Here is a 57,671-nt window from a genome sequence, read left to right on the forward strand (position 1 = left end):
GGGAAAGTTCTTCCGCACCGAAAAGGCGTGGGACTCGCCCGCTCACCGAAAAGGCGGGGTGGGGACTCGCCCGGAGATCCGCCCGCCGGCGTGAACACTCCGCTGAGCGCGAGTCGACCCTGCCGGCACCGGCCGACCGTTGAGGTGCGGCAGTGCCGCCGCGGCGGGTTCGGCTCCGGCGAGTGAGGGGGCAGGAGGCGGCTCGACCACCTCGATCCTCGGCTGCGGCGCCGACCGTGACACCTGGTAAGGCTGGGCGGGTACGGCCGGCGCCGCATCGTCGCGAGTCGGACCGCGCTCGGCTCCTGGCATCGCGCACCGGGCAGGCGTCGTCGACGACCTGCCGGACCCGCACCCGGGCGGTCATACCGTCACGGAGCACCGGCGCCCCCAGGCACGACCGGCTGCACGACCGGCTGCACGGCCGTGCTCACCACGCTGCGGAGCCCGTCGCGCCGGCCGATGCTGGAAATGGCACCGCCGACGAGCTCACGGAGCTTGCCGACGTCAGGGCGCATGCCTTTGATCGCCGTCTCGATGGTGAGGAACGTGGCCTCCCTGCCGAGAAGCGGCGAGGGAGTGGGGGCGGTCACGGACCGTCCTGCGCGAGTCGCCCGCAGGTCGACGGCGAGCAGCCGGGAGCGCACGCGCACCGGCCCCACGGTCAAATCATGGTCAGATGATCGAGAAAGCCGGCCCGCTGGGTTGCGAACCGGCTTCTGACCTGGGAAAATAGCGTGGGCGATACTGGGATCGAACCAGTGACCTCTTCGGTGTGAACGAAGCGCTCTCCCGCTGAGCTAATCGCCCGCCCTGTCCAGCCCCTTGCGGTGCCGACGTGGAAAACCATACAGCAATCCGGGAGTGCTCGCGAAGCGGTGTCCGCCACTAAAGTGATCTTGAGAGATGACGCGCTCGGGAGGCAAAGCCCTGGGGATGCATCCGACGGGGGGCTACGGTGTCATAGCATCATCCTGATCCGCAGAAGCACCGAACGACCCAGGCTCGACCCGAATCACCCGAGACGCCCTACCAGGGAGTCGACGGTGACCAAAACGAGACGCAAAACCCTTGCAAATACGGCCCTGTTGGTGATGTTTAGCCCGGTAGATGCCCAAATGTCGCGCTGTGATGTGCGTTACAGAAGGGCGTTGAGGCGGAATCTTTCCTACAGGTTTCTTTGTTCCGCGTGATGGCTCATGCGGAGCGAAGTCCGCTTGAGAGCAGTGAAAGCCCCGAAGAGGGGACCGACGACGAAAAGGTTTGGCTGACGATGAACAGCGCCACCGTCTCTGCCGAGCTAGGCCTTCGGCTTGTGGTCCCCGACCGTACCACCGTCCCCCTGCTCGCCGGACTCAGCTACACGGCCGGTGATCCTTACGCGATCAGAATGGCCTTCCACGTAGGAAACGACGAACCGGTCGAGTGGATCTTCGCCCGCGAGTTGCTGACCGTCGGCATCGTGCGGCGGGTGGGCGACGGCGACGTGCAGGTGTGGCCGGCGCGTGCCGACGGCGAGCGCACGCTGCACATCAGTCTCACCTCGCCGTTCGGACAGGCGCTGTTCGAGGTGCCGCTGGCTCCGCTCACGGAGTTCCTGCACCGGACGTACGAGCTGGTGCCCGCGGGCCGCGAGACCGACTTCATGGATCTGGACGCCGAGCTCAGCAACATGCTCTGGAGTTCCTGACCCGTCCCGGGCCACCCCCTCCCGCGACGGAGCCGCCGGTCTACGCCGCGGTCCCGAGCAGACTCCGCATCCTGGCGATCTCGATGCCCTGGCCCGAGACGACGTCCTTGGCGGTGGCCAACATGGCCCGGTCGGTGCCCTCGCGCAACTGGAGCCCGGCCATCGCGACCGCCGCCTCGTGGTGAGCGATCATGAGGGTCAGGAAGAGCTTGTCGAAGGCCGCTCCCCTGGCCCCCCTGAGCCGGTTCATCTCCTCCAGCGTGACAGCGTGATCGTCATGCCCCACATGCCCTCGCGGTGCCCGGCCGACCGCCTCCAGCCATGACGTCATGGCCGCGATCTCCGGCCGCTGCGCAGCGGTGATCCGCTCGGCGAGTCTCCGCAGGACCGGCGAGGACGACCTGGCCGGGACCAGCTCCGCCATCTCCAGTGCCTGCCGGTGGTGCGGGATCATGCCCTCGGCGAACCGCACGTCGGCCGCCGTGACCCTGGCCTCGGACTCTCCGAGACTCTCGCCCGGCCTCGCCGTACGGCCCGCCTCGCCGGGGCCGCCCGGGACTATCACGGGGGCGCCGGTCTCCGCGACGAGCGGTGCCGATCGTCCCGGCCCCGCCTCCGTACATCCGCCAAGGACCGATGCCGCCAAGATCACCGCGATAACCTGACCTGGCATACGCATCCTCCGCATAGCTTCAATAATGGGGCAAGTGGACCGACGTAATGGGGGCACCGTGCGATCGACCGTGGCGTTCGGCCTGGCCGCGCTACTTCTTGTGGCCGGATGCGGGGCGGATCCAACCCCCTCGGCCCCACCGCCCGCGGCCGCCTCGTCCGCCCCGGAGGGGAGCACGAGTGCCGAGCGGACGGACGAGACCCCCTCTCCGGGGATCTCGGGGGACGGCACCCACAGCGCCAACGTCACGCACCTGGCCAACGTGCCGTTCGGCGCCCCGCTCGACGGGCCCCAGGCGTGGGGCACCGACCTGGCCTTCCAGGGCGACTACGCGTTCGCCGGCAACTTCGACGGCTTCAGCGTCTTCGACATCTCCGACCCCTCCCGCCCCTCGGTGGTCAGCCGGGTGCTCTGCCCCGGCGAGCAGAACGACGTCTCGGTGAGCGGGAACCTGCTGTTCCTGTCGATCGACTCCGCCCGGGTCGGCCCGGAGTGCGACGCCCAGCGCGGCGAGCCGGAGTCGGACGGCTGGGAGGGCATCCGGATCTTCGACATCGCGGACAAGTCCCACCCCAGGTTCGTCTCGGCGGTCCGCACCGACTGCGGCTCCCACACCCACACCCTCGTCCCCGGCGAGAACGCCGACAGGGTCTACCTCTACATCTCCTCACCCGGCCCCGAGCCGCGGTCGACGACCTGCTCGGCGCCGCACAACAAGATCTCCGTGGTCGAGGTGCCCGTCGAGGCCCCCGAGACCGCCAAGGTGGTTTCGAAGCCGGTGCTCTCCGACAAGCCCGGCGAGGACGGCCTCGGCGGCTGCCACGACATCACGGCCTACCCCGAGAAGAACCTGGCCGCCGCGGCCTGCTTCGGCGACGGGGTGCTGCTGGACATCACCGACCGGGTCAATCCCAAGGTGCTCCAGCACGTGAGCGACCGGGAGAACTTCGCCATCTGGCACTCGGCGACGTTCAACAACGACGCCACCAAGGTCGTCTTCGGGGACGAGCTGGGCGGCGGCGTGAGTGCGACCTGCGACTCCGGCACCCCCAGGACCAAGGGCGCCAGCGCCGTGTACGACCTCGGCAAGAACCGCAGGCTCACGCTCCGCGGCTACTTCAAGATCCCGAGGGAGCAGAGGTCCGACGAGAACTGCGTCGCGCACAACGGGTCGCTGCTACCTGTGCCGGGAAAGGACATCATGGTCCAGGCGTGGTACCAGGGCGGGGTGTCCATCTGGGACTTCACCGACGCGACCGCCCCCCGGGAGATCGGCTTCTTCGAGCGGGGCCCGATCTCGGGAGTCGGCGGCTCGTGGTCGGCGTACTACTACAACGGCCACATCTACTCCAGTGACATCACCAGGGGCCTGGACGTGCTCCGCGTCAACGACCCGCTGACCGATCCCGCCGCCAAGGTCAGGCTCAAGGAGCTGAACGCGCAGACCCAGGTGTCCTACTAGCCGGTCCCCCATCGGACGACCCCAGCCGGTCCCCCGCCGGACGACCGGCCTTCCGGCGGGGGTGTGCCCTCGCCGGAACCGGAAACCCGAAACCCGAAACCTCAGGGGTCGAGGTCGGCGGCGGAGCGCTCGGCGAAGACCTGCATGGCCTTGGCGGTGATCGGACCCGGCGCGGCGGGCAGCACGGTCTGGCCGACCGCGCGGATCGGCTGGATGTCACGGGTGGTGGAGGTCAGGAACGCCTCATCGGCCTCGTACAGGGCCGAGAGCGGGACGTCCTCCTCGGCTCCCCCGCACCACTCCAGCGCGAGCGCGCGGGTGACCCCGGCCAGGCAGCCCGAGGCGAGCGTGGGGGTGACCAGCCGGCCGTCGCGCACGACGAAGACGTTGCTGCCCGTGCCCTCGCAGAGGTCTCCCACGGTGTTCTCGAAGATCGCCTCGCTGCCGCCGGCGGCCTTGGCGTGGAACAGCGCCCTGGCGTTGTCTCCGTAGGAGGTGCTCTTCACCCCGGCGAGCGCGCCGCGCTCGTTGCGCGGCCAGGGCACGACCGTGACGTCGGCGGTGGCCGGGAACGGCTTCTGCTCGTCGACGATCACCACGGTCGTGCAGCCCTGGTCGCCCCGGTCGGAGCCGAGCGGCCCCGGGCCGCTGGTGTAGGTGACCCTGACTCGGCCGAGCCGCCACGGCGGAGCCTCGGCCAGGCAGGCGCGGATCCCGTCGGCGATCGCGTCGGTGTCGGGGTCGGGCAGTTCCATGCGCCGTGCCGAGAGCGTGAGCCGGTCAAGGTGGCGGGTGAGCGCGAACGTGGCGCCGTTCACGCACTTGATGGTCTCGAACACCCCGTCCCCGACCATCAGACCATGATCGAAAACCGAAACGGTGGCCTGATCCGGAGAGACGAGTGCCCCGTTGAGCCATATAGGTACATTCATGCGACTCCTTCTGAACCTGATGTTGATGCCAGAGCGATGAGCCGGGAGGCCTTCAGCTCGGTTTCGTCCCATTCGCGGCGCGGATCGCTACCCCAGGTTATGCCCGCGCCCGTACCGAAACGGATCTCACCGGACGACAGCCAGAACGTGCGGATTCCCACGGCCAGCGAAGCCCGCCGCCGGTCGGCGTCGACCCAGCCCACAGTCCCACAGTACGGCCCGCGCGGCTCGGGTTCGAGCTGATCGATGATACGCAGGGCCGAGGATTTCGGGGCCCCCGTCACCGACCCCGGCGGGAAGGTCGCACCGAACAGCTCGGGCCACCCGCACCCCGGCGCGAGCCGCGCCCTGACCGTGGAGACCAGGTGCACCAGACCGGGATGCTCCTCCACCTCACACAGGGCGGGCACGCTCACCGAGCCGACCTCGGCGACCCTGCCCAGGTCGTTACGGACGAGATCGACGATCATCACGTTCTCCGCGTAGTCCTTCTCCTGCAGGTCCTCCTCGGTGGCTCCGGTCCCCTTGATCGGCCTGGACTCGACCACGTCGCCGTCCCTGGACAGGTAGAGCTCGGGAGAGGCCGACACAACACTCAGCCCCGGCAGGCTCACCGCCGCGGCGTAGGGGGCGGGGTTGCCCTCCGCCAACCGTACGGCCAGTGCCAGCGGGTCCGGCTCCTCCCCCGTGGGCAGCGGCGCGCTCAGCACCCGGCACAGGTTGGCCTGGTAGACCTCTCCCCTCTCGATGTACGAGCGGATGCGCCGCACGCCGTCCTCATACGCGGCCCGGTCCAGGGAGCCGCGCCACGACGACGGGTGCGGCCCGCGCCAGGGGCCGCGTGGCACGGGCAGCGGGGCCTGGCGGACGTCGTCGAACTTGGCGCACGTCACCTTGCCCTCGTAGTCGACCACGACGGCCCACCACCCCGCACCATCCAGTGCGGCCAGGTCTGTGGTGACATCTCGGAGCCCCGTGGCCAGATATCCGGTGACATGCGCAAAAGAGTCATGCACCGCCCTATTGTCTCGCTCGTCCGGTCAGCAGGCACACCAGGGTGCGGGCAGCGGAACGGGCGGCAGGGCCGCGTAAACGGTCCTGCCGGGGGCGAGCTCGCCGGGGGGCGAAGCACCGGATCGGGCGGTACGGCGGCGGTGCGGCGGATGCTCACGGACGCGGTACCGGGACTGCGGGCCGGAACCGTGGTCGCGGAGATGCCGACGATCGGGCCGGGGCTGCGGTCCGGTGACCGTCCCGGCGGTTACGACAGGGGGCCGGTGACCGTCTCGGCGGTTACGACAGGGGGCCGGTGACCGTCTCGGCGGTTACGACAGGGGGCCGGTGACCGTCTCGGCGGTTACGACAGGGGGCCGGTGACCGTCTCGGCGGCGGCGACGACCGCGTTGCCCGCGACGAGCCCGACCACCGTCTCGATCTCCGGTGCGAGGAAGCGGTCGGGCCCCGGGCCGGGGACGGACTGGCGCAGTGCGGCCAGCACGGCTCCGGTCGCCGGGGCGGGCCGCAGCGGGGCGCGCAGATCCAGGGCCCGCGCGGCGGTGAGGATCTCCACCGCGAGCACCCGGGTGAGGCCGTCCACCGAGCGGCGCAGCTTGCGCGCGGCCGACCAGCCCATGGAGACGTGGTCCTCCTGCATGGCGGAGCTCGGGATCGAGTCGACGCTCGCGGGCACGGCCAGGCGCTTGAGCTCGGAGACCACCGCCGCCTGGGTGTACTGAGCGATCATGTGGCCGGAGTCGACACCGGGATCGTCGGCGAGGAAGGCCGGTAGGCCGTGGCTGCGTGCCACGTCCAGCATGCGGTCGGTGCGGCGTTCGGAGATGCTCGCCATGTCCGCGACCGCGATGGCGAGGAAGTCGAGCACGTAGCCGACGGGGGCGCCGTGGAAGTTGCCGTTGGACTCCACCCGGCCGTCGGCCAGGACCACCGGGTTGTCGATCGCCGAGGCGAGTTCCCGTCCGGCGACCGAGGCGGCGTGCGCCAGGGTGTCACGGGCGGCACCGGCGACCTGCGGGGCGCACCGCAGGGAGTAGGCGTCCTGGACGCGGGTGCAGTTGCCGTCCCGGTGGGACTCCATGATCCGCGAGCCCGCGAGCAGTGCCCTGAGGTTGGCGGCACTGGCCGCCTGCCCGGGGTGCGGGCGCAGTGCCTGCAGGTCGGCGGCGAAGACGCGGTCGGTGCCCAGCAGCGCCTCCACGCTCATGGCCGCGCCGATGTCGGCGACCTTGAACAGCCGGGCGAGGTCGTCCATGGCCAGGATGAGCATGCCGAGCATGCCGTCGGTGCCGTTGATGAGCGCGAGCCCCTCCTTGGCCACCAGTTCGACGGGCTCGATGCCCGCCCGCTTGAGCGCCTCCGCGGCGTCGACCCGCTCGCCGGCGGCGTCCCGGACGACGCCCTCACCCATGATCGTGAGGGCCACGTGGGAGAGCGGCGCGAGGTCGCCGGAGCAGCCGAGGCTGCCGTACTCGTGCACGACGGGGGTGATCCGCGCGTTGAGCAGGCTCTCCAGCACCTTGGCCGTCTTCGGGCGCACGCCGGTGTGGCCGGTGGCCAGGGTGTGCAGGCGCAGCAGCATCATCGCGCGGGTCACCTCGACCTCGACCTCGGGGCCGGATCCGGCGGCGTGCGAGCGGACGAGGGAGCGCTGCAGCTGTGCGCGGAGCGCCGGGTCGATGTGCCGGGTGGCCAGGGCGCCGAACCCGGTCGAGACGCCGTAGGCGGGGGTGGGGCTCTCGGCCAGTTCGTCCACGCGCGTGCGGGCCGCGGCCATGGCGGCCACGGCGTCGTCGGTGAGACGCACGGTGGCACCGTACCTGGCGACCTCGACGACCTGCTCGAAGCTCAGCGGCTCCGGCCCGACGTTCACGACCTCGTTGTCGCGCATGCTGTCACTCTCTCGCGTAGGTTGAACTTGGTAACTGGTGAACCCATTGCTGGCTCCTTACATCTCACGATACCGGTAGCGCTCGGTTTGGGGAGTGGCCGGGTATTCGCTAGAGTTCTCGCAGTGAGTCCGGGCAGGTCCCGGAGGCACGCGGAAGTGGCTCAGTGGTAGAGCATCACCTTGCCAAGGTGAGGGTCGCGGGTTCGAATCCCGTCTTCCGCTCGGAAGGGACTCCGGTCCCCCCACTCGGTGGAGTGGCCGAGAGGCGAGGCAACGGCCTGCAAAGCCGTGTACACGGGTTCAAATCCCGTCTCCACCTCTGGTTCGCAGCGAGGACGATTAGCTCAGCGGGAGAGCGCTTCCCTGACACGGAAGAGGTCACAGGTTCAATCCCTGTATCGTCCACCATCGCTCATGGCGACCATGAGCGGATCAGATCGAACAGCCGTCAAAGTTCCGGTTCGGGGCCTTGGCGGCTTCGTGCTCTTCCGGCCGGTCGCCGGTGGACCGCGGCCGCGGGCCGGATCACACTCGGCACCGCCGTCCACCGCCGGAGTGCCCACCCGCACCAAGCGCACCGCCCGACTCGGTGGCGGCCTCCATAACGTGCCACCCCCGGACATAGCGCGCGGCCCCGGATGTCGGGAGTGCCCCTGCCGGTGCCGTCATCCGTCACCTCGCGGTCGACGGACCTGTTCACCCGATCTTGGCCGCGTATTCGCGGTCGAGAGACATCGAAGACGCGTAGCATCGGCGTTCGCGGCATTCATTCGTTTCCCGCTCGGATTCACGGACACGGAGGGTCATGAACAGCTCCTTCATCCCCGCCGCCCGCGCGGCGGCCGGCACGACCGGGCCGGGCGACGTCCCCGCGTCACGACGGTCCCCCCTGCCGGGGAACGGCGGCGGACCGCGCGGAACCGCTCTGTTGGAGACGTCATGACGGATCTGCTGCGCAATCCCGTGAAGAACTACGACTGGGGATCGCGCACGGCCATCGCCACGCTGGCCGGGCGTCCCTCCCCCGCGGAGCGGCCCGAGGCGGAGATGTGGCTCGGCACCCACCCGTCCGGCTCCTCGTCGGTGCTGCGTCAGGGAGCTTGGCACTCCCTCGCCGAGACGGTGGCCGCCGACCCGATGGCCGAACTGGGGAAGGAGACCGTCAAGCGGTTCGGCACGCGGTTGCCGTACCTGCTGAAGCTGATCGCCGTGGACCTGCCGCTGTCACTGCAGGTTCACCCGTCGCGGCGGCAGGCGGAGGAGGGCTACGCCAGGGGCGTCTACGTCGACCCGTTCCCCAAGCCCGAGTTGATCTGCGCACTGACCCCGTTCACCGCGCTGGCCGGGTTCCGTCCGCCGCGAGAGGCCGCGGCGCTCATCGGCGGGCTGGGCGTGCCGGACCTGGAGCCCGTCGTGGCGCCGCTGGCGGCCGGGGACGCCTCCGCCGCGCTCCACGCGCTGGTGGAGTGGCCGAAGGAGGGCAGGGGGGATCTTGTGGCCGCGATCGCGCGGGCCGCGTCGGCCGCCGGCGGCCCCGACAACGAACCGGTCGTACGCCTGGCCCGCATCCACCCCGAGGACCCGGCCTGCCTCGCCCCGCTGTTCCTGCAGCGCCATGAGCTGCGGCCCGGTGAGGCGCTGTTCCTGGACGCGGGAGTCCTGCACTGCTACCTGAGCGGTTTCGGTGTGGAGATCATGGGCAGCTCCGACAACGTGCTCCGCGCGGGGCTGACCGGCAAGCCGATGGACGTCGACGAGCTGCTGCGCGTCACCGACCCCTCGATCTCGCCCCTGCCGGTCGAGCCGGTCGGCAACCTCTACCACACGCTCGCCCCGGAGTTCCGCCTCGGCACGGCCGTCCCGGGCTCCGGGCTCCCCCTGGAGGGGGGGATACCGCGCATCCTGGTGTGCACCGAGGGCAAGGTCGAGGTCGGCGGGCAGGTTCTACGGTCGGGCGAGTCCGCCTTCGTCCCCGCCTCCTATGGCGCGGTTGAGCTGCGCGGCCCCGGAACGATCTTCTGGGCTGAACCCGGCGTCGGCTGACCCGCCACACCGTGACCGGGCCGCCGACCCCGGCTACCGCAGGCTCCCCGTCCCCGTCCACCCCGCGTCCGCAGGGTGGACGGGAGAGGGCGGTCGACGGCCCGGCCCGTGGCCGTCGCCCACGAACCGGGCCGGTCACTCCGTGCCGCGGTCGGTGAGGCGCGCGTCCCGTCGGCCCTGGCCGAGCTCGTCGGCCCGCAGCGCGAGGAGGACGTCGGGGCGCAGCAGCCGGGAGGAGCCGTCCAGTTCCAGGAGCCCGAGGATGCGGCGCAGGCGGTAGCTGACGGTGTTCTCGTGGATCGACAGGTGCTGCGCGGTCAGCCGTACCGACAGGCCGCAGGCGAGATAGGCCCGCAGGGTCTCGATGAGCGCCGGGCTGGGCCGCAACGGGGTCAGCACCGTGTCCACCAGGCGGCGGGCGTCGAGGGGGCTATGGGCTGTTGATTGCTTCATCAGTGGTTATCAGTTCTCCTTTGGCCTTCTCTGTCCGGCGGGCCGAGGTGTGGCAGGAGGCGGTACGCGCTGTCGGGGTTGGGTCCCGTGCCGTTGGCGGGCTTTCCTGCTGATTGGGGAGCTGTCGATCATCCCTGAGGGTAAGCTAGCCGTCGTCGTTCGACAGCGGTGGGTAAAGGGCAGGGGGTGGGGTGGTGTGGGTTCAGCAGGCCTACCGCTTTGCCCTCGACCCCGCTCCGGCCCAGGCCGGTGCGTTGTTCTCACATGGCGGGGCGGCGCGGTTCGCGTTTAACTGGGCGCTGGGCCTGGTCAAGGCGGCGCTGTCGCAGCGGGAGGCGGAGAAGACCTACGGAGTGGCGACTGAGTTGCTGACCGAGGTGCCCTGGTCGCTGTACGCGTTGCGCAGACGGTGGAACGTGGCCAAGGACGGTGTCGCGCCGTGGTGGGGTGAGAACTCCAAGGAGGCCTACAACAGCGGCCTGGAGGCGCTGGCGCGGGCGTTGCGCAACTGGGCCGATTCGCGCACCGGCAAGCGCAAGGGAAAGAAGGTCGGGTTTCCCCGGTTCAAGTCCAAGCACCGCACCACCCCGGCCTGCCGGTTCAGCACCGGCACCATCCGCGTGGAGGCCGATCGTCGGCATGTCACGTTGCCGCGGCTGGGCACGATCCGCACGTGTGAGTCCACTCGGAAGCTCGCCCGTCACCTGGAGCGGGGTACGGGCCGGATTCTGTCGGCGACCATCCGGTGGGAGGGGGGCCGGTGGTTTGTGTCGTTCACCTGCGAGATCGACCGCGCCGAGCATGTTCCGGCCCGGCCGGGGGCGGTGGTGGGGGTGGATCTGGGAGTTAAGGCGCTGGCGGTGCTGTCCACCGGCCAGGTCGTCGACAACCCCAGACATCACCGTTCGGCGTTGCGGCGGTTGCGGCGGCTCAACAGGCAACTGGCCCGCCAGGCAGGGCCGCGCACTTCTGCTGGTGGTCGCCGGGAGCCGTCAGCACGCTGGCGCAAGACCAAGGCCGCGCTGGGCAAGGCGCACGCGAGGGCGGCCCGGCAGCGGCGCGACGGCCTACATAAGCTCACCAGCGAACTGGCCCGCCTCTACGGCACGGTCGTGGTCGAGAACCTGAACGTGTCGGGCATGCTCGCCAACCGGCGCCTGGCCCGCGCGGTCGCCGACGTCGGGATGGGTGAGGTGAGACGGCAGCTCACCTACAAGACCGGCTGGGGTGGTGGTCAGCTGGTGGTGGCGAGCCGCTGGTATCCCAGTAGTAAGACGTGTTCGGGTTGTGGTGTGGTGAAAGCCAAGCTCGCCCTGTCCGAACGCATTTTTGAATGCGGCGGGTGTGGTCTGGTCCTGGATCGGGATCTGAACGCCGCCCGTAACCTGGCCACGCTCGCGGCCGACGTCGCCCAGAGTTGCGGGGAGACGGTAAACGCCCGCCGAGGAGCGGTAGGACCCGGCACCTGTGCCGGGCGCGCACCGGTGAAACGGGAACCCCGAAAACGGGGAACGCCGCTGCGGCAACGCGGCGGCTCGCTGATCCTCAACGACAAACACTGAGAATCAGCGAACGGCTGGCGAAGTTCTCCGCGATCGCGGTGCCCATCGAGGTCGCGATCGCGCTGCTGGCGCTCTTCAAGATCGGCGGCGGGGACGGCGGGTTCGCCGAGGTGGTCACCCAGCAGCCCGCGGTGCCCATCGGCTTCGCCGTCGCGGTCGGCGCCGTCATCTCGACGTGGGTCACCGGCGCCGCGCTCGTCGGGGACGTGACGCGCTTCGCCTCCCGCGGCCGTGACGTGATCATCTCCTGCTTCGTCGGGTTCGTCGTGGGCGCGGGGGTCTTCGAGACCATCGCCACCATCTCGGCCATGTCCGTGGGCAACAGCAACTTCGTGCTGGTCATGCAGGGACTGGGCCTGCTCGCCCCGGCCGCGGTGATGCTGGTGCTGGCCCTGTGGAACACCGCCGACAACAACCTCTACTCGGCCTCGCTCGCCTTCACCAACGCCTCCAACACCCTGGGGCTGCGCGTCGGCAAACCCGTCTGGACCATGATCTCGATCGTCATCGCGGTCCTGGTCGCCTTCGCCGGCCTGGCCGCCCAGTTCCTCGTCTTCCTGAACGTCATCGCGGTCGTCGCGCCGCCGTTCGCCGGCGTGCTCATCGCGCACTTCTGGATCCTGGCCCGCCGCCGCACGGGCGACCAGCTGCTGGAGTCGGCGCCGACGGTGCGGATCGAGGCCCTCGCGGCCTGGGTCGTGGCGGCGGTGCTGGCGAAGTACACCGACGTCCTGCTGACCGACGCGATCGAGGGGCTGGTCTACGGGTTCGTCTGCTATGCCGTACTGGGCTGGGCGGTGGCCGCCCTCAGACGGAGCACACAGGTCGCGGTCGTGGCCGACGCACGGGAAGGAGATGTTCGATGAGATTCGGTCTGGGAGTGCCCACGGGCACCGAGGGACTGATGTACCCCGTCCCCTACGCCGACGCCGGTGAGGCGGTCGAGCTGGCCGTCCAGGCCGAGCGGCTGGGATTCGACTCGGTCTGGGGCAACGACCACGTGACCACGCAGGGCTACGTTCGCGAGGAGTTCGACACCCCGCCCCGCTACTACGACCCGTTCGCCTACCTGAGCTACGTCGCGGCGCTCACCAGCCGGATCCGGCTGGCCACGGCGATCATGGTGCTGCCGTTCCGCAACCCGGTCGTGGCCGCCAATTCGAGTCGTCCGGCCCCACGCCCCTCACCGGCGCCGCCGACCGGCACCCCGATCTGTACGCGGCGCTCGCCACCGCGGCCCGGGCCGCCGGGGCGGGGCTCCGCTACGGCGTCGAGGGGCTCGACGGCGATTCGGCCCTGCGCGAGGCCGCGGGCGACCCCGCCGCGGCCGACGCCACCGGCTGGGCGAGCCTGGTCCGCGGGGTGAAACTCCCCGGCGAGGTGATGCTGCTGCGCCACGCCGCCCGGCTCGCCGAGGCCGGGGTACGCGCCGCCCTGGAGATCGCCGCGGATGGGGTGACCGAGCAGGAACTCGCCCGGGCGGTGGCCGCCACGATGGTCGCCGGTGGCGCGGAGCCGCGCTTCGTGGTGGCGACCACCGGGCCGCGCTCGGCCCTGGCCGACGCCCAGACCGGCTGGCCGCCGTGGCGGTCACCAAGGCCGTGGGACTGGGCGTCGAAGCGGTGGTCGTGGCGAGCACCGGCAACCACGGGGCGGCGGTCGCCGCCTACGCGGCGCGCGCGGGGCTGCCCTGCGTGGTGCTGACCGTGGCGTCGGTGCCGACCACGATGAAGACCCTCATACAGGTGTACGGCGCCCGCGTCGTCGCCCTGGAAAACCCCCCGGACCGGTGGCGCCTGATGCGGCGGCTCGTCGAGGAGCGTGGCTGGCTGGCGATGTCCGGGCACGCCGACCCGCCGGTGGGGTCCATCCCCTACGGCGTCGACGGCTATCGGCATCCCCTTCGACCGGCCGATCGGCCGCCTGGCCGAGGCGGTCGACGTCGTCAGGGCGATGATGACCGGCGAGCGCGTCGACCACCGGGGGGAGCACTTCCGCGTGTCGGCCGGGCTGTCCTTCACCCCGCCGCGCCGTACCCCGCCGATCGTGCTGGGAGTCAAGGGCCCGCGGGCGCTGGCCCTGGCCGCCGAGCGGGCGGACGGCCTGCTGCTGTCCATCCTCTCCTCCGCGCCCTACGTCGCCTCGGTCCGCGAACGCGTCGGAGCCGGGGTGGAGCTGGCCGCCTACGTCGGGCTGTCGGTGGGCGAGGACGCGCGCGCGGCCCGCGACCGGCTGCGCCCCATGGTGGCGACCTACCTCGGCGTGCACGGCGACCATGAGATCACCAGGACCGCGGGGCTCGACGCGGGGCTGTGCGCCGCGTTCCGCGAGGGGTGGCTCGCCGACGCTCCGCGCACCGACCTCGTCGACGACGCGCTGCTCGACCTGTTCACCGCCGCCGGGACGGCGGCCGACGCCGCCGCGTCACTCGGCCGCCTGGCCGCCGCCGGTCTGGACGTGGCGGTCGTCCGCGACGACCCCGACACCGATCCGGGACGGCTCATGCGCGCGGCCGTCCTCGCCACCGGCCCCTGACCGGCCCCTGATCGGCTCCCCGGCCGGCAGGCCTGCCCGGCCCGCCCTGCCCGGCCCGCCCGGGATCCACCTCTTCCCGCGGGCGATCGTCGATTTGCACGAGGGCGAGCGCGCCCTCGCCGGGCGAGGGCTCCTCAGCGTCCATGCCGGCCTGCTGTGGCAGGTAACCCCCGAGGGGGCGTCCATACCGCCCGCTGTGGCGGGTAACCCCAGGAGTGGCGTCCATGCCGGCCTGCTGTGGCACATAACCCCCGAGGGGGCGTCCATGCCGGCCCGCTATGGCAGGTAACCCCCGAGGTGAGCGAAGCGTCCCCACCAGCAAGGCTGGAGGGATTCGATGACACCATCCGAAACGCTCGCGGACCAGGACCTCCATCTGGAGCTGCTCCTGGTCGAGGTACTGCACCACGAGGCCGAGCACCTGGCGACCGGCTGAGCCTCCCGGTCCCGGCTCCAACGGGGGGAGCCGGGAGCGGGGTGCCTCCGAACGGGTGATCGGAGGCACCCTCCGCCGGGAGATGCCCAGCCTGCGTGCGGATGACCTCGACTCAGCGGTCGCCCTCGCCGCGCGCGGCGAGGGCCTCGCCCAGTTCGTCGGCGTGACGCAGGGTACGCACCAGGAACGGCACCGCGAACGCGGTGACCGAGCGCTGCGCGCCGCGGGCCTTCGCCGCCTCGCGCACCTCAGCGGCGATCTTGGACAGTGCGGCCACCGACTGCAGGGTGAGCCCGACGAGCAGGCCGACCCGGTCCGGACGCACTCCGAACCGCCGCAGCGGCCGCAGCCCGCGCTCGACCGCGGACACCACGTCGTCGACCCTGGTGGTGATCGTGAACAGGTTCGCCGCGGTCAGCGCGGCCACGATCCGAAGGCACACCAGCACGGCCGCGTCCAGGCCGAGCAGCCACCACTGCAGCGCGAACATGAACGCCACCAGCAGCCCGAGCGTGCGGGCGAGACGCAGGCAGCGCCCGGGTGAGACCCGTGCCAGCATGTATCCCAGGACCATGACGGCGCAGATACCGCCGAGCCACGCGGGAGAGCGCAGGACGAACACCACCGCCGCGAGCCCGAGCAGGACGAGGAACTTCCAGCCGGCCGGTGTCCGGTGCAGCGGACTCGACCCCGGTTCGTACCATCCGCCGACCATCAGCCGACGAGTTTCCGGTAGTGACGCAGCGCGGGTTCCGGCTCGTCGTCGGCCACGACGCGGCCCTCGTCGAGCACGATCACCCGGTCGAAGCCGCCGAGCAGGTCAAGATCATGGGTCACCAGCACGACCCGCTGCCTCAGCCCCGCGATCAGGGTGCAGAACTGCCTCTTGTTCCGCAGGTCGAGCAGCGTCGTCGGCTCGTCGCAGACGAGCACGTCGGGGTCGAGCACGAGCATCCCGCACAGCGCGAGTAGCTGTTTCTGCCCGCCGGAGAGCTGGTGCGCGGGATGGTCCGCGTAGCCGCCGAGCCCGTGTTCGGCCAGGATCTCGGCCGCCCGCGCGGCACGCTCCCCGGCGGGCAGCCCGCTGCGCCGCAGGGAGAAGGCGACGTCCTCCCCAGCGGTCGGCATCACGATCTGGCTGTCCGGATTGGTGAAGACGAACCCGACGCGCCGCCGTACCTCACGGCCCTTGCGGCTCGGGTCGAGCCCGTCGACCAGCACCCGGCCCGTGCTCGGCAGCACCAGGCCGTTGATCATGCGGGCCAGGGTGGACTTGCCGGAGCCGTTCGCGCCGACGAAGGCCACCCTCCGCTCGGGCAGGCGGAGGTTCACCTCGGACAGCACGACCCGCTCGCCGTAGCTGTGCCCGACACCCTCGAACTCGATCATGGAACCGCCTTCCATCTCGTTCGGGAGCGGGGAGTCGCGAGCATCATCCGGTTCGCGTCGCCGCTCTCGCCGACAGACCCGGCAGGGCGCGATGCACCACGGCGGCGATCAGCGAGGCGGCCACCACCTTGATCAGATCACCCGGCACGAAGATCAGCGACTGCACCGCGGCCGCCGGCAGGTCTCCGATGTACACGCCGAGGAACGGGATGCCGATCAGGTAGTCGGCGACCAGCCCGGCCGCGTTGGCCAGCAGCAGCACCGGCAGCCCGACGCGCTTGGCGCGCGACACGATCAGACCTGCGACCAGCGCGGACAGGACCCAGCCGATCAGGAAGCCGCTACTCGGGGCGAAGAACGAGCCGATGCCGCCCCGCCCGCCGGAGAGCAGCGGCAGGCCGATCGCGACCAGCCCGAGGAACAGCACGACGGAGGCGGCGCCACGGCGTGCGCCCAGGATGCTGCCGGCCAGCAACGGCCCGGCGTTCTGAAGCACGATGGGGACGCTCGAACCGCCGGCGTAGATTCCGGGAAAGATCCCAAGCACCGCGATGAAGGCGGCGAAGACGACCGTACGGGCAAGGTCGACAGCGGGCAGGGGGGAACGGGATTCCGACACATCCGACACGATATCCGCTGGTCATCCTGGAAACACCACGACTGTTGGCCTGGCGCCCTTCGACCCGTAGTGGTAGGCGGTGGTACGGTGCGCCACCGGCCGGGTTGATCTCGTCGCCTGTTTCGGTGCAGCCGGTATCGGCATAATCGTTGGCCGCGAACAAGTGCGCCGAGAAATCGACGATCCGCTCTCCCGTCTCGTCATATCGCGCGGTGCGATCGACGGCTCGACCCGCCTTGATCTTTCAGCTTGTTTTCTCTTTAACCGGTATGAGCGGGCCCGTGTCCCATACGGATCGCCATACACAGGTGACAGACCACTCGGTCGGCCGCACCGTCGATCTCAAGATGGCAGACCATGGCACGGCGTACCCGGGAACACGCGATCAGACGCTTCCTGAAGGGGAAGCCGATTGTGTTTCACGACCCGGTGGAAGGTAACGCTCACGGATCTCGTCGTGAACCACACCTCAGCGGTTTTCGGCTCAACGGCCGGTCCGCGTACGAGCGATTGCATTACCCCGAATCCCGCTCACGCCCTCTCCGGTCCGGGCTTCTTCAGCGTCCCGCCGGAAACTCGTAGATCAGGCGGATGGCGTCGTCGATGGCCTTGTACACATTGTCGATGGTCCGGCGTCCCATGATCCAGGCGCGCAGCTCCCCGTTGAGCACGGCCGTGAGGACGCTGAAAATCGCCTGGTGGTCCTCGTCCAGAGCTTCCTCGCTCGCGAACCCGGATCTCACGATATCGACGAAGATCCCGTCGAGCGAGTGGTAGATGTCCGCGACATAAGGGTCGGACGCCGTCTCCAGCACGATGAGAACCCGATAGAACTGGGGCTGCATCTGAAAAGCGCGAACCGTGCGATGAAGCACATCACCGATGCGCTCGCGCTCCGTTTCTCCGGCAGGGGCGGACTTGTCGAGTTTGCGCTTGAGCCCTTCCTGCCACTCCCGGAACGCGGCCGCGAAGAGGTGCTCCTTGGAGGTGAAGTACCTGTAGAGCGTGCCCAGCGCCACACCCGAGTCCCGGGCCACGTCGGACACCTTGACCCGTTCGTAATCACTACTCGCGAGGCTTCGCAGCGCGGTGCGCACGATTCGCTCCCGGCGCTCACGCTGGTCTCGGCGGAGTAACTCGGGCGCGACCGGACCCGAAACGTCAGTAATCACCGGCAGTTCCCCTCGACCCGCTGGACACTGACCTAGAATACAGCTCTATTCCACTCGTTGATCTGATCAGACTGAGTGAACAGGGTTAATTCTCTGTTTCCTGGTTCGCAAAGTGGGAGAACTCCGGGTTCAAAGTGGCCGGTGACCGGCCCTCAGCCCGCCACCGGCCACCGGCCACTCCGTCAGTGGATCGTCAGCTGACCTCCGTCGATGTTCCACGCCTGTCCGGTCACCCACGAGCCCTGGTCGCTGCAGAGGAACACGACCAGGTTCGCCACCTCACCGGGATCACCCGCCCGCCGGAGCGGCACCGTGGTCTCGATGATGCGGTCCCATGCCTCGTCCGGCAGGTCGTCGAGCCGGGAGGTCCGGACTATCCCGGGACACACGGCGTTGACGCGGATCCCCTCCGGCCCCAGCTCCTGGGCCATCGCCGAGGTCAGCGCGTGCAGTCCCGCCTTCGAGGCGGAGTACGCGGCCGTCCTGGCCCCCATCAGCTTGCCACCGATGGACGAGATGTTGACGATGCTTCCGCCCTCCTTCCTGGCGAGCAGGTGTCGCGCGACCACCCGGCTCAGCTGAAAGGAACCGGTGAGGTTGGTGCCGATCACGGTGTCCCACACCGCCGGATCCAGTCCGGCCACGCTCACCCGGTCGGCGCCCCGTGACGCGGCCGCGTTGTTGACGAGGATGTCGACCCGGCCGAGCCCTCGTACGACCTCGTCGAGGACATGGCCGGCGTTCTCCTCGTTCGCGGCCCCGTCCGTCGTTATGGTCACGCATCGCCGTCCCAGCGCCGCGATCTCCGTCGCGACCGAGGCCAGCCCCTGCCATCCGGCGTCCCGCTCGTGTGCGGGAAATGCCTCCGGCGGCCGGTTGGTGCCGGTCACGGCGACGTCGCAGCCCGCCTCGGCCAGGCCCAGGGCGATGGAGCGGCCGATGGATCGCATCCGCGCCGCTCCTGTGACGAGCGCGACCCTGCCTTCGAATCCGGTCAGCAACATGGCAGGGCCCTCATCCTGTGATCTTCTCGTACTCGGTGGTGCCGTCGAAGTCCTGCACCTCTCCGATGGGGATCAGCCTGCCCGCGGCGCGGTCCAGCCGCTGCTGCAGGACCCCTTCGAGCAGGAAGTCGTCGCCGTCACCGGTGCGCACCTTCACACCCGGCAGGTAGACGGTCGGTTCGGTCACCTCCATGTTGTGCGCCGACTCCATCACGCCCACCCGGTCCATGGTCTTGGCGTGCTCGATCGCCCATGTCGCGAGCATCCCGGCCGTCCAGCCGCCGACGGCCGTGGACGGCACCTGCCTCTCGTGCCCGGGTGTCTTCTCGAACCACTCCAGATAGAGCTTGATCTGCGGTAGGTCGGCGTTCTCCGGCAGGTCGGGGTCGTAGGCGGTGGTGGAGATGACCAGGCCGTCGCCCGCTCCCGGCTGCAGCTTCTTGAGCAGTGACAGGCCCAGCTGGGCCGCCTGCAGGATGCGTGGCTTCCACCCGCTGGCGTGCACGTGGTTCAGCGCCTGCATCGCCTGCAGACCGATGGCGATGTCGTAGAACGTGTCGGCGCCGGACGCGGCAAGGCTGGTGATCTGGTTGGCGACATCGGGGTCGGTGGACTCGAAGGACTCCGTCTTCACGATCTCGATGTTCGAGTTGGCGATGCCCTTCTTGAAACCCTGCAGGTAGGCGCGGCCGAGGTCGTCCTCCTGGTGCAGGATCGCGACCTTGGCGTTCGGGTTGACCGACTTCAGGTACTCCCCGGTCGCCTTGGCCTCCAGCAGGTAGGAGATGCTTCCCGCGGGCCCGCCCCAGGGATAGTCCGGGTTGCCGAGCTCGGGCGCTCCCGAGGTGGGGAACAGCGAGGGCACGCACTCCTTGGCGAGCAACGGCCGCGCCGCCAGGTTCCCGGACGTGCCGAACAGGCCGAGCATCGCGAAGACCTTGTCCTGGGAGATCAGCGCGGAGACGTTGGCCTTGGTCTTGGTGGCCACGTACTGGTCGTCCTTGGCGATCAGTTCGACCTTGCGCCTCTTACCGTCCGGTCCCTGGATGCCGCCCTTGCTGTTGACGTAGTTGAAGTAGGCGTTCATGCCGACCACGAAGCCCCCGCCGACGGCGACGAGTGGTCCGGACAGCGGTTGTGACACGCCGAGCTTGATCGTGGTGTCGGTCAGCCCCTCGGTGCCGTTGTCGGGGCAGCCGGCCGCCGCCCCGGCGGCCGCGGGCGCGGGTTGGCCGGCGCCCGCGGCCGAGATGGCACTGCCGCCGCAGGCCGTGGCGGAAAGGGAGAGCACGGCCATGACGGCGAGCAGTCGTACATGAGGTCTGGGGGTCATCGGTTCTCCTTCGTGTGGTGCGCGGAGGGCCGGAGTCAGGCGGCGACGGGACGGGGGGACTGGGATTCCTTCTCCGGTGTGACGGCTCCGCCGCGCGGCCCGCGGAGCCGCTGGATCACGGTCCTGGCGCCTCCGGCGAGGCCCTGAGGCAGGAAGAAGGTGAGCAGGATCAGCAGCACGCCGTACACCGCGGGCGTGAGCTGGGGGTTGACGCCGGCCGCGGCCAGCAGTTCGGGGACGTAGTGCAGGAACACCGCGCCGAGGATCGGGCCCACCAGGGTTCCCGATCCGCCGATGGCCATGCCGAGCAGCAGGTTGATCGATACCAGGACCGTGAAGTCACCGGGGCTGACGAACTGGTTGGTGACCGTGAACATCCATCCGGACACGCCGGCCACCGCGGCGCTGGCGGCGAACACGGCCACCTTCGTCGCCTTGACGTTGATGCCCACCGTGTGTGCCGCCACGTGCTGGTCGCGGATCGCGATGAGGGAGCGGCCGACCGAGCTGTGCATGACGTTGCGGATGAGCAGGAAGATCAGCGCGGTGATCGTCAGCAGCACCCAGTACTGCCACGCGACGTCGGAGACGCCCAGCGAGACGGGGGCGCTCAGGTTCCGGTCGACGGTCAGCCCGGCGGTGCCACCGGTCCAGTCGGTGAAACGCACCGGTATCTGGGGGAAGACCAGGGCCAGTGCCATCGTGACGAGCGCCAGGTTCATGCCGCGGATCCGCAGGGCCGGGATGCCGGCCACCGCGCCCACCAGTGCGGCGATGAGGATCGCGATCGGCAGCACCGTCCAGTAGGACCAGCCGTAGTTCTGCACCGCCAGCGCCGTGGTGTACGCGCCGAGGCCCATCAGCGCGCTGTGGCCGATCGACGGCTGCCCGTTGAAACCGGTCAGCAGGTTGAGGCTCATCACGGCGACGGCGAGGAAGAACACCTCCAGCAGGCCCCGGATGCCGGTGACTCCCAGGACGAACGGGGCCAGGAAGAGAAGGACCAGGCCGACGAGCCAGGGCGCCGCGCCGGCGGTCGTTCGCATTGTGGTCATACCCGCTCCACCGGAACTCGGCCGAACAGCCCCTGCGGGCGGATCAGCAGGACGAGAAGGATCACCGCGAACGCGGTCGCGAGCTGGAGCTGGTTACCGATGAAGGGCAGGTAACCGGCGGACAGGGACTGGATGAGGCCCACCAGCACGCCGCCCACCAGGGCGCCGGGCGCGCTCTCGAAGCCGCCCACCACCGCCGCGGCGAATCCGTACAGCAGGAGGGTGGCCATCATGTTCGTGCTGACGAACACGACGGGGGCCACCAGGACCGCCGCGAGGGCTCCGATCGCCGATGCCAGCCCCCAGCCGATCATCATCATCCGGCTCACGTCGATCCCGACCAGACGGCTTGAGGAGGGGTTCATGGCGGCGGCGCGCAGGCCGAGGCCGAGCTTCGTGCCCATGAAGAGCTGCCGGATGAGCAGCGCCACGAGTAGGAAGACGACGATCGTGCCGATCTCCAGGTAGCTGATGTTGACGCCGCCGAGGTTCAGGCCGCCGACCGGGAACGGCGACTCCAGCCGTTCGGTGTCGGTGCTGAAGATGTATCCGGCCAGGGCGTTGATCGCGAGGAAGAGGCCGAGGGTGACGATCAGCAGCCTGAGGTGGTTGTTGGTCCCCCCTTCGAAGGGCCGGATCACGACGCGTTCTATGACCGCCCCGAGCAGGAAGGCGAAAAGGATGCCGACCGGGATGGCGACGACCAGGGCGAGCCCCAGCCCCAGGGTCTGGTCCGCCAGCTTCCAGACCACGAAGGTGCTGAACATCGCCATCTCGCCCTGGGCGAAGTTCATCAGTCCGGTGGAGCGATAGATGAGCACCAGGGCCAGTGCCACGGCCCCGTAGAGGAACCCGTTCGACGTTCCGTCGACCAGGCGCTGGATCAACAATTCCATTGCGGTGTCAAACTCCCAGGTAGGCCCGGCGGATGGAGTCGTCGCCGCGCAGTTCCTCGGCGGTGCCGGTCGAGACGATCCGACCGTGCTCCAGCACGTACGCGCGATCGGCGATCGACAGCGCGAGTTCGGCGTTCTGCTCGACGAGCAGCATCGCGGTGCCGGTCCGCCTGTTCATCTCGGCCAGGTTCCGGAACAGCTCCGCGACCAGCATCGGCGCCAGTCCCATCGAGGGCTCGTCCAGCAGCAGCAGCTTCGGTGCGCCCATCAGGGCCCGCGCCACCGCGAGCATCTGCTGCTCGCCTCCGCTCATGCTGCCCGCGAGCTGTCCGCGTCGCTCCGCCAGCTGGGGGAAGACCTCGAACCAGCGCTCCATCGCGCCGGGCACCTCCCGCGCCGGCCGGTGGTACGCGCCGAGCCGCAGGTTCTCCTCGACGGTGAGGTCCACGAAGGTGCCACGTCCCTCGGGCACGTGTCCGATGCCGAGCCGGGCCCGCTGGTCCGCACGGAGCCCGCCCACCTGCCGGTCGGCGAGCTCGATCGTCCCCTCCGCCGGGATCTCTCCGCTGAGCGCCCGCAGCGTGGTGGTCTTGCCCGCGCCGTTCGCCCCCAGGATGACGACGATCTCGCCGGGGTCCACATGGAAGGTCAGGTCCCGCAGCACGATGAGCGATCCGTAGCCCGCCGTGAGGCCGGTGACGGCCAGTGCGGCGGTCATGCGGCGGCTCCCAGGTAGGCGGCGACCACGGCCGGATCCGTCGACACCTCGCCGGGCGGCCCCTGGGCGATGACCTGTCCGAGGTTGAGCACGATCACCCTCTCCGAGATGGTCATGACCAGGCCCATGTGGTGTTCCACCAGAAGCACCGTGAGTCCGTGCGTCTCGCGGAGCGAGCGGATCGTCGTGCCGAGTTCCTCGACCTCGCCGTGGGTCAGGCCCGCGGCGGGCTCGTCCAGCAGCAGCAGGCACGGGCCGCTCATGACGGCGCGGGCGATCTCGATGCGCTTCAGCGTGCCGAAGGGAAGCCCCGCCGCCGGCTGGTCCGCGAGATGGGCGAGCCGGAGCTCGGTGAGCACCTCGAGGGCGCGTCCTCGCGCCTCTCGCTCTCGGCGCCTCTCCCCCGGCCAGCGCAGGGCGCACGCCAGGGCGTTGGAGCGGTGCGCGGTATGGCCTCCGAGCAGCACGTTCTCCAACACGGTCAGGCGCGGGAACAGGGCGAGGTTCTGGAAGGTCCGTCCGATCCCGCGGGAGGCGAGCGCGTGGGAGGGCAGCGTGAGGATGTTCTCGCCGGCGAACTCGATGCTGCCGTCATTCGGCCGGTACAGGCCGCTGACGCAGTTGAACACGCTGCTCTTCCCGGCACCGTTGGGGCCGACAAGGGCGACGAGAGCACCTTCCTCCACGGCGAAGGACACGCCGTCCAGGGCGCGTACACCGCCGAACCGCAAGGTCAGGTCCTGTACGTCAAGGAGGCTCATGAACGGCCTCCGCTGCTTTGGGGGGTGGGTGGACTGTAGGCGATCATGGAACCGCCCCTTCCTCGGTGACACTTTTCGAATCGGGCACGTGTCGGGACATCTGAGTCGGTCGGGACAACGTTCGAGGGGTGGGATTCACCGGATGCCCTCGCCGGTCCGGCGATCAGGTTGGGTCTGATCCTGAAACAAGATTCCTGTTTCGTCAAGGTTTCCAAGGGCTCGACGCGCCTAAGCCCCACGGCCCGAACTCTGACAATAGATGTCATGTTTAGCCAGCTCAGAAGCCTGTGCTTCACCGAGGCAACTGTGATCACACTTGGAGTACGACGGCCGGGCAGAGGTTTGAGATATGAACGAAAACCTCGTTTCAAAGAGATGAGCTGGAGCGCGCCGAGGTCGCGCGACGGCCGTGGCCGCCGCGCGACCTCGGCTCAGGTGGCGGGTCGGGCCGCTGTCACGTTGCGGTGGTGGCGGGTCAGGCCGCTGTCACGTTGCGGACCAGGGCCTCGTTGGGGTTGTCCGGCAGCTCGGTGAGCGGCTGGGCGACTTCGGAGACCCTGGGACCGAGGCGCGACGCCGGACCCGCGAGAGCGTTCAGATCGAAGCCGTAGACGTCGGCCGCGTTCTCCGCGAGGATCTTCCGCAGGTCCGCCTCCGGCCAGTCGTGGAAGAGCTGGCGCAGGGACAGGGTCGTGTACGGGTAGGTGCCCTCGTCGTGGGGGTAGTCGCTGCCCCACATGAACTTGTCGACGCCGAGGACGCGGGCCGCGGCGGCGTCGGCACGCTGGGGGAAGCTCACGCCCAGCCAGACGTTCTGCCGGAAGTACTCGGTGGCCGACCTGGGCAGGATGTGCTCCGGCTTGAACCTCAGCTCACCGATCGCGCCGCTGTCGCGAATCGCCGCCAGGGTCGAGTCCAGCTGCTCCAGCAGGGGCGGCAGCCACGAGCAACCCTGCTCGGTCAGCACGACCTTGAGCCTCGGGAAGCGCTCGAAAACGCCGGAGAGCAGCATGAACAGCAGGGGCCGCCGCGAGTAGTGGGTGATCTCGGAGAGCATGATGAGGGCGGACGACGGCAGCGGCGCGTACGCGGGCGAGCCGGTGCCGCCGTGCACGTTCACCGGAACCTCGAGCTCCTCGCACACCGCCCACAGCCGGTCGTAGTCGGGATGGTTCAGCGGCTTGATCCAGTCGACGTCCGGCGGGATCGTGGGCAGCAGCACTCCCCCGCGCAACCCGTGCTCCTTGATCCAGCGAACGTCGGCGATGGCGTCGTCGACGTCGTTGAGGAAGATCTGGCCGATGCCCGCCCGTCGTTCCGGCGCCCGCCGGCAGAACGCCTCCAGCCAGCGGTTGTGAGCGCGGATTCCGGCGAGGCGGTGCTGGTACTCGTCCGGCTTGGGCGGCCGTGCGAACAGCACGAAACTGGGAAAGAAGGGGGGAACCGTGTTGGGGAAGATGACCTCGCCGACGACACCGTCCGCGTCCTGCTGGGAGTCGCGCATCTCGTCGTCCCAGTTGCGGTACCGGCGCGTGTCACCGAGATCGCTGAACGGGTTCTTGTACCGGCCCCGCCAGGCGTCGAAGTCGTCGTGGTACCTCTGCTCCAGGAACTCCCGGTACATCGCGTGACTTCCCCCGGCATGGGTGTCCGACGATATGACGGTGTAGCGCGATTCCTGCTCTGCCATGGGTGTCTCCCTGAACTCTGGTTTGATCACTGTGAACCGGTGCTCATCGAACCTGTTCACGGGGGAGGCGCAGGACCTGCTCCGCGATCACGTTCAGCTGGATCTCGCTGGTCCCGCCGCCGATCAGCAGGGGCGGTACCGAGAGCAGCGCCTGGGCGGCGTCGCCGGCCTCACCGGTGAGGACACCGGCACTCGAACCCAGCCAGCTCAGCTGCCTGCCGCGGATCTCCGCGGCGTTCCATGCCGACACGACCTTCAGCACGCTCGACTCGGCACCCGGTTGCAGGCCGGAGAGCTGTCGCAGGAACACGCGCTGGGCGAGCGCCTCGAAGGAGTTGACCTTCGCGGTCAGCACCCCGATGTCGCGGACCACCGCCGGCCCGTCGACGCCCAGCGCCTCGGCGGTGCGGGCGGGATTCTCCCGGGGGCCGGACATGCCGCTTCCCATGCTCACCCGCTCGTTGCCCAGCGTGGTGCGGGCCAGCCGCCATCCCTCGCCGGGCTTGCCGACCAGGCAGTCGTCGGGGACGAAGACCCCGTCGAAGAAAACCTCATTGAAGAGGTAGCCGCCGTTGGCCTCGCGCAGCGGCCGGACCTCCACCCCGGCGGAGCGCATGTCCACCAGGAAGTAGCTCAGGCCCTTGTGCTTGGGGGCCTCGGCGTCGCTCCTGGCCAGGCAGATGCCCCAGTCGGCCTCGTGCGCGCTCGACGTCCAGACCTTCTGGCCGTTGAGCACCCAGCCCCCGTCCGCCTTCTCGGCCCGGGTCTTCAGCGAGGCGAGGTCCGACCCGGCACCCGGCTCGCTGAACAGCTGGCACCAGACGATGTCGCCGAGGAGCGTGGGCATGACGAAGCGTTCGCGCTGCCGCTCGGTCCCGTGCGCGATGACCGTGGGCAGGGCCCACTCGCCGATGACCGTCGACGGCTGGGTCAGGCCGGCGCGCTCGTACTCCTGGGAGATCACCACCTGCGAGGTCGGGTCCGCCGCCAGCCCGTACGGCCTGGGGTAGTGCGGGGAGACCAGGCCGGCCTCCGCCAGCAGGCGACGCCGCTCGGCCTCGGGTGCCGCGGCGATCTCGCTGAGCGCCTCCGCGATCCGGGCGCGCAGTCCCGCCGGCTCGCCGGTGAGATCGACGGTCCTGACCCGCTCGGTGACGCGGGCGAGCCGCCCGGCGCCCTCCTCCCACTCGTGCGCGGGACCCAGCAGGGTCGCCAGGCTCATCGCGCGGCGCCAGTACAGATGGGCGTCGTGCTCCCAGGTGTAGCCGATGCCGCCGAACAGGGTGACCGTCTCCAGGCCCAGTTCCGCGATGCCGCCGAGACAGGTGACCGCGGCCGAGGCGGCGGCGAACGCGAACTGCTCCCTGTCCTGGTCGACGGCCGAGGCCGCGTCCCAGGCCGCCGCCGACATGAGCCGGCTCTGGATGAACATCTTCGCGCACTTGTGCTTGATGGCCTGGAAGGAACCGATCGGCCGGCCGAACTGCTCGCGCACCTGGACGTAGCCGAGCCCGCTCTCCTGGCACCAGCGCGCGATGCCGACGGCCTCCGCGGCGAACAGCACGGCCGCGAGCGAGCGCAACTCGGTGCTGTCGACGGCGAGCACCCGGTCGAAGGGCACGAGCAGCCCCTCGGCCGTGACGGATCCGATGTCACGGGAGAGGTCGACTCCCGACTGCCGGGAGACCTTGACCGCGTCCCGCTCCGCCGGCTCCAGCAGGAACCAGACGGTGCCTTCGGGAGCCTCGGCACCGAGCACCAGGTGCTCTCCGCTGAGCGCGCCGAGGACGGGCTCGGTTGTGCCGCTCACCTGCCAGCCGCCCCGCCTGCGCACTGCGACAAGGCCCTTCGGTGTGGTGGCGCACGCGCCGGTGGAGCCGCCCGCGAAGCGCGGCAGTGCCCGGGCGCAGAGGTCGCCGCCACCGTGCCGTGCGACGACCAGGCTGGTCAGCAGGGTGGGGAGCAGCGGGCCGGGCATCAGCCCCCGCCCCGTCTCCTCCAGGACGACGGCGAGCTCGACGAGCCCGGCGTCGTCACCGCCGTACTCGGCGGGCAGGTGCATGGCGAGAACGCCCTGCTCCACCAGATGGCCCCAGACCGACGGCCACACCCCGGCCGCCAGGTCCTCGAACTCGGCCCGGGTCGACCCGGAGCTCACGTGGCGGGCGGTGAAACCGGCGATGGACTCGGCGAGCGCCTGCTGGTCCTCGGTCAGTGCGATCGACATCGTCTCGTCACCTCACCTGTCCAGCTTGAGGATGCGCCGGGTGTTTCCGGAGAGGAACTTCGGCCACACCTCGTCCTTGAAGGGCACGCCCGGCATGTCGGTGAAGATCCGCTCCAGGGAGAGCCCCATCGGGAAGTAGCCGGCGTAGAGGATCTTGTCGGCGCCCCGGGTGTTGGCGTACCTGATGATGGCCTCGGGGTAGTGCTTGGGGGCGAAGGCGGAGGTGGAGTAGTACAGGTTCGGCCACTTGAGCATCAGTTTCACCGCGAGCCGCTCCCAGGGCTCACAGCCGTGGCGGGTCACCATGACCAGGTCGGGGAAGTCGTACATGACGGTGTCGATCCGCGACACCTCCTGCGGGGCGAACTTCAGCCTCGGCCCGGGAATACCCGCGCACACGAAGATGGGGATGTCGAGTTCCACGCAGGTCGCGTAGATGGGGTACATCTTCGGGTCATCGATGGCGACCTGGGGAAACGTCCCCGCCGGGAACGATCCGACGGCACGGATCCCGTACTCCTCGTAGTCACGTCGCAGGGCGCGCACGCTGCCCACGACGTCGTTCGGGTCGTCGACGTTGCCCGAGGGGATGAAACGGTCGGGGTACCGCTTCAAGGCCGCCCGGGACACCTCGTCGGAGACTCCGATCAGGCCCTGGACGATGCCGTAGCGGTCCATCTGCTCCAGGGTGGTGCCGATCGGGTCGTCGGCGGGGAGGTCCTTGGGGACCTGCTTGAACATGTACTCCGCGGGGAACTGCATCTCCTCCAGCGACCCCCGGTCCCTGGTCTGCCTGCGGATGAAGTCGTACTGCGAGAAGTCCTTCTGCGGGAATCCGATCATCGTGTCGATGACGGGCACTCCGGACGGCATGGCCATCGCGAGCTCCTTTTCAGTCCTGGCTCGGTACTCTGAAACAGGATTTCAGTTTCGTCAAGAGGTCGATGACAGCTTCCCCAATGGTCATAGGTATGAACCATGCTTGCAACAACTGAAATCCCGTTCTACATTGCATGCGGCGGCCCAAGAGTGCCGTGTGCGACGACCGGGAGGTACGAACCCGTGGCTGACCTGCCCTTCAGGTACTTCGACTGCGACAACCACTACTACGAGGCACTCGACGCCTTCACCCGCCACCTGGAACCCGAGTTCGCCAAGCGAACGATGCAGTGGGCGACGATCAACGGCAGGACCCGGCTCCTGGTCGGGGGCCGGGTGAACAAGTTCATCCCCAACCCGACCTTCGACCCGGTGGCCAAGCCGGGCGCCATGGACGAGTACTTCCGCGGCCGCAACCCCAAGTCCGCAGGGACACTCGAACTCTTCGGCGAACTGGAACCCGTCCGGCCCGAGTACCGCGACCGTGACGCGCGGCTCGCACTCATGGACGAGCAGGGCATGCAGGGCGCGATCTTCCTGCCCACCCTCGGCGTCGGCATGGAGCAGGCGCTCCTGCACGACGTGCCCGCGCTCACCGCGGCCTTCCGCGCCTTCAACCGCTGGCTCGCCGAGGACTGGGGATTCGCCTACCGGGAGCGCATCTTCGCCGCGCCGTACATCACGCTGGTCGACCCCGACAACGCGGTCAGGGAACTGGAGTGGGCACTTGAGCAGGACGCCCGCTTCGTCGTCATGGTGGGCGGGCCCGTCATGACCCCCAGCGGCGGCAGGTCACCCGCCGACCCGATGTTCGACGGCTTCTGGGCGCGGGCGAACGAGGCCGGCATCACCGTGCTCTACCACGGCGGCGACTCCTACTACAGCAAATACCTGGCCGACTGGGGTGAGAGCGAGTTCACCGAGGCGTTCCGCGCCAGTCCCTTCCGCGGCCTCGTCTCGGCGAACTCGCTTCAGGACACCATCGCGAGCATGCTCGCCAACCGGCTGTTCGAGCGCTTCCCCCGGCTGCGGATCGCCTCGATCGAAGTGGGCTCCGACTGGGTCTTCCACCTGTTCGACAAGCTCAAGAAGTCCTTCGGCCAGACTCCGTACCTGTATCCCGAGGACCCTCGCGAGACGTTCAGGCGGCACATCTGGGTGGCCCCCTTCTACGAGGACGAACTGGGCGCGCTGCGCGACCTCGTCGGCGTCGACCGGATCCTGATGGGATCGGACTACCCGCACGTCGAGGGCCTGGCCAACCCCGGCTCCTACATCAAGGACCTGGAGAACTTCCAGTACACGGTGGAGCAGAGCAGGCGCGTGATGCGCGACAACGGTCTCGAACTCGCCACCCGGCTGCCGGCCTGAACCGGACCGAGCCAGGCCGAACCAAACCGGGCCGAGTCAGACCTAACCGGACCGGGCCAAGCCGGACCGAATCAGACCGAGGCCCGCGGGCCCGGACGACATGCCGTCCGGGCCCGCCGCCGTTTCCAGAGATTCCCGCACGGGAGAGGACGCACATGTCAGACGTCGTCATCTTCGACCACCTCGCCATCGGGGTCGAGTCATGGGAGGACGCCTACCCTCGTTTCGCCGTTCACCTGGGCGGCTCATGGTCACACGGAGGTGACGCGGGCGAGTTCGCGCCCTACCAACTGATCTACGCCCACGACATGAGGCTGGAGTTCATCTCCCCCGGCGCCCGGCCCGGCGGCTTCATGCGGCGGTTCATCGACAGGAACGGCCCCGGCCCGCACCATCTCACCTTCCAGGTCCCTTCCCTGGTCGACGCCCTGGACCGGTTACGGGCGATCGGGATCGACACCCTGGGTGGCCGGAATGAAACCTACTGGAAAGAGGCGTTCCTGCACCCGAAACAGGCGGGCATGGGGACACTGATACAGCTTGCCGAGTCGGACAAGGACCTGGTGGGCGGGTTCACCTCACCCGCTCCCGAGGGCTTCCCCGAGTCCGCCGGGAAACCGTGCGCCATCTCCTGGGTCGGCCTGACCGTGGCGTCGCTCGACACCGCCAGGACGCTGTTCGCGGACCAGCTGCGCGGTCACGTCCGCCAGGTGGGCCGGGGATGGTTCCTCATCAGCTGGGGTACCGGCCGTAACCTGCTCGTCCGCGAGCGCGAGGAGACACCCGGCGGCGCGGGCCTGTGGCTCACCCACGGAGTGGGGGTCGACCACGTCGTGTTCGGCTCCCCCGACCTCACCCCTGACGACCTGAAGGATGGAGGCACACAGGCCGTACGCATGCCGTACGAGCCGTCGACCGACGTCGCGGTCCTTCAGGCATGGCAGGACATCAACCGGCAGTGAAACGGCCCCCCTGCCGGAGCGGCAGGGGGGGCCGGAATGTCAGCCCTCGTCCCAGACGGCCATCGCGTCCAGGACCTCGACGCTCTCGCCGGAGACCCGCAGCGGATTGACCTCCATCTCCGTCATCCGGTCGCCGAGCGCCGCCGCGACGTCGGCGAGCCGGCAGATGACGTCGGCCAGCTTCTCCAGGTCCACCACCGCTCCCCCACGAGCACCCGTGAGCAGGGGATAGCTCTTCAACTCCGTGAGCATGGCCTTGACCTCGTCCCGGTTGACGGGGAGAAGCCTGATCGCGGTGTCCTTGAGAACCTCCACCCAGACGCCGCCGAGGCCGACGACGAGTGTGAGGCCCCATACGGAGTCACGGACGAAGCCCACCAGCAGGTCGACGCCGTCGGGACGCATCGGGCTGAGGACCGCGCCCTCGATGTCGGCGTCCGGCGCCTGCGACCGCACCGTGTCCATCATCCGCTCGAACGCCCCGCGCACCTCATCCGGCGAGTTCAGGCCGAGGACGACCCCGCCGACGTCCGTCTTGTGCGCGATATCGGCGGACGAGACCTTCATGACCAGGGGAAGCGGCATCTCTCCGGCCGCACTCTCGGCCTCCTGTGCGGTCCGCACCAGGCGCTGGGGAACGACGGGCACCCCTGCGCCGGCCAGCAGCTCGACGACCTGGCGCTCGGACCAGCGACCGCCGGCGCCGCCCTCGATCTCCACGACCGGCGAGGAGCCGGCCCGCGGCCGCACGATCTCCCTGCGCTTCTCCGACCACCACATCGCCTTGGCCAGGGCGGGGATGCCCCGGGCGAAGGACTCCAGCACGTACGAACTGCCCGACGACCGGCGGAACTCACGCGCGAACAGGGTGCGCTCGGTGGGCAGGAACTCCATGGGGATGACGGGAACCGGGCTCGTGTCCGCCAGTTCCTTGCGCCACTCGACGCTCCCGGCCATGAAGGCGGCCGCCTCGGGGGTGGCCGGGACCGATCCATTGATCACCAGGACGTCGATGCCCGGGTCCTTCGAGACGACCTTCTCGCACAGCGGCAGCAGGTCCGGCTTGATCACGACGTACCCGGTGGTGTCGAGCGGGTTCTGAGCCGTCGCGAACTCCGGCAGCCCGCTCTCCCGCAGCCCCGTCACCGTGGAGTCGGCGAGGTCGGGCAGCAGCACGCCGCTCGCCTCGGCGACATCGCCGATCACCCCGCACATCGCTCCGGACCCGGTCACGAAGGCGGCCCTGCGCCCGGGAATCTCCCCGTACTCGGCGAGCAGCCCGGCCGTGGCCACCAGGTCCTCGATGGAGTCGACACGGATGACCCCGAGCTGCCGGAAGGCGGCGTCGAACACCTTGTCGTCACCGGCGAGCGCTCCGGTGTGCGCCGCCGTCACCTTGGCGCCCACCTCGCCGCACCCCGCCTTGTAGGCGACGATGGGCACACCGGCCGCCAACGCCCGGCGGGCGGCGTCGATGAACGCCTCGGGGTGACGTACCGATTCCAGATACAGCGCGATGACCTTCGTCGACTCCTGTGCCAGCAGGTAGTCGATGCCCTCGGCGATCGTGATCATCGCCTCGTTGCCCAGCGTGACCAGATGGCTGATGCCCACATCCCGGCCCTGCAGGTAGTTGAGCAGGAAGATGCCGAGCGCGCCGCTCTGCGAGAGGACCCCGACACCACCGGTCTCCAACGGCCACGGCAGCATCTGGCTCCACGGCATCGTCGCGGCGGTCGCGTTGATGAAACCGAGATTGTTCGGCCCCAGGATGCGCAGGCCGAGCTCGTTCGCACGGGCGGCCAGGGCGCGCTCGCGTTCGGCTCCCTCCTCGCCCATCTCCCCGAAACCGGCGGCGATGACGACGAGATTGACGATCCCCTTCGCCGCCGCGCTCTCCATGATGCCCGGCAGCGAGTCAGGGCCGGTCAGCACGTAGGCCAGATCGACATGGCCGTCAATGTCATCAAGGGATTTGACGGCCTGCTGCCCGTGAACCAGACCACCCTTGTGGTTGACGAGATGGATGGGGTGGGGGTATTTCGCCTGCACGAGGTTGGCGTAGGTGTAACGGGACCAACCCGAACGATCACTCGCCCCGACGATCGCGATCCCGCGCGGCGCAAACATCGAATCGAGCGGATGCCTCCCAGAAGCGTCGTTGTCCAAGCGCGATGACGAACTGTCCTCGGTCCCGGCGATGAGGCTCATTCTCCACTCCCTGTCGCATGCGGGCGATAGCCCGGACGATCAGTACCTGGGACACGCCGGCCACGGTGGCCACGCCCGGGGGGCGGCCGGCGCAGCAGGCGAGACTCCGTGAAGCTATAGTGAAATTAGATTCTACTACTGTCAATACCTGAGACGCTTGAGGAAGCACGGATCAAGTTGTTACCTGCACAGATAATGCATCCTCACCCGCATCTCGGACACCGCCCTGAACATAGAGTCAGAATCTAGCTAGCCAATCACGAGCGAGGCCCACGCCCGACAGGTCCTGGCCGCCTACCGGCGTCAGTGATCCTCGTCGAACAGCAGGGTCTCCACCCGCTGCCGGTAGTCGCGGTAGATCTGCCGATACCGCTCGACGGCCCCGGCGCGGTCGCCCCGTTCGAGCAGTTCCAGGGTCTGCCGGTAGCCGTCCAGCCACACGCGCCACACCTCGCTCTCGGCGGTGAGGGCCAGCACCCGCTGGGTACGGGTGACCACCAGGTCGACGTGGGTCTGCAGTTCCCGGTTGCCGCTCGCCATGATGATCACCGTGCTGAAGTCCGCCCCCGCGGCGGCGGCACCTGGTACTGGAACCGCTATCCCGGAGCCCGGGTGGATGTGGAGAGCCTGGCCTACTTCTACCGAACGTCAACCCCCGCGCGCCGCTTAACCGCGACGCGACGGGAGAGTCTCCGGCCCCCAGGCCGGGGAGGAGTTCAATACATCCACGGTGGCGGCATGATCCTCGGCGACATCGCGGGGGAGGATGCCAACGCGACGATGATCTGCGACCCGGTCGGTGCCGTCGTGGTCTCCGTCGAGGCGGCACTCTCCCGGCGAATCTGGGCCGGCCGGATCGACGCCCTCCGGCGCGCCCTCACCTGAGCCGGCACCCCCGGTGCGTGGGCGACACGAGACTGCGCCCACGCACCGGGGCACGGCGGCGACCTCAGCGGCGATCAGACAGGTGATGGTCTCCGGTGGCCATGGGCAACGTGCGGGCGGCGCTGTCAGCGGCGAAGGCGATCGGGGCGTCCGAGGCATTCGCGACGTCCGGAGCGCCCGAGGTGTCCCCGGTGACGGAGGGAGCCGCCACGACCGCGATAGCCGTGATCATGAGACCCCGGCCCACCAGCCAGCGACCGGAGAACTCCTTCAACTCGACGCCGTCACTCAGCCTCGGCCCCTCGACCAGCAGCCGGGCCTGGAAACCACCACAGACCGGATCGAAGGTGATCGACGCCTCCGTGAAGTCGAGGCCTGGTTCCCGCAGCGGGGCCAGCGGGAACCAGGCCTTGTAGACGGACTCCTTGGCGCTGAACAGCAGCCGGTCCCACCTCACCGACGGGTCGCGCCGCAGGAGATCCATCACCCGGCGCAGCTCCTCGCCGGCTGTGATGACCTCCAGGATGCCGGAGGGCAGCGGCTTGTTCGGCTCGGCGTCGATCCCCAGGGTCGTGATGTCACCGGATCGGGCGACGACGGCGGCACGGTATCCGGCGCAGTGGGTGATGCTGCCGACGACACCTGAGGGCCAGATCGGCGCGCCCTTCGCACCCGGCAGCACGGGCACCGGCTGGTACCCCAGATTGCCCAGGGCGTCACGGGCGCACCAGCGCGCCGTGGTGAACTCGCGGCGGCGCTTCTCCACCGACCTGCTGATCACTGCCTCCTCCGCGAGGAACAGGGCACATGGCCGCGAGTCGTCGAACGCCTCCGACGACATGACCTCCCCGGGCAGCAGATCCTCGATCATGAGACGCGTTCGGAGGTCAGCAGGATCGACCGCGCCGGACGGGGTGTCCCGCCCCGTCGACGCCACTCCCTCGGGTATCCCAATGAAACCTCCTCGAAGCGAACTCCGTCGTACCAGGTCGTGCGTGGTATGTGCAGGTGGCCGTACACGACCACGGCCGCCCGGTACTTCAGGTGCCAGTCGGCGGTCAGCTGGGTGCCGCACCACTGGGCGAACTCCGGATGACGCAGGACGCGGGTGGGCTCACGCACCAGCGGATAGTGGTTGACGAGGACGACAGGGTGGTCGGGATCGCAGGCGGCCAGCCGGCGCTCGGTCGACTCCAGCCTGGCCCAGCACCATTCCTCGCGGCTCGGATATGGATCGGGATGCAGCAGCATCTCGTCCGTGCACACCACTCCGGCCTCGTACGCGCGGGCCAGCGACTGCGCCTTCGTGGCCGTGCCGGGAACACGGAAAGAATAGTCGTACAGCAGGAAAAGCGGCGCGATGGTAACCGGCCCCCCGGGCCCGTCCCATATCAGGTAAGGATCCTCCGGCGTACGGATTCCGAGGCTGCGGCACATGTCCACAAGATACTGATACCGGTTTTCACCGCGAAGCTGAATCGGATCGTCCCGCGGCGTCCAGAGTTCATGGTTGCCCGGCGCCCAGATGACTTGGGCGAAGCGTTCTGCCAGCAGGCCGAGCGCCCATTCAATGTCCTCGATCCGCTCGCCGACGTCACCCGCGACAATCAGCCAGTCCTCATCGGACCTGGGCCGGAACCCCTCGACGAAGTTTCGATTCTCTGCGTAGACGACATGCAGGTCGCTTACCGCGAGCAGATTTCGTGCCTTCATGATGTGGTCGGCTCCCGCACGATCTGAGATGGTGATGAAATCACGACAGGCCGAGTTCATTGTCGAGCATTTCGAACATCTCGCTGTCCGTGGCCGAGTCGAGATCGAACTCTGTACCGCTGGAATCGTGCAAAAGTGCCGCCCATTTGGTCTTCAGAATGTCCAGGCGCGCCGCGACCTGCTTGTGCACATCGAGGTCGACGGTCATCTCGGTGAAAGCCTTCTCCAGTTTCGCGAGCTCGGCCAGCAGCATCGCGGACCCCGTCTGCTCGGTCAGGCCGAGCCGGTCGAGCAGGTGGTCGACCAGAGCGAGCGGTGTGGGGTGGTCGAACACCAGGGTGACCGGCAGGCGCAGCCCGGTGGCATCGGTCAACCGGTTGCGCAGCTCGACGGCGGTGAGCGAGTCGAAGCCCAGATCCTTGAAGGCCCGGTCCGGTTCGACGGAGTCGGTTCGGGCGTGCCCGAGTACGGCCGCCACCTGGCCACGCACGAGATCCAGGAGCACTTCGGCGCGCTCGGCGGTGTCGAGAGCGGTCAGCCTGCGCAGCAGGGTGTCCGGCTCCTCCCGCCTGCCCGTGGCCGTCCGGCGCCTGCCGGACGCCAGGCCCCTCAGCAGCGGCGGAACCTCCTCACGCGCCCGCAGCGCCGGCAGGTCGAACCGGACCGGTACCAGCACCGGACGGTCCACGGCGCCGGCGGCGTCGAACAGCCCCAGTCCCTGCTCCACCGACAGCGGAAGGATGCCCGCGCGCGCCATCCGCCGCCGATCGGTGTCGTCAAGCCCGCCGGTCATGCCACCGGTCATCCCGGCGTCCTGCGCCCAGGGCCCCCAGGCCAGCGACATCGCGGCCAGGCCGGCGGCCCGCCGGTGGTGGGCCAGGCCGTCGAGGAAGGCGTTGGCCGCGGCGTAGTTGCCCTGCCCCGCGCCGCCGGCCACGCCGGCCACCGACGAGAAGAGCACGAACGCGGCGAGATCCACTCCCTGGGTGAGCTCGTGCAGATGCCAGGCGGCACCCGCCTTGGGCGACAGCACGGTGTCCAGCCGCTCGGGACTCAGGGAGGGAATCGTCGCGTCGTCCAGTACCCCCGCCGCGTGGACGACCGCGGTCAGCGGATGCCCGGCGGGTACGGTGGCCAGCAGGTCCGCGAGCGCGCCCCGGTCGGACACGTCACACGCGGCGACGGTGACCTCGGCACCGCGGGCGGCCAGCTCGGCCCGTAGCTCGGGGGCGCCGGGCGCCTCCAGCCCCCGGCGGCCGGCCAGCAACAGCCGCCGTACTCCGTGCTCGCTCACCAGATGTCGCGCCACCTCGGCGCCGAGGCCGCCCGTACCGCCGGTGATCAACACCGTGCCCTCGGGGTCCCACTGCCGTACGCCGTCCCCGCCCGGCGCCGCCGGCACCAGGCGCGCCACTCTCAGCACCCCGTCACGTACCGCCACCTGCGGCTCACCACAGGCCAGCACGGCCGACAGCAGCGCCCCGGAAGGCTCCAGCGGCGCATCGAGATCGACGAGCACGAACCGGCCGGGGTTCTCCACCTGCGCGGCACGGACCAGTCCCCACACGGCGGCACCCGGCAGGTCGGTCACCCGGTCGTCGTCCTGAACCGCGACCGCACCGCACGTCATCACGATGAGGGTGGTGTCGCCGAACCGTTCTTCCGCGAGCCAGCGCTGCAGGAGGCCCAGAACACGGGCGGTGGACTCGCGCGTCGCGGCGATGACGTCCACGGAGTCCCCCGCAAGGAACGGGCCCGCGGCCGCGGCACGCGGCGCACCGTCCCGCAGCGCGTCCAGCGTGCCGTCCAGCGTGGCGAGATCCCCGATCGACACCGCCACGTCCAGCAACGCCACGTCCAGCTCCGCGACATCCAGCTCCGCGACGTCGGCCGGCGCCTCGGACAGAGGCGTCCACTCCAGCTGGAACAGCCCGTCCCCCGCTGCCCGGCGCCCACCGCCGACGACCAGGCCGCCAGGCGATACCGGACGCGACACCAGCGACTCGGCGGTGAGCACGGGCGCTCCCGCCATGTCCACCGCGGTCACCGACACCGTGTCCTCGCCGGTTCTGGTCACGCGCACGCGCAGCGTCGTCGCGCCGCCGGCGTGCAGGTGCACTCCGCCCCACGCGAACGGCAGGCGTCCCGCCTCGGGCTCGGCCGCCTCCAGGAACGGCACCGCGTGCAAGGCGGCGTCCAGCAGCGCCGGGTGCAGGCCGTACGAGCCGGCGTCACCGACCTGCTCCGGCAGGGCGATCTCCGCGAACACCTCGTCGTCACGCCGCCAGGCCGCGCGCAGCCCCTGGAACAGGGGACCGTATACGAACCCGCCCTCGGCGAACCGGTCGTAGAGGCCGTCCAGCTCGACGGCGGACGCTCCCTGCGGCGGCCACACCTCGGCGTCGAAGGCCACGGCCCGGCCCGCGGCCGCGCGGCCGCCACCGGAGAGCACACCGGCCGCGTGCTGTGTCCACGGTTCGTCATCGGCGGCGCCGGCAGGCCGCGCGTAGACGCCGAACTCGCGGTGACCCGACGCGTCGGGCGCGCCCGCCGACACCTGTACGGCCATCGCGTCCTGCTCGCCGAACACGAGCGGGGTGGCCATGGTGAGCTCCTCCACCCGGTCACAGCCGACCTGGTCTCCGGCCCGGATGGCGAGTTCCAGCAGTCCCGCGCCGGGGAAGACCACCATCCCGCCGACGGCGTGGTCGGCAAGCCACGGGTGCGATCGCGGCGAGAGACGGCCGGTGAGCACGACCCCGTCCGACCCGGCCAGCCGCACCGCGGCCCCCAGCAGCGGATGCGCCGCCGCCGCGAGCCCGAGATCCCGGACGTCCCCGAGCCGCCGCCCACTCGGCCAGAACCACTGATGCCGGAAGGCGTACGTCGGCAGGTCCACCCGGCGGGCACCGCCGAACACGGTCCCGAACACGGCCGACCAGTCCACCGCGACACCGTGCGTATGCAACGTCGCCACCGCCGCCATGATCGCATTCTGCTCGTCGCGGTCCCCGCGTAGCGCCGGGACCAGCACCGCCGCCTCGTCCGAGACGGTGTCCTCGGCCATCGCGGTCAGCACCCCGTCGGGTCCCAGTTCGAGGTACGCGGTGACCCCGCACCGGCGCAGTGTCCCCATGCCGTCGGCGAACCTGACCCCGCGCCGTACCTGCTCCACCCAGTAGTCCGGTGAGCACAGCTCCTCGGCCGATGCGGGCTCGCCGGTCACGGTCGAGACCACCGGGATCCGCGGTGCCGCGAAGACCAGGCCCTCGGCCACCCTCCGGAACTCCGCCAGCATCGGCTCCATCAGCGGCGAATGGAACGCGTGGCTCACTCTCAGCCGCGTCGTCCTGCGCCCCTCGGCCTCCACCCGGGCGGCGATCCGGACGACCGCTTCCTCGGCACCGGCGATCACCACCGAAGCGGGCCCGTTCACCGCGGCGATGGAAACCTCGTCCTCGTACCCGGCGAGGAGCGGCAGCACCTCCTCCTCCGGGGCCTGTACGGCGACCATCGCGCCGCCCGCCGGCAGCTCCTGCATCAGCCGGGCACGCGCCGCCACCAGTCGGCACGCGTCCTGGAGCGACAGCACGCCCGCCACGTGCGCGGCCGTGATCTCCCCGATCGAATGCCCCGCCAGAAAGTCCGGCTTGACGCCCCAGGACTCCACCAGCCGGAACAGCGCCACCTCCAGTGCGAACAGCGCCGGCTGGGTGTATCCGGTCTGGTTCAGCAGTTCGGTGTCGCCGAACATCACCTCGCGCAGCGGGCGGTCCAGTTCGGGATTCAGGTGTGCCAGCACGGCGTCGAAGGCGTCGGCGAACACCGGGAACCGCTCGTACAGCCCACTGCCCATTCCGGCCCGCTGAGCGCCCTGTCCGGTGAACAGCAGCGCGAGCCTGCCCGGCCGCGCACCACGTCCCCGGACCATTCCAGGCGCCGGCCGCCCATCCGCCACCGCCGCCAGGCCCGCCAGCAACCCGTCCCGGTCATCGGCCAGCACCACCGCCCGATGCTCGAACGCCGAACGGCCCGTCGCCAGCGAGAAGCCGACGTCCACGGGGGAGACGTCCGGATCGTCCTGGACCCGCGACAGCAGGCGTGCCGCCTGTGCCCGTAGCGCGTCACCCGTCTTCCCCGACACCGGCACCGGCACCGGCACCGGCACCGGCACCGGCACGACGCCTGATGCCGAGCCGGTCTCCCCATACGACGACCCGTCCGGCAACCGACGCTCGGCCGGCGCGTCCGCGATCGGCGGCGCCTGCTCCAGGATCACGTGTGCGTTGGTCCCGCTGATGCCGAACGACGACACCCCGGCCCGCCTCGGCCATCCGACCTCCGGCCACGGGCGGTGCTCGGTCAGCAGTTCCACCGCGCCCTGCTCCCAGTCCACGTGCGACGAGGGCGCGTCCAGGTGCAGCGTGCCCGGCAGCACCCCGTGGCGCATCGCCATGACCATCTTGATCACACCGGCGACGCCCGCCGCCGCCTGGGTGTGACCGATGTTCGACTTGATCGAGCCCAGCAGCAGCGGGCGGTCCTCCGGCCGGTCCTGGCCGTAGGTCGCCAGCAGCGCCTGCGCCTCGATCGGGTCGCCCAGGCTCGTCCCGGTTCCGTGGCCCTCCACCACGTCCACATCAGCCGGGTTCAAACCCGCACCGGCCAGTGCCTGGCGGATCACCCGCTGCTGCGAGGGACCGTTCGGCGCGGTCAACCCGTTGGAGGCACCGTCCTGGTTCACCGCCGACCCGCGTACGACGGCCAGCACCTGATGGCCGTTGCGCCGCGCGTCGGACAGCCGTTCCAGCACCAGCGTCCCGACGCCCTCGGACCAGCCGACACCGTCGGCGGCGTCGGAGAAGGACTTGCACCGGCCGTCGACGGCCAACCCGTCCTGAGCGCTGAAGTCGATGAACGCCCCCGGGGTCGCCATCACGGTCACCCCGCCGACCAGTGCCAGCGAGCACTCACCGCCGCGCAGCGCCTGCGCCGCGAGGTGCAACGCCACCAGCGAGGAGGAGCACGCGGTGTCCACCGTCACCGCCGGCCCCTCCAGGCCGAGGGTGTAGGACAGCCGCCCGGACAGCACGCTGCCGGCCGTACCGGTGCCCATGAAGCTCACCACGTCCGGCGGGAACTCGGCGCTCGTCGCGTAGTCGTGGTACATCAACCCGGCGAACACTCCCGTGTGGCTGCCGCGCAGCGAGAGCGGGTCGACGCCGGCCCGCTCGATCGCCTCCCAGGACACCTCAAGAAGGAGCCGCTGCTGCGGGTCCATCGCCAGCGCCTCACGCGGCGAGATCCCGAAGAAACCGGGGTCGAACTCTCCCGCGTCGTGCAGGAAGCCGCCCTCGCGGACGTAGCTGGTGCCCCGGCGTTCGCGGTCGGGGTCGTACAGCGACTCCAGATCCCAGCCACGAGAGGTCGGGAACGCCGAGATCGCGTCGGTACCTTCATCGACCAGCCGCCACAGCTCCTCGGGGGACGTCACTCCGCCCGGGTACCGGCACGCCATCGACACGATCACCACGGGATCGTCACCGACCGGCGTGACCGTCTGCGCGGCCGTCCTCTCGGGCGCCGCGCCGTCGTGCTCGCCGAGCAACTCCGCCAGGAGGAACTCCGTCAGCGCCGTGACGTTCGGGTAGTCGAACACCAGCGTCGCGGGCAGCCGCAGCCCGGTGTCCGCGGCCAGCCGGTTGCGCACCTCGACGGCTGTCAGCGAGTCGAAGCCCATGCTCTGGAAGCTGCTCAACGGCTCGATCGCGTCGCCGTCCGCGTGGCCCAGCGCCAGCGCCACCTGGCCCCGGACCAGCTCCAGCAGGGTGGCCGTCCGCTCACCCGCCCCGAGCGGCGCGAGGCGGTCGACGAGTGCGGTCGACGCCGCGGCCGTGATCTGCCGACGGACCGACGGGCGGATCAACCCTCGAAGCAGGAACGGGACGTCCTGGCCGGTGCGCAATGCCGCCAGATCCAGACGTGCGGGCAGCAGAGCCGGTCCGTCTCCGTCGCCCGTGACCGTCGCGTCGAACAGTGCCAGACCGTGATCCGGGGACAGCGGGAGCATCCCGCGCCTGGCGAGCCTGCCCATCTCGGCCTCGCTCAGGGCGCTGGTCATGCCACCCGCCTGGTCCCACGGACCCCATCCCAGCGAGAGCCCCGGTAGCCCCTCGGCCCGGCGGCGTCGGGCGAGCGCGTCCAGGAAGGCGTTCGCCGCCGCGTAGTTGGCCTGCCCGGCCGTCCCGAACGTCCCCGCCACCGACGAGAACAGTACGAACGCGGACAGATTCTCGTCTCGGGTCAGCTCGTGCAGATGCCAGGCCGCGTCCACCTTGGGGCGGAACACCCTCTCCAGGCTCTGCGACGTCAACGCGCCGATCACACCGTCGTCCAGCACGCCCGCGGTATGCACCACCGCGGTCAGCGGGTGCTCGGCTGCTATCCCGGCCAGCAGACCGGCGACGGCGTCACGGTCCGCCAGGTCACATGCCACGACGGTCGTCCGAGCGCCGAGTCCGGTGAGCTCCGCCACCAGCTCGTCGACGCCCTCCGCCCGGTCACCGCGACGGCTCGCCAGCGTCAGGTGCCCGATGCCGTGCTCGGCCACCAGGTGACGGGCCAGCATGCCGCCCAGGCCACCGGTGCCGCCGGTGATCAACACCGTGCCCTCGGGGTCCCAAGCCAGGCCCGGTAGCTCGGCGGGCGGGAAGACGCGGGCCAGCCGACCGGCCAGCACGGCACCATCCCGGATCACCAGCTGCGGCTCGGCGGCGGCCAGGGCCGACGGCAGCGCGGCGATCGACGTCGCCGGCACCCCCCTCCGGTCACGGTCGCCGCTTTCCCGGATGTCGAGGTCGATCAGCGCGAACCGGCCCGGATGCTCCGTCTCGGCGGCACGCACGAGCCCCCACACCGTCGCCGCCGCCACGTCATCGCCGTCCACCGCGCCCCGGGTGAGGAACGCCAGCCGCGAACCGGCGAACCGCTCATTGGCGAGCCAGGATCGCACCAGGTCCAGCACGGACGACGCCAGGCTGTGGGCGGCCGCCGGCACCTCGTCGCCCGGGTCTCCGGTGACGAGGACCAGCACCGTGCCCGGCACGGGCACATCGCCGTCGTACGCCTCTCCCAGCGACCGCAGGTCGGCACCGACCCTGATGGGACCGCCCACCGTGGCGGCAAGGGCCTCGGTGAGCCCCCACCCGTCCGGGCCCACCACTGCCAGCGTGCTCGGCGACACCGCGGACACCGGCGATGCCGGGGCCACCAGCGGGACCCAGTCCAGCCGGAACAGGGAGTCCCTTCCGATCGCTCGCGGGCCGGCGGCCTGTCCGTCCGAAAGGACGCGCAGGGTCACCGACCTGATCGAGGCCACCGGACCGTCCACGCCGGCGATCGCGATCGACATCGCGTCAGGTCCGGCCCAGGACATCCGCACCCGGACCGCCGATGCCCCCGACGCGTGCAAGGACACGCCCTCCCACGCGAAGGGCACCTTACGCCGGGCCTCCTCGCTCTGGTCCAGGAGCAGGCACAGGTGCAGCACCGCGTCCAGCAGCGCCGGATGCACACCAAACGCCCCCGCCTCGGCCGCATCCTGCTCGGGCAGACTGATTTCGGCATACATGTCCGAGTCGCATCGCCAAGCCGCGGTCAGGCCGCGGAACACCGGCCCGTAGTCGAAGCCGTCCGCCGCCCGCCCCTCGTAGAAACCTTCCAACGAGATCGGCGCCGCACCGGCCGGTGGCCACACAGTCGTGTCGAACGGCGGTGTGGCATCGGGGGCGGTAAGGGGCTCGTCGACTGCCAGGAGCCCGCTCGCGTGCCGTGTCCAGGGACGCTCCTCCTCGCCTTCCGGCCGCGCGTACACGCTCAGCGGCCGGTGTCCCCTCTCGTCGGGCTCGCCCAGCCGTACCTGTATCCGGACGCCGCCCTGTTCGGGCAGCGTCAACGGCGCGGCCAGGGTCAGCTCGTCCACTCGCGTGCAGCCGACCTCGTCACCGGCCCGGATCGCCAGTTCCAGGAACGCCGTCGCCGGTACCACCACCCGGCCCGACACCACGTGATCGGCCAGCCACGGCTGGGAGCGCACCGACAACCGGCCGGTGAAGAGCACCTCGTCGCCGCCCGCCAGCTCGACGGCGGCTCCGAGCAAGGGATGGTCCGGCGCTCCGAGCCCGGCGTCGGTCACATCGCCGACGCGGGTGAGCGAAGGCCCCGGCCAGAAACGCCGACGCTGGAAGGCGTAGGTGGGCAGCCCCACCCGGCGGGCGCCGGGGAACGCCGCCCGCCAGTCCACCGGTACTCCGTGTACGTGCAGGGCGGCCAGCGCCGTCATCACCGTGTTCCGCTCGTCCCTGCCTCCGCGCAGCACCGGCACCAGCAGCACGTCCGGATCGGCCGCCGCCCCCGCCTCGGCGTCGCGCGCCGAAACCGCGGGCGCATCCGCACCGGCGCCGGCATCCGCCGTCAGGACGTCCTGCGCCATGGCGGTCAGTACGCCGTCGGGGCCCAGTTCCAGGTAGGCCCGCACCCCCTGAGCGTGCAGCGTCCGGACGCCGTCGGAGAACCGGACGGCCTGACGCACCTGGTCGACCCAGTAGTCCGGTGAGCACAACTGCTCGGCGGTGGCCGCCTGCCCGGTCACCGTGGACACGAGCGGGATCTGTGGCGGGCTGTAGGTCAGCGTGCCCGCCAGGGTACGGAAGTCCTCCAGCATCGGATCCATCAACGGCGAATGGAACGCGTGCGACACCCGCAGCCGCTTCGTCCTGATCCCCTGAGCCTCCAGAGCGGCAACCACCTCCAGCACCGCCTCCTCCACCCCGGCCACCACCGAGGCCGGACCGTTCACCGCCGCGACCGACACCTGCTCCTCGCGCCCCGCCAGCAGGGCGGCGACCTCCTCCTCAGAGGCCTGCACCGCCGCCATCGCCCCACCGGCAGGTAGCGCCTGCATCAACCGCGCCCGACCCGCCACCAGCACACACGCATCCTTCAGGGACAACACCCCCGCCACATGCGCCGCGGTGATCTCCCCGATCGAATGGCCGGCCAGCACATCGGGGCGCACCCCCCAGGACTCCACCAGCCGGAACAGCGCCGTCTCCACCGCGAACAACGCCGGCTGCGCCCACCCCGTCCGATCCAGCAACCCCGCCTCGACCGACCCCGGCTCGGCGAACAGCACCTCCCGCACCGAACACCCCACCCACTCGACCGACCCGCCGTCCGGCTGCCCGGCCGGCTCCCGCTCCAACCGCTCCAGCAGCGGATCCAACTCCGCGATCACCGCATCCAACGCCGCCGCGAACACCGGGAACCGCTCATACAACTCCCGGCCCATCCCCGCCCGCTGACTGCCCTGACCGGTGAACAGCACCGCCAGCCGCGGCTCCGCCCCGGCCACCCCGCGCACCACACCCGCACCCGCACGGTCCTCGGCCAGCGCCCCCAGACCGGCCAGCACCCCATCACGATCGGCGGCCAGCACCACCGCCCGATGCTCGAACGCCGACCGCGTCGCCACCAGTGAGAACGCCGCATCGCTCAACACCAGACCCGGATCGGTGCCCACGTACGACGCCAGCCGCCCGGCCTGCGCCCGCAACGCCTCCGCCGTACGACCCGACACCACCACCGGAACCACCGGCGGCCCCACGGCGACATCCGTTACCGGCACCATCTCGGCACCCGGCATCCGGTCCTGTCCGGGCGCTTCGGCCGTGACCTGCTCGTCCTCTGGCCCCTGTTCGAGGAGCACGTGCGCGTTGGTGCCACTGATCCCGAACGACGAAACCGCGGCCCGGCGCGGACGCCCGGCCTCCGGCCACGACCGCGCCTCGGCCACCAGCTCGACCGCGCCCTCGCTCCAGTCCACATGTGAGGACGGCTCGTCCACATGCAACGTGCGCGGCACCACGCCCTCGCGCATCGCCATGACCATCTTGATGATCCCCGCCACACCGGCGGCCGCCTGGGTGTGACCGATGTTCGACTTGATCGACCCCAGCAGCACCGGCCGATCCTCCGACCTGTCCTGCCCATAGGTCGCCAGCAGCGCCTGCGCCTCGATCGGGTCACCCAGCGTCGTCCCGGTGCCATGCGCCTCCACCACGTCCACCTCGACCGGCGACAACCCGGCGCCCGCCAGCGCCTGACGGATCACCCGCTGCTGCGACGGACCATTCGGCGCCGTCAACCCGTTCGACGCGCCGTCCTGGTTGATCGCCGACCCGCGCACCACGGCCAGCACCTGATGACCGTTGCGCCGCGCGTCCGACAACCGCTCCAGCACCAGCACCCCGACGCCCTCGGACCAGCCGACCCCGTCGGCGCTGTCGGCGAACGCCTTGCACCGCCCGTCCACCGACAGACCACGCTGCCGGGAGAATCCGATGAAGGTGTTCGGAGTGGACATCACCGTCGCCCCACCCGCCAGCGCAAGGGAGCAATCGCCCGCCCGCAGCGCCTGCGCCGCCAGATGCACCGCCACCAGCGACGACGAACACGCCGTGTCCACCGTCACCGCCGGACCCTCCAGGCCCAGCGTGTACGACACCCGGCCCGAGGCCACACTCGGCGCGGTTCCAGTGCTTTCGTAGCCCTCGACGGCATCGCGCTGAGCGATCCCCTCATCGGTGGTGGCCTGGTGTACCCGGCCGGCCGCATTACCCAGCGCCAGACCGTAATCGTTGTACATCAGACCGGTGAACACCCCGGTCCGACTACCCCGCAACGTCCCCGGCTCGATCCCGGCCCGCTCCACCGCCTCCCACGACACCTCCAGCAGCAGCCGCTGCTGCGGATCAACCGCCAGCGCCTCACGCGGCGAGATCCCGAAGAACCCCGGATCGAACTCATCGGCATCGTGCAGGAACCCGCCATGACGCGTATACGACGTCCCCACCCGACCAGGATCCGGATCATAGATACCCTCCAGATCCCAACCGCGGTTGGTCGGGAAACCGGTGATCGCGTCGCTCTCCTCGATCACCAGGCGCCACAGATCCTCCGGAGAGGAAACCCCGCCCGGATAACGACACGCCATCCCCACGATCACGATCGGATCGTCGGCCACCGAACGCACCACCGGCGAGAGCACACCCGCATCGGCCCGCTCACCCAGCAACTCACCCAGCAGGAAATCCGCCAGACCAACCGGAGTCGGATAGTCGAACACCAACGTCGCCGGCAACCGCAACCCCGTCGCCGCATTCAACCGATTACGCAACTCCACCGCGGTCAGCGAATCGAAGCCCAGCTCACGAAACTCCCGCCGCACCTCCACCGACTCCGGTGAAGCGTGCCCCAGCACCACCGCCACCTGCGCCCGCACCAACTCCACCACCGACCGCACCCGATCAGCCTCACCCAGCCCGGCCAACCGCCGCACCAACGCCCCATCACCCGACGCCGACCCCGACACCGCCGACCGGCGCACCCCCCGCACCAGCCCGCGCAGCAGATGCGGCACCTCACCCTGTGCCCGCACCGCCGCCACCTCGAACCGCGCCACCACCAGCACCGCACGATCCACCGCACCCGCCGCGTCGAACGACGCCAGCCCCTGCTCCACCGACAACGGCGACATCCCCGCCCGCGTCATCCGCCGCAGATCGACCTCATCCAGCCCACCGGTCATCCCGGCGTCCTGCGCCCACGGCCCCCACGCCAGCGACAGCGCGGCCAGCCCCTGCGACCGCCGCACCTGCGCCAACGCGTCCAAGAACGCGTTCGCCGCCGCGTAGTTACCCTGACCCGCCCCACCGAACGTCCCCGCCACCGACGAGAACACCACGAACGCCGCCAGATCCAGACCCCGGGTCAACTCATGCAGATACCAGACCGCATCCACCTTCGGCCGCAACACCACATCCAGCCGCTCCGCCGACAACGACGGAATCGTCCCGTCGTCCAGCACACCCGCGGTATGAATCACCGCCGTCAACGGATGATCGGCCGGGACCCGCGCCAGCAGCGCCGCCACCTGATCCCGATCGGCCACATCACACGCCGCGATCTCCACCTCGACCCCATGCGCGATCAGCTCCGCCCGCAACTCCAGCGCGCCCGGAGCGTCCAGGCCCCGGCGGCTGGTCAGCAGCAGACGCCGCACCCCACGCCCGGCCACCACATGCCGCGCGAACAACCCGCCCAGACCACCGGTCCCACCAGTGATCAACACCGTCCCCTCCGGATCCCAGACGCGATCCTCACCCAGACCAGAGCCAGAGCCAACCGCGAGGTCAACACCACACCCAACGCCAAGGCCATCACCGGAACCAGAGCCGGAGCCGGAGCCGGAGCCAGGCGTCACCCGCGCCAAGCGCGGCACCCGCACCTCACCCCCGCGCACCGCCACCTGCGGCTCACCCGAGACCAGCACCCCCGACAACACCCCGGGCAGCGCCGACAGAGACACCCCCTCCTCCACATCCACCAGCACGAACCGGCCAGGATTCTCCGACTGCGCCGACCGCACCAACCCCCACACCGCCGCCGCGCCCAGATCGGTGACCGCCTCCCCCGCACCTGCCACGACCGCGCCCCGCGTCACCATCACCAGCCGCGAATCAGCACACCGCTCATCGGCCAGCCACCCCTGCATCCACCCCAGCACCCGGGCGGTCAAGGCATGCACCGACCCCACCACGTCCCCGTCCCCGGACCCGTCCCCGGCCGACCCGACCACGACGGTCACCACCTCCGGCACCACCTCCAGCACCGCCGGCCCCGCCTCCGAACCCGATTCCAGGTCCAGACTCAGCTCAACCACATCAAGCTCGACACCGGCCACCTCCGACACTTCGGGCAACACCGTCCAGGCCAACTGGAACAGCGAGTCCCCAAGCGAAGCGCCACCGGCGGCCGGCTGATCGACCACGATCGGCCGCAACACCAGCGAACGCGCCGACAACACCGGCTCCCCAGCCGCGTCCACCGCACTCAGCGACAGCGCATCGTCACCCGTCCAGACCAACCGCACCCGCAACACCGACGCACCACCCGCGTGCAGACACACCCCACCCCACGAGAACGGCAACCGCACACCCTCGGAACCCTCCAGCCCGGCAAAGGCCACCGCGTGCAACGCCGAATCCAGCAACGCCGGATGCAACCCGAACGACCCCGCATCGGCAACCTGCTCAGACAGGCCGACCTCGGCGAACACCACACCGTCCGCACCCCGCCAAGCGCCCCGCAACCCCTGAAACACCGGCCCGTAACCCAGCCCACCCTCGGCCAGCCGCTCATACAACCCATCCAGCTCGATCACCGACGCACCCCGCGGCGGCCACACCGCCGTATCGAAGTACCCCGCGACCTCACCACTGTTCCCGCCACTGGCCAGCAGACCACCGGCATGCCGTACCCAGGCACCGTGATCACCGGCCCCGGCCGGCCGGGCGTGGACGCTCACCTCACGCCGGCCCACCCCGTCCACAGGTCCCACCCGCACCTGCACCGCGACCGCGTCGTCCGCACCCAGCACCAGCGGCGCGGTCAAGGTCAGCTCCTCGACCAGATCACAGCCGACCTCATCACCCGCCCGCACCGCCAGCTCCAGGAACCCGGTGCCGGGGAACACCACCATCCCGTCCACCATGTGATCGGCCAGCCACGGATGCGACCCCAGCGAGATACGACCGGTCAGCAGCGCCTCATCGGTATCGGCCAGCCCCACGGCAGCACCCAGCAGCGGATGCCCCGCCACGACCTGTCCGAGACCTTCGGCATCTCCGGCCCGTCTGCCACTCGGCCAGAACCACTGACGCTGGAAGGCGTACGTCGGCAACTCCACCCGGCGGGCACCGGGAAGCACCGTCGGCCAGCTCACCGGCACCCCACGCACGTGCAGGGCGGCCAGCGCCGTCATGATCGTCGCCTGCTCGTCCTGGCCCCTGCGCAGCGCCGACACCAGCACCGGGTCCGAGTCCGCATACCCGCCCATGATGACGCGATGAATATCCGACTCCTCGGCGGCCACCCGCGAACGGGCAGCCTCCTCCGCGTCGGCGAGTACGGTGAGGGTGTCATCGGCCATCGCGGTCAGCACACCGTCCGGCCCCAGCTCCAGATACGCCCGCACCCCCTGAGCGTGCAACGTCCGGACACCGTCGGAGAACCGCACCGCGCCACGCACCTGATCCACCCAGTAATCCGGTGAGCACAGCTGCTCGGCGGTGGCCGCCTGCCCGGTCACCGTCGACACGAGAGGAATCTGTGGCGGGCTGTAGGTCAGCGCGCCCGCCACCGCCCGGAAGTCCTCCAGCATCGGATCCATCAACGGCGAATGGAACGCATGCGACACCCGCAACCGCTTCGTCCTGACCCCCCGAGACTCCAACTCGGCGGCGATGGCCAGCACCGCCTCCTCCACCCCGGCGATCACCACCGAGGCCGGACCGTTCACCGCCGCGACCGACACCTCCTTCTCACGCCCCGCCAGCAGGGCGGCGACCTCCTCCTCAGAGGCCCGCACCGCGACCATCGCCCCACCGGCGGGGAGCGCCTGCATCAACCGCGCCCGACCCGCCACCAGCACACACGCATCCGACAGGGACAACACCCCCGCCACATGCGCCGCCGTGATCTCCCCGATCGAATGCCCCGCCAGCACACCCGGCCGCACCCCCCAGGACTCCACCAACCGGAACAGCGCCGTCTCCACCGCGAACAACGCCGGCTGCGCCCACCCCGTCCGATCCAGCAACCCCGCCTCGACCGACCCCGGCTCGGCGAACAGCACCTCCCGCACCGAACACCCCACCCACTCGACCGACCCACCGTCCGGCTGCCCGGCCGGCTCCCGCTCCAACCGCTCCAGCAGCGGATCCAACTCCGCGATCACCGCATCCAACGCCGCCGCGAACACCGGGAACCGCTCATACAACTCCCGGCCCATCCCCGCCCGCTGACTGCCCTGACCGGTGAACAGCACCGCCAGCCGCGGCTCCGCCCCGGCCACCCCGCGCACCACACCCGCACCCGCACGGTCCTCGGCCAGCGCCCCCAAACCGGCCAGCACCCCATCACGATCGGTGGCCAGCACCACCGCCCGATGCTCGAACGCCGACCGCGTCGCCACCAGTGAGAACGCCGCATCGCTCAACACCAGACCCGGATCGGTGCCCACGTACGACGCCAGCCGCCCGGCCTGCGCCCGCAACGCCTCCGCCGTACGACCCGACACCACCACCGGAACCACCGGCGGCCCCACGGCGACATCCGTTACCGGCACCATCTCGGCACCCGGCACATGACCCTCTGCGCGACCCCTGGCCTCAGTCTCCGGAAGCTCCGGCCCCTGCTCGACGATCACATGCGCGTTGGTGCCGCTGATCCCGAACGACGACACACCCGCCCGGCGCGGACGGTCGGTCTCCGGCCACTCCGTCGGCTCGGTCAGCAACTCCACCGCGCCCGAGGCCCAGTCCACATGTGACGAGGGTGCGTCCACATGCAGCGTCTTGGGCAGCACCCCGTGCCGCATCGCCAGCACCATCTTGATCACACCTGCCACACCGGCGGCCGCCTGGGTGTGACCGATGTTCGACTTGATCGACCCCAGCAGCAGCGGCCGATCGTCCGACCGGTCCTGCCCATAGGTCGCCAGCAGCGCCTGCGCCTCGATCGGGTCACCCAGCGTCGTCCCGGTCCCGTGACCCTCCACCACGTCCACCTCGACCGGCGACAACCCGGCGCTCGCCAGCGCCTGCCGGATCACCCGCTGCTGCGACGGACCATTCGGCGCGGTCAACCCGTTCGACGCCCCGTCCTGGTTGATCGCCGACCCGCGCACCACGGCCAGCACCTGGTGGCCGTTGCGCCGCGCGTCCGACAACCGCTCCAGCACCAGCATGCCCACGCCCTCGGCCCAACCCGCACCGTCGGCGCTGTCGGCGAACGCCTTGCATCGCCCATCGGCGGCCAGCCCTCCCTGGGCGCTGAAGTCGATGAACGAGTTCGGCGTGGCCATCACCGTCACGCCACCGGCCAGCGCCAGCGAGCACTCGTCACCGCGTAGGGCCTGTGCGGCCAAGTGCAGTGCCACCAGCGAGGAGGAGCACGCGGTGTCCACCGTCACCGCCGGCCCCTCCAGGCCGAGGGTGTAGGAGAGCCGTCCGGTCGCGACACTACCGGCGCTACCGGTACCGGAGAAGCTCATCACCTCCGGTGGAAACTCCACACCGGTCGCGTAATCGTGGTACATGACCCCGGCGAACACGCCGGTACGGCTGCCGCGCAGCGAGAGCGGATCGATCCCGGCCCGCTCGACCGCCTCCCAGGACGCCTCAAGAAGGAGCCGCTGCTGCGGGTCCATCGCCAGCGCCTCACGCGGCGAGATCCCGAAGAAACCGGGGTCGAACTCCCCCGCGTCATGCAGGAAGCCGCCCTCACGCACGTAACTGGTCCCCCGGCTCTCCCGATCCGGGTTGTACAACGCCCCGAGATCCCAGCCGCGCGACGTCGGGAAACCGGTGATCGCGTCGCTCTCCTCGATCACCAGGCGCCACAGATCCTCCGGAGAGGAAACCCCGCCCGGATAACGACACGCCATCCCCACGATCACGATCGGATCGTCGGCCACCGAACGCACCACCGGCGAGAGCACACCCGCATCGGCCCGCTCACCCAGCAACTCACCCAGCAGGAAATCCGCCAGACCAACCGGAGTCGGATAGTCGAACACCAACGTCGCCGGCAACCGCAACCCCGTCGCCGCATTCAACCGATTACGCAACTCCACCGCGGTCAGCGAATCGAAGCCCAGCTCACGAAACTCCCGCCGCACCTCCACCGACTCCGGTGAAGCGTGCCCCAGCACCACCGCCACCTGCGCCCGCACCAACTCCACCACCGACCGCACCCGATCAGCCTCACCCAGCCCGGCCAACCGCCGCACCAACGCCCCATCACCCGACGCCGACCCCGACACCGCCGACCGGCGCACCCCCCGCACCAGCCCGCGCAGCAGATGCGGCACCTCACCCTGTGCCCGCACCGCCGCCACCTCGAACCGCGCCACCACCAGCACCGCACGATCCACCGCACCCGCCGCGTCGAACGACGCCAGCCCCTGCTCCACCGACAACGGCGACATCCCCGCCCGCGTCATCCGCCGCAGATCGACCTCATCCAGCCCACCGGTCATCCCGGCGTCCTGCGCCCACGGCCCCCACGCCAGCGACAGCGCGGCCAGCCCCTGCGACCGCCGCACCTGCGCCAACGCGTCCAAGAACGCGTTCGCCGCCGCGTAGTTACCCTGACCCGCCCCACCGAACGTCCCCGCCACCGACGAGAACACCACGAACGCCGCCAGATCCAGACCCCGGGTCAACTCATGCAGATACCAGACCGCATCCACCTTCGGCCGCAACACCACATCCAGCCGCTCCGCCGACAACGACGGAATCGTCCCGTCGTCCAGCACACCCGCGGTATGAATCACCGCCGTCAACGGATGATCGGCCGGGACCCGCGCCAGCAGCGCCGCCACCTGATCCCGATCGGCCACATCACACGCCGCGATCTCCACCTCGACCCCATGCGCGATCAGCTCCGCCCGCAACTCCAGCGCGCCCGGAGCGTCCAGGCCCCGGCGGCTGGTCAGCAGCAGACGCCGCACCCCACGCCCGGCCACCACATGCCGCGCGAACAACCCGCCCAGACCACCGGTCCCACCAGTGATCAACACCGTCCCCTCCGGATCCCAGACGCGATCCTCACCCAGACCAGAGCCAGAGCCAACCGCGAGGTCAACACCACACCCAACGCCAAGGCCATCACCGGAACCAGAGCCGGAGCCGGAGCCGGAGCCAGGCGTCACCCGCGCCAAGCGCGGCACCCGCACCTCACCCCCGCGCACCGCCACCTGCGGCTCACCCGAGACCAGCACCCCCGACAACACCCCGGGCAGCGCCGACAGAGACACCCCCTCCTCCACATCCACCAGCACGAACCGGCCAGGATTCTCCGACTGCGCCGACCGCACCAACCCCCACACCGCCGCCGCGCCCAGATCGGTGACCGCCTCCCCCGCACCTGCCACGACCGCGCCCCGCGTCACCATCACCAGCCGCGAATCAGCACACCGCTCATCGGCCAGCCACCCCTGCATCCACCCCAGCACCCGGGCGGTCAAGGCATGCACCGACCCCACCACGTCCCCGTCCCCGGACCCGTCCCCGGCCGACCCGACCACGACGGTCACCACCTCCGGCACCACCTCCAGCACCGCCGGCCCCGCCTCCGAACCCGATTCCAGGTCCAGACTCAGCTCAACCACATCAAGCTCGACACCGGCCACCTCCGACACTTCGGGCAACACCGTCCAGGCCAACTGGAACAGCGAGTCCCCAAGCGAAGCGCCACCGGCGGCCGGCTGATCGACCACGATCGGCCGCAACACCAGCGAACGCGCCGACAACACCGGCTCCCCAGCCGCGTCCACCGCACTCAGCGACAGCGCATCGTCACCCGTCCAGACCAACCGCACCCGCAACACCGACGCACCACCCGCGTGCAGACACACCCCACCCCACGAGAACGGCAACCGCACACCCTCGGAACCCTCCAGCCCGGCAAAGGCCACCGCGTGCAACGCCGAATCCAGCAACGCCGGATGCAACCCGAACGACCCCGCATCGGCAACCTGCTCAGACAGGCCGACCTCGGCGAACACCACACCGTCCGCACCCCGCCAAGCGCCCCGCAACCCCTGAAACACCGGCCCGTAACCCAGCCCACCCTCGGCCAGCCGCTCATACAACCCATCCAGCTCGATCACCGACGCACCCCGCGGCGGCCACACCGCCGTATCGAACCGTTCCCCGGCCTGGCCGCCGGCCACCAGCACGCCGATCGCGTGCCGTACCCAGGGCTCCTCATCCCCGGCCTCCGCCGGCCGGGCGTGAATGCTCACCTCGCGCCGACCCGACCCATCCGGTGCCCTCACCCACACCTGTACCGCCACCGCATCCCGCTCGCCGAGCACCAGCGGCGCGGTCAAGGTCAGCTCCTCGACCAGATCACAGCCGACCTCATCACCCGCCCGCACCGCCAGCTCCAGGAACCCGGTGCCGGGGAACACCACCATCCCGTCCACCATGTGATCGGCCAGCCACGGATGCGACCCCAGCGAGATACGACCGGTCAGCAACATCCCATCCGAACCGGCCACTCCCACAGCGGCTCCCAGCAGCGGATGACTTGTAGCCGCGAGCCCCGCCGCCGTCACATCTCCCACCTGTGAGCCGGCGCCATCAGGCCAGAACCGCTCGCGCTGGAAGGCGTACGTCGGCAACTCCACCTGGGGAGCACCGGGAAGCACCGCCGGCCAGCTCACCGGCACCCCGCGCACGTGCAGGGCAGCCAGGGCCGCCATGATCGTCGCCTGCTCGTCCTGGCCCCTGCGCAGGGCCGGCACCAGCAGCACGTCCGGATCCGCCGCCGCCCCCGCCTCGTCATCGCGCGCCGAACCCGCAGGCGCAGCCACACGCATTGCCCCATCCATGTCCGCGTTCGCGTCGGCGAGCGCGGTGAGGGTGTCATCGGCCATCGCGGTCAGCACACCGTCCGGCCCCAGCTCCAGATACGCCCGCACCCCCTGAGCGTGCAACGTCCGGACACCGTCGGAGAACCGCACCGCGCCACGCACCTGATCCACCCAGTAATCCGGTGAGCACAGCTGCTCGGCGGTGGCCGCCTGCCCGGTCACCGTGGACACGAGAGGAATCTGTGGCGGGCTGTAGGTCAGCGCGCCCGCCACCGCCCGGAAGTCCTCCAGCATCGGATCCATCAACGGCGAATGGAACGCATGCGACACCCGCAACCGCTTCGTCCTGACCCCCCGAGACTCCAACTCGGCGGCGATGGCCAGCACCGCCTCCTCCACCCCGGCGATCACCACCGAGGCCGGACCGTTCACCGCCGCGACCGACACCTCCTTCTCACGCCCCGCCAGCAGGGCGGCGACCTCCTCCTCAGAGGCCCGCACCGCGACCATCGCCCCACCGGCGGGGAGCGCCTGCATCAACCGCGCCCGGCCCGCCACCAGCACACACGCATCCGACAGGGACAACACCCCCGCCACATGCGCCGCGGTGATCTCCCCGATCGAATGGCCCGCCAGCACACCCGGCCGCATCCCCCAGGACTCCACCAACCGGAACAGCGCCGTCTCCACCGCGAACAACGCCGGCTGCGCCCACCCCGTCCGATCCAGCAACCCCGCCTCGACCGAACCCGGCTCGGCGAACAGCACCTCCCGCACCGAACACCCCACCCACTCGACCGACCCACCGTCCGGCTGCCCGGCCGGCTCCCGCTCCAACCGCTCCAGCAGCGGATCCAACTCCGCGATCACCGCATCCAACGCCGCCGCGAACACCGGGAACCGCTCATACAACTCCCGGCCCATCCCCACCCGCTGACTGCCCTGACCGGTGAACAGCACCGCCGGCTTGGCCGCGCCCCGCGCCGAACCGGTCACCACCCCCGCGGCCGGCGCACCCTCGGCCACCGCGGCCAGACCCCGCACCAACTCCGCCCGCTCAGCACCCACCACCGCCGCCCGATACTCAAACGCCGATCGAGCCGTCGCCAGCGACACCCCCACCTCGGCCAACCCCAGACCGGGGAAGCTCTCCACATGCGACAACAACCGGGCCGCCTGCGCCCGCAACGCCACCTCACTGCGCGCCGACACCACCCACGAAACCGCTCCGCCATCAGAGCCGCCGTCAGCCTCGCCGCCTCCGGCCTCCACCGCGTCCACCGGCACCGGAGGCTGCTCAATGATCACGTGCGCGTTGGTGCCACTGATCCCGAACGACGACACCGCCGCCCGACGCGACCGCTCCACCCGAGGCCACGACCGCGCTTCGGTCACCAGCTCGACCGCGCCCTCGCTCCAGTCCACATGCGACGACGGCGCATCCACATGCAATGTGCGCGGCACCACGCCCTCACGCATCGCCATGACCATCTTGATGATCCCCGCCACACCGGCGGCCGTCTGGGTGTGACCGATGTTCGACTTGATCGAGCCGAGCAGCAACGGCTGTGCGGCATCGCGGCCCTGTCCGTAGGTGGACATCAGAGCCCGCGCCTCGATGGGATCACCCAACCGCGTTCCGGTGCCGTGCGCCTCGACCACATCGACATCCGACGCCGACAGCCCGGCACCGGCCAGCGCCTGGCGGATCACCCGCTGCTGCGACGGACCGTTCGGCGCCGTCAACCCGTTCGACGCCCCGTCCTGGTTCACCGCCGACCCGCGCACCACCGCCAGCACCTGATGACCGTTGCGCCGCGCGTCCGACAACCGCTCCAGCACCAGCACCCCGACACCCTCGGCCCAGCCGACCCCGTCGGCCGACTCGGAGAACGACCGGCACCGGCCATCCACCGACAGACCACGCTGCCGGGCGAACCCGATGAAGGTGTTCGGAGTGGACATCACGGTCGCCCCACCCGCCAACGCCAGCGAACAATCCCCCGCCCGCAGCGCCTGCGCCGCCAGATGCACCGCCACCAGCGACGACGAACACGCCGTGTCCACCGTCACCGCCGGACCCTCCAGCCCCAGCGTGTACGACACCCGGCCCGAGGCCACACTCGGCGCGGTTCCGGTACCTTCGTAGCCCTCGACGGCATCGCGCTGGCCGAGCCCTTCGACCACCTCACCGACAACGGCCTGGTGTACCCGGCCGGCCGCATTACCCAGCGCCAGACCGTAATCGTTGTACATCAGACCGGTGAACACCCCGGTCCGACTACCCCGCAACGTCCCCGGCTCGATCCCGGCCCGCTCCACCGCCTCCCACGACACCTCCAGCAGCAGCCGCTGCTGCGGATCAACCGCCAGAGCCTCACGCGGCGAGATCCCAAAGAACCCCGGATCGAACTCATCGGCATCGTGCAGGAACCCGCCATGACGCGTATACGACGTCCCCACCCGACCAGGATCCGGATCATAGATACCCTCCAGATCCCAACCGCGATTGGTCGGGAAACCAGTGATCGCGTCGCTCTCCTCGATCACCAGGCGCCACAGATCCTCCGGAGAGGAAACCCCGCCCGGAT

36 protein-coding genes, 4 tRNA genes and 1 pseudogene (1 of these 41 running past the window's edge) are annotated in these 57,671 nt (G+C 70.2%); 16 read left to right on the forward strand and 25 right to left on the reverse strand.

All coding sequences use genetic code 11. The features are described from left to right. Nucleotides 1–371: 371 nt before the first annotated feature. On the reverse strand, nucleotides 372–653 hold the full coding sequence (locus tag OIE13_RS16385) for a hypothetical protein (protein ID WP_326830193.1): 282 nt from the start codon (nucleotides 651–653) through the stop codon (nucleotides 372–374). 85 nt (nucleotides 654–738) lie between these two features. After that, nucleotides 739–810 (reverse strand) — tRNA-Val (locus OIE13_RS16390). A 463-nt stretch (nucleotides 811–1,273) separates the two neighbouring features. Here OIE13_RS16390 and OIE13_RS16395 point away from each other — a divergent pair. Continuing rightward, a complete protein-coding gene (locus OIE13_RS16395; RefSeq protein WP_184547867.1) occupies nucleotides 1,274–1,690 on the forward strand; it encodes an SsgA family sporulation/cell division regulator in 417 nt (138 codons plus the stop codon). A 40-nt stretch (nucleotides 1,691–1,730) separates the two neighbouring features. On the opposite strand, the gene OIE13_RS16400 is transcribed toward OIE13_RS16395, so the two are convergent. Further along, nucleotides 1,731–2,363 carry a DUF305 domain-containing protein gene (locus tag OIE13_RS16400; protein WP_326638763.1) on the reverse strand — a complete coding sequence of 211 codons (633 nt, stop codon included), beginning with the start codon at nucleotides 2,361–2,363 and terminating at the stop codon, nucleotides 1,731–1,733. Nucleotides 2,364–2,421: 58 nt separating this feature from the next. Here OIE13_RS16400 and OIE13_RS16405 point away from each other — a divergent pair, with 58 nt between their 5' ends. Then, entirely contained in the window at nucleotides 2,422–3,825 is a 1,404-nt protein-coding gene (locus OIE13_RS16405) for an LVIVD repeat-containing protein (RefSeq protein ID WP_326638762.1), read from the forward strand. Nucleotides 3,826–3,926: 101 nt separating this feature from the next. Here the strand turns inward: OIE13_RS16405 and OIE13_RS16410 are convergent, their stop codons facing one another. Then, the gene (locus OIE13_RS16410; protein WP_326638760.1) at nucleotides 3,927–4,757 is read right to left on the reverse strand and encodes an aminotransferase class IV; all 831 of its coding nucleotides are present in this window, start codon (nucleotides 4,755–4,757) and stop codon (nucleotides 3,927–3,929) included. After that, complete coding sequence (locus OIE13_RS16415) at nucleotides 4,754–5,773, reverse strand: chorismate-binding protein (protein ID WP_326830194.1); 1,020 nt, start codon at nucleotides 5,771–5,773, stop codon at nucleotides 4,754–4,756. The genes OIE13_RS16410 and OIE13_RS16415 overlap by 4 nt, the downstream gene beginning before the upstream one ends. A 147-nt stretch (nucleotides 5,774–5,920) precedes the next feature. Here OIE13_RS16415 and OIE13_RS16420 point away from each other — a divergent pair, with 147 nt between their 5' ends. Beyond that, nucleotides 5,921–6,070 carry a hypothetical protein gene (locus tag OIE13_RS16420; protein WP_326830195.1) on the forward strand — a complete coding sequence of 50 codons (150 nt, stop codon included), beginning with the start codon at nucleotides 5,921–5,923 and terminating at the stop codon, nucleotides 6,068–6,070. Between the two features lie 44 nt (nucleotides 6,071–6,114). On the opposite strand, the gene hutH is transcribed toward OIE13_RS16420, so the two are convergent. Beyond that, nucleotides 6,115–7,662 (reverse strand): histidine ammonia-lyase, encoded by a 1,548-nt coding sequence (gene hutH, locus OIE13_RS16425; RefSeq protein ID WP_326830196.1) that lies wholly within the window; start codon nucleotides 7,660–7,662, stop codon nucleotides 6,115–6,117. Nucleotides 7,663–7,812: 150 nt separating this feature from the next. On the opposite strand from hutH, the gene OIE13_RS16430 reads away from it, so the two are divergent. The 4 genes from OIE13_RS16430 to manA all read left to right on the forward strand — a co-directional run bounded on the left by OIE13_RS16430 (nucleotide 7,813) and on the right by manA (nucleotide 9,705). Next, nucleotides 7,813–7,884: transfer RNA gene (locus OIE13_RS16430), tRNA-Gly, on the forward strand. A 26-nt stretch (nucleotides 7,885–7,910) separates the two neighbouring features. Further along, nucleotides 7,911–7,981 (forward strand) — tRNA-Cys (locus tag OIE13_RS16435). Between the two features lie 14 nt (nucleotides 7,982–7,995). Beyond that, a tRNA-Val gene (locus OIE13_RS16440) sits at nucleotides 7,996–8,070 on the forward strand. A 531-nt stretch (nucleotides 8,071–8,601) separates the two neighbouring features. Then, nucleotides 8,602–9,705, forward strand: a complete 1,104-nt coding sequence (gene manA, locus OIE13_RS16445) for a mannose-6-phosphate isomerase, class I (protein ID WP_326638754.1) — start codon at nucleotides 8,602–8,604, stop codon at nucleotides 9,703–9,705. Between the two features lie 135 nt (nucleotides 9,706–9,840). Here manA and OIE13_RS16450 read toward each other — a convergent pair whose 3' ends face one another. Then, on the reverse strand, nucleotides 9,841–10,158 hold the full coding sequence (locus OIE13_RS16450) for a helix-turn-helix domain-containing protein (RefSeq protein WP_326638752.1): 318 nt from the start codon (nucleotides 10,156–10,158) through the stop codon (nucleotides 9,841–9,843). Between the two features lie 194 nt (nucleotides 10,159–10,352). Between OIE13_RS16450 and tnpB the strand changes: the two genes are divergently transcribed. The 6 genes and pseudogenes from tnpB to OIE13_RS16480 all read left to right on the forward strand — a co-directional run bounded on the left by tnpB (nucleotide 10,353) and on the right by OIE13_RS16480 (nucleotide 14,255). Then, a complete protein-coding gene (gene tnpB, locus OIE13_RS16455) occupies nucleotides 10,353–11,720 on the forward strand; it encodes an IS607 family element RNA-guided endonuclease TnpB (RefSeq protein WP_326638750.1) in 1,368 nt (455 codons plus the stop codon). A 14-nt stretch (nucleotides 11,721–11,734) separates the two neighbouring features. Further along, the gene (locus OIE13_RS16460) at nucleotides 11,735–12,586 is read left to right on the forward strand and encodes a cytosine permease (protein ID WP_326830294.1); all 852 of its coding nucleotides are present in this window, start codon (nucleotides 11,735–11,737) and stop codon (nucleotides 12,584–12,586) included. Next, a complete protein-coding gene (locus OIE13_RS16465) occupies nucleotides 12,583–13,086 on the forward strand; it encodes an LLM class flavin-dependent oxidoreductase (RefSeq protein WP_326638748.1) in 504 nt (167 codons plus the stop codon). The genes OIE13_RS16460 and OIE13_RS16465 overlap by 4 nt, the downstream gene beginning before the upstream one ends. Continuing rightward, the gene (locus OIE13_RS16470; protein ID WP_326638746.1) at nucleotides 13,083–13,424 is read left to right on the forward strand and encodes a M24 family metallopeptidase; all 342 of its coding nucleotides are present in this window, start codon (nucleotides 13,083–13,085) and stop codon (nucleotides 13,422–13,424) included. The genes OIE13_RS16465 and OIE13_RS16470 overlap by 4 nt, the downstream gene beginning before the upstream one ends. Next, nucleotides 13,349–13,522: pseudogene (locus OIE13_RS16475) on the forward strand (pyridoxal-phosphate dependent enzyme); the annotation flags it as partial. The gene OIE13_RS16470 and the pseudogene OIE13_RS16475, both read left to right, overlap by 76 nt. 19 nt (nucleotides 13,523–13,541) lie before the next feature. Next, a complete protein-coding gene (locus OIE13_RS16480; protein WP_326638744.1) occupies nucleotides 13,542–14,255 on the forward strand; it encodes an LLM class flavin-dependent oxidoreductase in 714 nt (237 codons plus the stop codon). A gap of 548 nt (nucleotides 14,256–14,803) precedes the next feature. Here OIE13_RS16480 and OIE13_RS16485 read toward each other — a convergent pair. The 13 genes from OIE13_RS16485 to OIE13_RS16545 all read right to left on the reverse strand — a co-directional run bounded on the left by OIE13_RS16485 (nucleotide 14,804) and on the right by OIE13_RS16545 (nucleotide 28,434). Then, complete coding sequence (locus OIE13_RS16485) at nucleotides 14,804–15,406, reverse strand: energy-coupling factor transporter transmembrane component T family protein (protein ID WP_326638742.1); 603 nt, start codon at nucleotides 15,404–15,406, stop codon at nucleotides 14,804–14,806. Next, nucleotides 15,406–16,080: an energy-coupling factor ABC transporter ATP-binding protein gene (locus tag OIE13_RS16490; protein ID WP_326638740.1), complete on the reverse strand. Its 675-nt coding sequence runs from the start codon at nucleotides 16,078–16,080 to the stop codon at nucleotides 15,406–15,408. The genes OIE13_RS16485 and OIE13_RS16490 overlap by 1 nt, the downstream gene beginning before the upstream one ends. Before the next feature lie 43 nt (nucleotides 16,081–16,123). Further along, nucleotides 16,124–16,699 carry a biotin transporter BioY gene (locus OIE13_RS16495; RefSeq protein ID WP_326638738.1) on the reverse strand — a complete coding sequence of 192 codons (576 nt, stop codon included), beginning with the start codon at nucleotides 16,697–16,699 and terminating at the stop codon, nucleotides 16,124–16,126. A gap of 557 nt (nucleotides 16,700–17,256) precedes the next feature. Beyond that, nucleotides 17,257–17,796 (reverse strand): TetR/AcrR family transcriptional regulator, encoded by a 540-nt coding sequence (locus tag OIE13_RS16500; protein ID WP_326638734.1) that lies wholly within the window; start codon nucleotides 17,794–17,796, stop codon nucleotides 17,257–17,259. A gap of 257 nt (nucleotides 17,797–18,053) precedes the next feature. Further along, nucleotides 18,054–18,875, reverse strand: coding sequence for an SDR family NAD(P)-dependent oxidoreductase (locus OIE13_RS16505; RefSeq protein ID WP_326638731.1), 822 nt, complete (start codon nucleotides 18,873–18,875; stop codon nucleotides 18,054–18,056). 10 nt (nucleotides 18,876–18,885) lie between these two features. Further along, complete coding sequence (locus tag OIE13_RS16510; protein WP_326830197.1) at nucleotides 18,886–20,208, reverse strand: ABC transporter substrate-binding protein; 1,323 nt, start codon at nucleotides 20,206–20,208, stop codon at nucleotides 18,886–18,888. A gap of 35 nt (nucleotides 20,209–20,243) precedes the next feature. Beyond that, on the reverse strand, nucleotides 20,244–21,263 hold the full coding sequence (locus tag OIE13_RS16515; RefSeq protein WP_326638727.1) for a branched-chain amino acid ABC transporter permease: 1,020 nt from the start codon (nucleotides 21,261–21,263) through the stop codon (nucleotides 20,244–20,246). Beyond that, nucleotides 21,260–22,159, reverse strand: a complete 900-nt coding sequence (locus OIE13_RS16520) for a branched-chain amino acid ABC transporter permease (protein ID WP_326638725.1) — start codon at nucleotides 22,157–22,159, stop codon at nucleotides 21,260–21,262. The genes OIE13_RS16515 and OIE13_RS16520 overlap by 4 nt, the downstream gene beginning before the upstream one ends. A gap of 7 nt (nucleotides 22,160–22,166) precedes the next feature. Beyond that, nucleotides 22,167–22,877, reverse strand: coding sequence for an ABC transporter ATP-binding protein (locus tag OIE13_RS16525; protein ID WP_326638723.1), 711 nt, complete (start codon nucleotides 22,875–22,877; stop codon nucleotides 22,167–22,169). Then, nucleotides 22,874–23,638, reverse strand: coding sequence for an ABC transporter ATP-binding protein (locus OIE13_RS16530; RefSeq protein WP_326830198.1), 765 nt, complete (start codon nucleotides 23,636–23,638; stop codon nucleotides 22,874–22,876). Before OIE13_RS16530 ends, OIE13_RS16525 begins: the two co-directional genes overlap by 4 nt. 475 nt (nucleotides 23,639–24,113) lie before the next feature. Beyond that, nucleotides 24,114–25,328 (reverse strand): amidohydrolase family protein, encoded by a 1,215-nt coding sequence (locus OIE13_RS16535; protein WP_326638719.1) that lies wholly within the window; start codon nucleotides 25,326–25,328, stop codon nucleotides 24,114–24,116. Nucleotides 25,329–25,371: 43 nt separating this feature from the next. Then, the gene (locus tag OIE13_RS16540; protein ID WP_326830199.1) at nucleotides 25,372–27,555 is read right to left on the reverse strand and encodes an acyl-CoA dehydrogenase; all 2,184 of its coding nucleotides are present in this window, start codon (nucleotides 27,553–27,555) and stop codon (nucleotides 25,372–25,374) included. A gap of 12 nt (nucleotides 27,556–27,567) precedes the next feature. Further along, entirely contained in the window at nucleotides 27,568–28,434 is an 867-nt protein-coding gene (locus OIE13_RS16545; protein WP_326638716.1) for an amidohydrolase family protein, read from the reverse strand. Between the two features lie 183 nt (nucleotides 28,435–28,617). Between OIE13_RS16545 and OIE13_RS16550 the strand changes: the two genes are divergently transcribed. Next, complete coding sequence (locus OIE13_RS16550; protein ID WP_326830200.1) at nucleotides 28,618–29,805, forward strand: amidohydrolase family protein; 1,188 nt, start codon at nucleotides 28,618–28,620, stop codon at nucleotides 29,803–29,805. A gap of 155 nt (nucleotides 29,806–29,960) precedes the next feature. Next, complete coding sequence (locus OIE13_RS16555) at nucleotides 29,961–30,767, forward strand: VOC family protein (protein WP_326830201.1); 807 nt, start codon at nucleotides 29,961–29,963, stop codon at nucleotides 30,765–30,767. A gap of 39 nt (nucleotides 30,768–30,806) precedes the next feature. Here the strand turns inward: OIE13_RS16555 and OIE13_RS16560 are convergent, their stop codons facing one another. Together OIE13_RS16560 and OIE13_RS16565 are read right to left on the reverse strand one after the other, a co-directional pair. Continuing rightward, on the reverse strand, nucleotides 30,807–32,897 hold the full coding sequence (locus tag OIE13_RS16560) for an acetate--CoA ligase family protein (protein ID WP_326830202.1): 2,091 nt from the start codon (nucleotides 32,895–32,897) through the stop codon (nucleotides 30,807–30,809). Between the two features lie 384 nt (nucleotides 32,898–33,281). Continuing rightward, complete coding sequence (locus OIE13_RS16565) at nucleotides 33,282–33,596, reverse strand: FCD domain-containing protein (protein ID WP_442816067.1); 315 nt, start codon at nucleotides 33,594–33,596, stop codon at nucleotides 33,282–33,284. A gap of 120 nt (nucleotides 33,597–33,716) precedes the next feature. Between OIE13_RS16565 and OIE13_RS16570 the strand changes: the two genes are divergently transcribed. Then, nucleotides 33,717–33,863, forward strand: coding sequence for a hypothetical protein (locus OIE13_RS16570; RefSeq protein ID WP_326638707.1), 147 nt, complete (start codon nucleotides 33,717–33,719; stop codon nucleotides 33,861–33,863). A 64-nt stretch (nucleotides 33,864–33,927) separates the two neighbouring features. Here the strand turns inward: OIE13_RS16570 and OIE13_RS16575 are convergent, their stop codons facing one another. The 3 genes in view from OIE13_RS16575 to OIE13_RS16585 are tightly spaced (at most 40 nt apart) and all read right to left on the reverse strand, a layout consistent with a single transcriptional unit that may run on beyond the window. Continuing rightward, nucleotides 33,928–34,734 carry a 4'-phosphopantetheinyl transferase family protein gene (locus OIE13_RS16575; RefSeq protein ID WP_326830203.1) on the reverse strand — a complete coding sequence of 269 codons (807 nt, stop codon included), beginning with the start codon at nucleotides 34,732–34,734 and terminating at the stop codon, nucleotides 33,928–33,930. Further along, nucleotides 34,731–35,576 (reverse strand): metallophosphoesterase family protein, encoded by an 846-nt coding sequence (locus tag OIE13_RS16580; protein WP_326638703.1) that lies wholly within the window; start codon nucleotides 35,574–35,576, stop codon nucleotides 34,731–34,733. The genes OIE13_RS16575 and OIE13_RS16580 overlap by 4 nt, the downstream gene beginning before the upstream one ends. A 40-nt stretch (nucleotides 35,577–35,616) precedes the next feature. Further along, nucleotides 35,617–57,671 carry the 3' portion of an SDR family NAD(P)-dependent oxidoreductase gene (locus OIE13_RS16585; RefSeq protein ID WP_442816068.1) on the reverse strand. 14,002 nt of this gene lie beyond the right edge of the window, so only the last 22,055 of its 36,057 coding nucleotides appear in the window; the start codon falls outside the window, past its right edge; the stop codon is at nucleotides 35,617–35,619.

The sequence above is a fragment of the Streptosporangium sp. NBC_01810 genome (assembly GCF_035917355.1).
Lineage (GTDB): Bacteria > Actinomycetota > Actinomycetes > Streptosporangiales > Streptosporangiaceae > Streptosporangium.

Excerpts from the sequence above, each read along its gene's own strand:
- OIE13_RS16545 (WP_326638716.1), bottom strand. The coding sequence starts at position 28,434 with ATGGCCATGCCGTCCGGAGTGCCCGTCATCGACACGATGATCGGATTC.
- OIE13_RS16530 (WP_326830198.1), bottom strand. The coding sequence starts at position 23,638 with ATGAGCCTCCTTGACGTACAGGACCTGACCTTGCGGTTCGGCGGTGTA.
- hutH (WP_326830196.1), bottom strand. The coding sequence starts at position 7,662 with ATGCGCGACAACGAGGTCGTGAACGTCGGGCCGGAGCCGCTGAGCTTC.
- OIE13_RS16400 (WP_326638763.1), bottom strand. The coding sequence starts at position 2,363 with ATGCCAGGTCAGGTTATCGCGGTGATCTTGGCGGCATCGGTCCTTGGC.
- OIE13_RS16510 (WP_326830197.1), bottom strand. The coding sequence starts at position 20,208 with ATGACCCCCAGACCTCATGTACGACTGCTCGCCGTCATGGCCGTGCTC.
- OIE13_RS16465 (WP_326638748.1), top strand. The coding sequence starts at position 12,583 with ATGAGATTCGGTCTGGGAGTGCCCACGGGCACCGAGGGACTGATGTAC.
- OIE13_RS16485 (WP_326638742.1), bottom strand. The coding sequence starts at position 15,406 with ATGGTCGGCGGATGGTACGAACCGGGGTCGAGTCCGCTGCACCGGACA.
- OIE13_RS16575 (WP_326830203.1), bottom strand. The coding sequence starts at position 34,734 with ATGATCGAGGATCTGCTGCCCGGGGAGGTCATGTCGTCGGAGGCGTTC.
- OIE13_RS16555 (WP_326830201.1), top strand. The coding sequence starts at position 29,961 with ATGTCAGACGTCGTCATCTTCGACCACCTCGCCATCGGGGTCGAGTCA.
- OIE13_RS16535 (WP_326638719.1), bottom strand. The coding sequence starts at position 25,328 with ATGGCAGAGCAGGAATCGCGCTACACCGTCATATCGTCGGACACCCAT.
- OIE13_RS16450 (WP_326638752.1), bottom strand. The coding sequence starts at position 10,158 with ATGAAGCAATCAACAGCCCATAGCCCCCTCGACGCCCGCCGCCTGGTG.
- OIE13_RS16540 (WP_326830199.1), bottom strand. The coding sequence starts at position 27,555 with ATGTCGATCGCACTGACCGAGGACCAGCAGGCGCTCGCCGAGTCCATC.
- manA (WP_326638754.1), top strand. The coding sequence starts at position 8,602 with ATGACGGATCTGCTGCGCAATCCCGTGAAGAACTACGACTGGGGATCG.
- OIE13_RS16520 (WP_326638725.1), bottom strand. The coding sequence starts at position 22,159 with ATGGAATTGTTGATCCAGCGCCTGGTCGACGGAACGTCGAACGGGTTC.
- OIE13_RS16420 (WP_326830195.1), top strand. The coding sequence starts at position 5,921 with ATGCTCACGGACGCGGTACCGGGACTGCGGGCCGGAACCGTGGTCGCG.
- OIE13_RS16505 (WP_326638731.1), bottom strand. The coding sequence starts at position 18,875 with ATGTTGCTGACCGGATTCGAAGGCAGGGTCGCGCTCGTCACAGGAGCG.
- OIE13_RS16525 (WP_326638723.1), bottom strand. The coding sequence starts at position 22,877 with ATGACCGCCGCACTGGCCGTCACCGGCCTCACGGCGGGCTACGGATCG.
- OIE13_RS16570 (WP_326638707.1), top strand. The coding sequence starts at position 33,717 with ATGATCCTCGGCGACATCGCGGGGGAGGATGCCAACGCGACGATGATC.
- OIE13_RS16395 (WP_184547867.1), top strand. The coding sequence starts at position 1,274 with ATGAACAGCGCCACCGTCTCTGCCGAGCTAGGCCTTCGGCTTGTGGTC.
- OIE13_RS16580 (WP_326638703.1), bottom strand. The coding sequence starts at position 35,576 with ATGAAGGCACGAAATCTGCTCGCGGTAAGCGACCTGCATGTCGTCTAC.
- OIE13_RS16560 (WP_326830202.1), bottom strand. The coding sequence starts at position 32,897 with ATGTTTGCGCCGCGCGGGATCGCGATCGTCGGGGCGAGTGATCGTTCG.
- OIE13_RS16410 (WP_326638760.1), bottom strand. The coding sequence starts at position 4,757 with ATGAATGTACCTATATGGCTCAACGGGGCACTCGTCTCTCCGGATCAG.
- OIE13_RS16515 (WP_326638727.1), bottom strand. The coding sequence starts at position 21,263 with ATGACCACAATGCGAACGACCGCCGGCGCGGCGCCCTGGCTCGTCGGC.
- OIE13_RS16490 (WP_326638740.1), bottom strand. The coding sequence starts at position 16,080 with ATGATCGAGTTCGAGGGTGTCGGGCACAGCTACGGCGAGCGGGTCGTG.